The organism is Billgrantia pellis (genome assembly GCF_008297955.1).
In the GTDB taxonomy this organism is placed as follows: domain Bacteria; phylum Pseudomonadota; class Gammaproteobacteria; order Pseudomonadales; family Halomonadaceae; genus Halomonas; species Halomonas pellis.
On record NZ_VTPY01000005.1, the window covers coordinates 165,602 to 222,206 of the forward strand.

General features: G+C 64.6%; 50 protein-coding genes and 1 pseudogene (1 of these 51 only partly in view). 24 read left to right on the top strand and 27 right to left on the bottom strand.

The genetic code is table 11. The features are described 5' to 3' along the window. Both F0A17_RS14005 and F0A17_RS14010 read left to right on the top strand, forming a co-directional pair. Positions 1-235, top strand: the final stretch of a protein-coding gene (locus tag F0A17_RS14005) for a type I secretion system permease/ATPase (protein WP_149328973.1). Its footprint begins 1,520 nt before the window's first position; 235 of the gene's 1,755 nt are visible here — the last part of the coding sequence; its start codon lies off the left edge, out of view; it ends in the stop codon at positions 233-235. Then, entirely contained in the window at positions 232-1,548 is a 1,317-nt protein-coding gene (locus tag F0A17_RS14010; protein ID WP_149328974.1) for an HlyD family type I secretion periplasmic adaptor subunit, read from the top strand. Before F0A17_RS14005 ends, F0A17_RS14010 begins: the two co-directional genes overlap by 4 nt. A gap of 219 nt (positions 1,549-1,767) precedes the next feature. Here the strand turns inward: F0A17_RS14010 and F0A17_RS14015 are convergent, their stop codons facing one another. After that, positions 1,768-3,708, bottom strand: a complete 1,941-nt coding sequence (locus F0A17_RS14015) for an exoribonuclease II (protein ID WP_149329233.1) — start codon at positions 3,706-3,708, stop codon at positions 1,768-1,770. 191 nt (positions 3,709-3,899) lie between these two features. Here F0A17_RS14015 and F0A17_RS14020 point away from each other — a divergent pair, with 191 nt between their 5' ends. After that, positions 3,900-4,697 carry a Cof-type HAD-IIB family hydrolase gene (locus tag F0A17_RS14020; RefSeq protein ID WP_149328975.1) on the top strand — a complete coding sequence of 266 codons (798 nt, stop codon included), beginning with the start codon at positions 3,900-3,902 and terminating at the stop codon, positions 4,695-4,697. A gap of 53 nt (positions 4,698-4,750) precedes the next feature. Here F0A17_RS14020 and F0A17_RS14025 read toward each other — a convergent pair whose 3' ends face one another. From F0A17_RS14025 to F0A17_RS14050, 6 genes are all read right to left on the bottom strand, one after another. After that, a complete protein-coding gene (locus tag F0A17_RS14025) occupies positions 4,751-5,191 on the bottom strand; it encodes a universal stress protein (protein WP_149328976.1) in 441 nt (146 codons plus the stop codon). A 94-nt stretch (positions 5,192-5,285) separates the two neighbouring features. Further along, on the bottom strand, positions 5,286-6,341 hold the full coding sequence (locus F0A17_RS14030; protein WP_149328977.1) for a YcjF family protein: 1,056 nt from the start codon (positions 6,339-6,341) through the stop codon (positions 5,286-5,288). Further along, a complete protein-coding gene (locus F0A17_RS14035) occupies positions 6,338-7,729 on the bottom strand; it encodes a YcjX family GTP-binding protein (RefSeq protein ID WP_149328978.1) in 1,392 nt (463 codons plus the stop codon). The genes F0A17_RS14030 and F0A17_RS14035 overlap by 4 nt, the downstream gene beginning before the upstream one ends. Positions 7,730-7,755: 26 nt before the next feature. Next, a complete protein-coding gene (locus F0A17_RS14040) occupies positions 7,756-8,934 on the bottom strand; it encodes an MFS transporter (RefSeq protein ID WP_149328979.1) in 1,179 nt (392 codons plus the stop codon). Further along, the gene (locus tag F0A17_RS14045) at positions 8,924-9,952 is read right to left on the bottom strand and encodes a GlxA family transcriptional regulator (protein ID WP_149328980.1); all 1,029 of its coding nucleotides are present in this window, start codon (positions 9,950-9,952) and stop codon (positions 8,924-8,926) included. The genes F0A17_RS14040 and F0A17_RS14045 overlap by 11 nt, the downstream gene beginning before the upstream one ends. A 98-nt stretch (positions 9,953-10,050) precedes the next feature. After that, on the bottom strand, positions 10,051-10,242 hold the full coding sequence (locus F0A17_RS14050; protein ID WP_149328981.1) for a hypothetical protein: 192 nt from the start codon (positions 10,240-10,242) through the stop codon (positions 10,051-10,053). A gap of 81 nt (positions 10,243-10,323) precedes the next feature. On the opposite strand from F0A17_RS14050, the gene F0A17_RS14055 reads away from it, so the two are divergent. Both F0A17_RS14055 and F0A17_RS14060 read left to right on the top strand, forming a co-directional pair. Then, the gene (locus F0A17_RS14055; protein ID WP_149328982.1) at positions 10,324-10,878 is read left to right on the top strand and encodes a DUF924 family protein; all 555 of its coding nucleotides are present in this window, start codon (positions 10,324-10,326) and stop codon (positions 10,876-10,878) included. An 85-nt stretch (positions 10,879-10,963) separates the two neighbouring features. After that, on the top strand, positions 10,964-11,206 hold the full coding sequence (locus tag F0A17_RS14060; RefSeq protein WP_149328983.1) for a GlsB/YeaQ/YmgE family stress response membrane protein: 243 nt from the start codon (positions 10,964-10,966) through the stop codon (positions 11,204-11,206). Between the two features lie 74 nt (positions 11,207-11,280). Here F0A17_RS14060 and F0A17_RS14065 read toward each other — a convergent pair whose 3' ends face one another. Continuing rightward, a complete protein-coding gene (locus F0A17_RS14065; RefSeq protein WP_149328984.1) occupies positions 11,281-11,961 on the bottom strand; it encodes a hypothetical protein in 681 nt (226 codons plus the stop codon). Positions 11,962-12,210: 249 nt separating this feature from the next. Between F0A17_RS14065 and katE the strand changes: the two genes are divergently transcribed. Further along, positions 12,211-14,361: a catalase HPII gene (gene katE, locus F0A17_RS14070; RefSeq protein WP_149328985.1), complete on the top strand. Its 2,151-nt coding sequence runs from the start codon at positions 12,211-12,213 to the stop codon at positions 14,359-14,361. Positions 14,362-14,456: 95 nt separating this feature from the next. Here the strand turns inward: katE and gabT are convergent, their stop codons facing one another. Beyond that, positions 14,457-15,749, bottom strand: coding sequence for a 4-aminobutyrate--2-oxoglutarate transaminase (gene gabT / locus F0A17_RS14075; RefSeq protein WP_149328986.1), 1,293 nt, complete (start codon positions 15,747-15,749; stop codon positions 14,457-14,459). A gap of 31 nt (positions 15,750-15,780) precedes the next feature. After that, positions 15,781-17,223 carry an NAD-dependent succinate-semialdehyde dehydrogenase gene (locus F0A17_RS14080; protein WP_149328987.1) on the bottom strand — a complete coding sequence of 481 codons (1,443 nt, stop codon included), beginning with the start codon at positions 17,221-17,223 and terminating at the stop codon, positions 15,781-15,783. A 198-nt stretch (positions 17,224-17,421) separates the two neighbouring features. Here F0A17_RS14080 and F0A17_RS14085 point away from each other — a divergent pair, with 198 nt between their 5' ends. After that, positions 17,422-19,881 carry a DUF1266 domain-containing protein gene (locus tag F0A17_RS14085; RefSeq protein ID WP_149328988.1) on the top strand — a complete coding sequence of 820 codons (2,460 nt, stop codon included), beginning with the start codon at positions 17,422-17,424 and terminating at the stop codon, positions 19,879-19,881. Between the two features lie 313 nt (positions 19,882-20,194). Further along, on the top strand, positions 20,195-20,725 hold the full coding sequence (locus tag F0A17_RS14090; RefSeq protein ID WP_149329234.1) for a C40 family peptidase: 531 nt from the start codon (positions 20,195-20,197) through the stop codon (positions 20,723-20,725). A 58-nt stretch (positions 20,726-20,783) separates the two neighbouring features. On the opposite strand, the gene F0A17_RS14095 is transcribed toward F0A17_RS14090, so the two are convergent. Beyond that, positions 20,784-21,671: a LysR family transcriptional regulator gene (locus tag F0A17_RS14095; protein WP_149328989.1), complete on the bottom strand. Its 888-nt coding sequence runs from the start codon at positions 21,669-21,671 to the stop codon at positions 20,784-20,786. A 109-nt stretch (positions 21,672-21,780) separates the two neighbouring features. On the opposite strand from F0A17_RS14095, the gene F0A17_RS14100 reads away from it, so the two are divergent. Continuing rightward, a complete protein-coding gene (locus F0A17_RS14100; protein ID WP_149328990.1) occupies positions 21,781-22,986 on the top strand; it encodes an MFS transporter in 1,206 nt (401 codons plus the stop codon). Between the two features lie 57 nt (positions 22,987-23,043). Here the strand turns inward: F0A17_RS14100 and msrA are convergent, their stop codons facing one another. Continuing rightward, complete coding sequence (gene msrA / locus F0A17_RS14105) at positions 23,044-23,661, bottom strand: peptide-methionine (S)-S-oxide reductase MsrA (protein ID WP_149328991.1); 618 nt, start codon at positions 23,659-23,661, stop codon at positions 23,044-23,046. 109 nt (positions 23,662-23,770) lie between these two features. Between msrA and F0A17_RS14110 the strand changes: the two genes are divergently transcribed. Together F0A17_RS14110 and F0A17_RS14115 are read left to right on the top strand one after the other, a co-directional pair. Continuing rightward, on the top strand, positions 23,771-25,957 hold the full coding sequence (locus F0A17_RS14110) for an FAD-dependent oxidoreductase (protein WP_149328992.1): 2,187 nt from the start codon (positions 23,771-23,773) through the stop codon (positions 25,955-25,957). Next, the gene (locus tag F0A17_RS14115; RefSeq protein ID WP_149328993.1) at positions 25,950-26,570 is read left to right on the top strand and encodes a CDP-alcohol phosphatidyltransferase family protein; all 621 of its coding nucleotides are present in this window, start codon (positions 25,950-25,952) and stop codon (positions 26,568-26,570) included. The genes F0A17_RS14110 and F0A17_RS14115 overlap by 8 nt, the downstream gene beginning before the upstream one ends. 64 nt (positions 26,571-26,634) lie before the next feature. Here the strand turns inward: F0A17_RS14115 and F0A17_RS14120 are convergent, their stop codons facing one another. Beyond that, entirely contained in the window at positions 26,635-27,117 is a 483-nt protein-coding gene (locus F0A17_RS14120) for an FKBP-type peptidyl-prolyl cis-trans isomerase (protein WP_149328994.1), read from the bottom strand. A 211-nt stretch (positions 27,118-27,328) separates the two neighbouring features. Between F0A17_RS14120 and F0A17_RS14125 the strand changes: the two genes are divergently transcribed. Next, complete coding sequence (locus tag F0A17_RS14125; protein WP_149328995.1) at positions 27,329-27,613, top strand: hypothetical protein; 285 nt, start codon at positions 27,329-27,331, stop codon at positions 27,611-27,613. 118 nt (positions 27,614-27,731) lie between these two features. Here the strand turns inward: F0A17_RS14125 and F0A17_RS14130 are convergent, their stop codons facing one another. From F0A17_RS14130 to mnmA, 8 genes are all read right to left on the bottom strand, one after another. Then, entirely contained in the window at positions 27,732-28,199 is a 468-nt protein-coding gene (locus F0A17_RS14130; RefSeq protein ID WP_149328996.1) for an outer membrane lipoprotein, read from the bottom strand. A 244-nt stretch (positions 28,200-28,443) separates the two neighbouring features. Next, a complete protein-coding gene (locus F0A17_RS14135) occupies positions 28,444-30,039 on the bottom strand; it encodes an isocitrate lyase (RefSeq protein ID WP_149328997.1) in 1,596 nt (531 codons plus the stop codon). A gap of 389 nt (positions 30,040-30,428) precedes the next feature. After that, positions 30,429-30,863 (bottom strand): GNAT family N-acetyltransferase, encoded by a 435-nt coding sequence (locus F0A17_RS14140; protein ID WP_149328998.1) that lies wholly within the window; start codon positions 30,861-30,863, stop codon positions 30,429-30,431. A 3-nt stretch (positions 30,864-30,866) separates the two neighbouring features. Next, a complete protein-coding gene (locus tag F0A17_RS14145) occupies positions 30,867-32,042 on the bottom strand; it encodes a cupin domain-containing protein (protein ID WP_149328999.1) in 1,176 nt (391 codons plus the stop codon). A gap of 20 nt (positions 32,043-32,062) precedes the next feature. Further along, complete coding sequence (locus tag F0A17_RS14150) at positions 32,063-32,626, bottom strand: cob(I)yrinic acid a,c-diamide adenosyltransferase (protein WP_149329000.1); 564 nt, start codon at positions 32,624-32,626, stop codon at positions 32,063-32,065. Between the two features lie 32 nt (positions 32,627-32,658). Then, positions 32,659-34,023 (bottom strand): adenylosuccinate lyase, encoded by a 1,365-nt coding sequence (purB, locus tag F0A17_RS14155; RefSeq protein ID WP_149329235.1) that lies wholly within the window; start codon positions 34,021-34,023, stop codon positions 32,659-32,661. 62 nt (positions 34,024-34,085) lie between these two features. Then, positions 34,086-34,724: a high frequency lysogenization protein HflD gene (hflD, locus tag F0A17_RS14160; protein WP_149329001.1), complete on the bottom strand. Its 639-nt coding sequence runs from the start codon at positions 34,722-34,724 to the stop codon at positions 34,086-34,088. Beyond that, positions 34,721-35,833 (bottom strand): tRNA 2-thiouridine(34) synthase MnmA, encoded by a 1,113-nt coding sequence (gene mnmA / locus F0A17_RS14165; protein ID WP_149329002.1) that lies wholly within the window; start codon positions 35,831-35,833, stop codon positions 34,721-34,723. The genes hflD and mnmA overlap by 4 nt, the downstream gene beginning before the upstream one ends. A 159-nt stretch (positions 35,834-35,992) precedes the next feature. Between mnmA and F0A17_RS14170 the strand changes: the two genes are divergently transcribed. The 3 genes from F0A17_RS14170 to F0A17_RS14180 all read left to right on the top strand — a co-directional run bounded on the left by F0A17_RS14170 (position 35,993) and on the right by F0A17_RS14180 (position 40,803). Continuing rightward, positions 35,993-36,598 (top strand): TetR/AcrR family transcriptional regulator, encoded by a 606-nt coding sequence (locus F0A17_RS14170; protein WP_149329003.1) that lies wholly within the window; start codon positions 35,993-35,995, stop codon positions 36,596-36,598. 78 nt (positions 36,599-36,676) lie between these two features. Continuing rightward, positions 36,677-37,777 (top strand): efflux RND transporter periplasmic adaptor subunit, encoded by a 1,101-nt coding sequence (locus F0A17_RS14175; protein WP_149329004.1) that lies wholly within the window; start codon positions 36,677-36,679, stop codon positions 37,775-37,777. Beyond that, the gene (locus tag F0A17_RS14180; protein WP_149329005.1) at positions 37,774-40,803 is read left to right on the top strand and encodes an efflux RND transporter permease subunit; all 3,030 of its coding nucleotides are present in this window, start codon (positions 37,774-37,776) and stop codon (positions 40,801-40,803) included. The genes F0A17_RS14175 and F0A17_RS14180 overlap by 4 nt, the downstream gene beginning before the upstream one ends. Here F0A17_RS14180 and F0A17_RS14185 read toward each other — a convergent pair. Further along, a complete protein-coding gene (locus F0A17_RS14185) occupies positions 40,773-41,225 on the bottom strand; it encodes an NUDIX domain-containing protein (protein WP_149329006.1) in 453 nt (150 codons plus the stop codon). The genes F0A17_RS14180 and F0A17_RS14185 overlap by 31 nt on opposite strands. Next, positions 41,222-41,830: a pseudouridine synthase gene (locus tag F0A17_RS14190; RefSeq protein ID WP_149329007.1), complete on the bottom strand. Its 609-nt coding sequence runs from the start codon at positions 41,828-41,830 to the stop codon at positions 41,222-41,224. Before F0A17_RS14190 ends, F0A17_RS14185 begins: the two co-directional genes overlap by 4 nt. Before the next feature lie 118 nt (positions 41,831-41,948). Between F0A17_RS14190 and icd the strand changes: the two genes are divergently transcribed. The 3 genes from icd to clpA all read left to right on the top strand — a co-directional run bounded on the left by icd (position 41,949) and on the right by clpA (position 46,152). Next, on the top strand, positions 41,949-43,205 hold the full coding sequence (gene icd / locus F0A17_RS14195; RefSeq protein WP_149329008.1) for an NADP-dependent isocitrate dehydrogenase: 1,257 nt from the start codon (positions 41,949-41,951) through the stop codon (positions 43,203-43,205). 145 nt (positions 43,206-43,350) lie between these two features. After that, the gene (gene clpS, locus F0A17_RS14200; RefSeq protein WP_149329009.1) at positions 43,351-43,734 is read left to right on the top strand and encodes an ATP-dependent Clp protease adapter ClpS; all 384 of its coding nucleotides are present in this window, start codon (positions 43,351-43,353) and stop codon (positions 43,732-43,734) included. 141 nt (positions 43,735-43,875) lie between these two features. Beyond that, positions 43,876-46,152, top strand: a complete 2,277-nt coding sequence (gene clpA / locus F0A17_RS14205) for an ATP-dependent Clp protease ATP-binding subunit ClpA (RefSeq protein ID WP_149329010.1) — start codon at positions 43,876-43,878, stop codon at positions 46,150-46,152. Between the two features lie 97 nt (positions 46,153-46,249). On the opposite strand, the gene infA is transcribed toward clpA, so the two are convergent. The 3 genes from infA to aat all read right to left on the bottom strand — a co-directional run bounded on the left by infA (position 46,250) and on the right by aat (position 48,118). Then, entirely contained in the window at positions 46,250-46,468 is a 219-nt protein-coding gene (gene infA / locus F0A17_RS14210; protein ID WP_010627817.1) for a translation initiation factor IF-1, read from the bottom strand. Positions 46,469-46,615: 147 nt separating this feature from the next. Then, on the bottom strand, positions 46,616-47,365 hold the full coding sequence (locus F0A17_RS14215; RefSeq protein WP_149329011.1) for an arginyltransferase: 750 nt from the start codon (positions 47,363-47,365) through the stop codon (positions 46,616-46,618). A 12-nt stretch (positions 47,366-47,377) separates the two neighbouring features. Beyond that, positions 47,378-48,118, bottom strand: coding sequence for a leucyl/phenylalanyl-tRNA--protein transferase (gene aat, locus F0A17_RS14220; protein ID WP_149329012.1), 741 nt, complete (start codon positions 48,116-48,118; stop codon positions 47,378-47,380). A gap of 313 nt (positions 48,119-48,431) precedes the next feature. Here aat and F0A17_RS21060 point away from each other — a divergent pair. The 3 genes and pseudogenes from F0A17_RS21060 to lolA all read left to right on the top strand — a co-directional run. Continuing rightward, positions 48,432-48,851 (top strand): annotated as a pseudogene (locus tag F0A17_RS21060) (DNA translocase FtsK 4TM domain-containing protein); the annotation flags it as partial. Between the two features lie 45 nt (positions 48,852-48,896). Beyond that, positions 48,897-51,473 (top strand): DNA translocase FtsK, encoded by a 2,577-nt coding sequence (locus F0A17_RS14225; protein ID WP_459076711.1) that lies wholly within the window; start codon positions 48,897-48,899, stop codon positions 51,471-51,473. A gap of 134 nt (positions 51,474-51,607) precedes the next feature. Next, entirely contained in the window at positions 51,608-52,237 is a 630-nt protein-coding gene (lolA, locus tag F0A17_RS14230; RefSeq protein ID WP_149329236.1) for an outer membrane lipoprotein chaperone LolA, read from the top strand. Positions 52,238-52,296: 59 nt separating this feature from the next. Here lolA and F0A17_RS14235 read toward each other — a convergent pair whose 3' ends face one another. After that, on the bottom strand, positions 52,297-53,640 hold the full coding sequence (locus F0A17_RS14235; RefSeq protein ID WP_149329014.1) for a replication-associated recombination protein A: 1,344 nt from the start codon (positions 53,638-53,640) through the stop codon (positions 52,297-52,299). Between the two features lie 208 nt (positions 53,641-53,848). Here F0A17_RS14235 and F0A17_RS14240 point away from each other — a divergent pair, with 208 nt between their 5' ends. The 3 genes from F0A17_RS14240 to trmA all read left to right on the top strand — a co-directional run bounded on the left by F0A17_RS14240 (position 53,849) and on the right by trmA (position 56,418). Beyond that, complete coding sequence (locus F0A17_RS14240) at positions 53,849-54,400, top strand: hemerythrin domain-containing protein (RefSeq protein WP_149329237.1); 552 nt, start codon at positions 53,849-53,851, stop codon at positions 54,398-54,400. A 93-nt stretch (positions 54,401-54,493) separates the two neighbouring features. Beyond that, entirely contained in the window at positions 54,494-55,270 is a 777-nt protein-coding gene (murI, locus tag F0A17_RS14245) for a glutamate racemase (RefSeq protein WP_149329015.1), read from the top strand. A gap of 38 nt (positions 55,271-55,308) precedes the next feature. Next, entirely contained in the window at positions 55,309-56,418 is a 1,110-nt protein-coding gene (gene trmA, locus F0A17_RS14250; protein ID WP_149329016.1) for a tRNA (uridine(54)-C5)-methyltransferase TrmA, read from the top strand. Positions 56,419-56,605: the final 187 nt, after the last annotated feature.

The following is a 56,605-nucleotide window of genomic DNA, read 5'->3' on the forward strand; positions in this document are numbered from 1 at the left end:
GATGCGCCAGCTCAAGAAAATGGGAACGACGCTATTCGTGATCAGCCACCGGCGCAGCGTACTGGCCGATGTCGACAGGCTGCTGGTGCTCGGCGACGGGAAGCTCCGCCTCTGGGGAACGCGCGACGACGTGCTGGCGCGTATCGCGGCGCCAAGGCGAGGCCAGGCGGTGCCCGGTAGGCCGCTGCGACACCGGGCATCTGGCGAAGGGTTGCCTGGAGGAGTCGCGACATGACGAAGGGACAGGACACGTGTGCAGCGGCATTGCCAGTCGATGGGCGTCGCTATCGCCGTCTGGGGCTGCTCATCCTGCTGGTCGCCTTCGGCGGGTTCGGAGGATGGGCATTGGCCGCCAACCTGGCGATTGCCGTCGTGGCCCCTGGCAAGGTTTCGGTCGCCTCGTTCAAGAAGACGGTACAGCACTATGAAGGCGGCATCGTCAAGGAGATTCGGGTGACCGACGGCGATCATGTCGAGGCCGGCGATGTGCTGGTGGTGCTGGACAATACCCGTGCCGCGTCGCAGCTTCAGGTAGCGAGGACGCAGTATCTGATCAACCGGGCCAGTGAAGTGCGCTTGACCACCGAGCTCGCCGAGGAGACGACCCTGACGTTTCCCGAGGAGTTGCTGAAGAGCGATTCCCAGCGTGTCAGCGAGGTGCTGGCGGTGCAGCACGGCCTGTTCTTCTCGCGGCGGCAGTCGCTGCAGAGCACGCTGGAAACGCTGGATCAGCAAACCCGCCAGTACGAGGAGCAGCGTGAAGGCTTGAAGTCTTTGGTGGAGTACAACCGCCAGCAGGTCGCCTCTCTGCGCGATGAGGCGGGAGATCTGCGCAACCTGTTCGAGCGTGGCTTGGGCGATAGGCAGCGTTTACGCGAGCTGGAGCGGGACATTCTCGAGCTCGAGGGGGAGACCGCCCAGCAGCAATCCGTGATCGCTCGCATCGCAGCGCAGATCAGCGAGAACGAGCTGCAAAAACAGATCCGTCGACAGGAGTTCCAGGCGGAGGCCGGCGAACAGCTGCGCGAGGTACAGGAGCGGATCACCGCCGCCGAGGAGCGAATCACGGCGCTGTCCGATGAGGTGCGCCGTACCACGGTGACCGCACCGGTGGCAGGAACCGTGGTCGGCCTGCAGCTGCATACGCTTGGGGCGGTGGTTGGCGCCGGGGATCCGATTCTGGATATCGTGCCCAGCGACGAGGGCTTCGTCGTCGAGGCGCGCGTGCCGGTCAGCGATGTCGATAGTCTGTTCGTGGGTCAATCGGCCGAGGTTCGTTTTAGTGCCTTCAATCAGGGAATCACCCACGCCGTCGCCGGTGAGGTGATACATGTCTCGGCCGACAGTTTCGAGGACGAGAGCACCGGGCGTGACTATTATCGGGCTCGAGTTCTTGTCACCGAGAAGAGGCGCGAAGAGATGACTTCCGGCATGCGGCTGCTGGCGGGCATGCCGGCCGAGGTCATGATCCATACCGGTGAGCGCACTTTCGCCAGCTACTTGATCAAGCCGATCGGCGACGTGCTGGCAAGGGCCATGCGCGACTAGACGGGCCGGTTCGGCGTTGAGGTTGTGGTGAGCCAACGGAGCGTCTCGGATGTCGTCGAAGGGATGGCGACCGCCCGGGCCGCACCTCACGTGGCGGTCTGGCCTGCGGAGGGGGCCGCAAACGTTGGCGCCGAGACGCGGCGCCATTGGCATGAACGTTTCCCCAAGACGACTTCGCCCCGGGCATCGGGCCGGGGCGAAGTGTGAGCGAAGCCGCCCTCAGTCGCTTGGGCGAGCCACCAGCGAGCGGGTTTCCTCGCGCGCCTCAACCAGCGCTACGCGGATGACGTCTCCCAGCTTGTAGCGTTCCTCGCCATCGACCCGGATGCGGCCCTCCTTGTCGTCGATGACCACCTTGTCGCGGTCGCTATGCAGCATCGGTGCCGGTACGAACGCCGTGGCGCCGTTGGCGAGAAGGCGCACCCGCATGCCGCCGCGGCTGATACCGAAGATTTCGGCCTCGAAGGTTTCCTGGGCGTCGGCGGCCGGGCTCAGATAGCGTACATAGAGCCAATCCTTGACGTCGCGTTCCGCCATGCGGTTGAGGCGGCGGCGTTCGGTGAGCTGTTCGGTCAGCGCCTGTGTGGCTTCGGCCGGCGCCTGTTCGCCTTTGAGCACGCGCTTGATCAGGCGATGGTTCACCATGTCGCCGTACTTGCGGATCGGCGAGGTCCAGGTGGCATAGGCGGCCAGGCCCAGACCAAAATGCGGGCCGGGGCGGGCCGACATGCTGGTGAAGCCTTGGAAGCGGCGCAGCCGAGCGTCCAGCCAGGCGTCGTCACGGCTCTCCAATGCGCGTTTGAGCTCCTTGTAGCGGGGCAGCTCTGACAACGCTTCGATCTCGATCTCGATCTCTTGGGCAGTCAGAAATTCGTGGGCGGCCTCGGCCTTCTCCGGATCGAACGCGCGATGCACGTTGAAGATGCCGTGTCCCACGTGTTCGGCCAGGTAATGCGCGCAGCAGGCATTGGCCGCGATCATCGCCTCCTCAATCATGCGGTTGGCGATGCGCCGCTGCTCGATCCGCACACCGAGGACATTGCCTGCCTTGTCCAGGTCGAACACATAGTCAGGGCGATCCTTGAACACCAGCGCATGTTCGGTACGCCAGGCACTGCGCGCTTCGGTCATGTCCTGCAGGGCGCTGAGCTGCGGCGCGATCTCCTCCTCCGGCGTCCACTCGCCCCGGTCCTCCAGCCAATCCGACACATGGTCGTAGACCAGCTTCGCCCGGGAGCGAACGGTGGCGGCGAAGAAGCGGTAGTCGCCCAGGCTGCCGTCGGGTTCGACTTCGAGGGCGCAGGCCAGCACTGGCCGCTCTTCGCCCTCGCGCAGCGAGCAGAGGTCGTCGGCGAGCTGCTCGGGCAGCATGGTCACGTTCTGACCCGGCAGGTAAACGGTGAAGGCGCGGGTGCGCGCCTCCAGGTCGGCGGCGTGACCCTCCTCGACGTAGGCGGTAGGGTCGGCGATCGCCACGGTTAGCCGCCAGCCGCCCCCCTCGCGCGGTTCGATGCGCAGAGCATCGTCCATGTCGCGGGTCTTTTCGCTATCGATGGTGAAAAACGGCTCGGCGGTAAGATCCTCACGCGTTAGCCCCTCGTCGCGCAGCGGCCAGTCATTGCCGGCTTCGGGGCATTCCTGCTCCAAGGCGTGGCGCGCCAGTGTCACCCGCCACGGCACGGCCGGGTCATCGGTTTTGGCTACCAGCTCGTCTATCTGGGCGAAGAAGGCGCGATCGTCGGGCTTGAGCGGGTGGCGTACCAGTCGCGCCACGACCCAGTCGGCGTCGCCGATGCTCGCCTCATCAAGGCTGTTCTTGATGCGTGCCTTGAGCGCGTTCTTGATCGAGGGGTGATCGGGGACTACCGCCAGGCGTCCCTCGCGCTTCTGTACACGGGCGATAAAACGATCCAGACCCGCTTCGATGAGCGTGTCGGGTTCGACCGAGGTCTTGTCGCCGTTTTCGTGGATCACGGCTTGCACGCGATCGCCGTGCAGCACCTGCTTCATGGCCGGTGGCGGCACGAAATAGGACTGGCCGTCGTCGGTTTCGAGAAAGCCGAACCCCTTGTCGGTGGCCTTGATCACGCCCTCGGCGCGAGGTGTGGTCTTACGAATCTGTTGCTTGAGCTGGGCGAGCAGCGGGTTGTTCTGCAGCATGGTCACGAACGTGTGGCGGGATAGGAGGGCCACTATACGGATTCCCACAGCCGGCGCCAAACGCTCGCGTCGCGAACGAGGAGAAACAACAGGTTAAAATGCCGAGGCGACCGTAGAAGAAAAAGGCGCATCTGGGCAAGCACTACCTGCTGCGTTAGCCTGTATCGGACTCCCGAAGCGCCAGGATGCCCATGATACCCCACCTGATCGTCTCCGACCTCGACGGCACGCTGCTGGATGCCAACCACGACCTGCATTCCGAGACTGTCGAGACCCTGCGCCTGCTGGCCCAGTCTGGCCATCACCTGGCGTTCGCCTCGGGGCGGCATTATCGCGACATGCGAGCCTTTCGCGATCGGCTCGGGGTCCCCGTCCATGTGATCAGTACCAACGGTGCCTATGTGCATGATCCCGCCGGCGAGTTGATGATCTCGCGTCATCTGGAAGCCGAGCTGGCACGCGAACTGATCGCCCTGGAACGCCACGACAGCGTGCGCCTGAATCTCTACCTCGAGGACGAATGGCTGATCGATGCCCCCGAGCCGCGGCTGCTGGCGTACCATGCCCATACCGGCTTCGGCTATCGTGTGGTCGAGCCTCACAGGCTCGACGGCGACGGCGTAGGGAAGGTGCTCTACATCGGCGAGCCCGAGCGGCTGGCGAGGCTCGAGGCTACGATTCGCGTGCGCCACGGCGAGCGCCTGCATGTGACCTATTCCACCGTCAATTCGCTTGAAATCATGGCCGGTGGCGTCAACAAGGGCACCGCGCTGAAGGCCCTTCTGGCGACGCTGGGAATCGCTCGCGAGCGCTGCCTGGCCTTCGGCGACAACCTCAACGATACCGAGATGCTAGCGCACGCCGGCGAAGCCCACGTCATGGCCAACGCTCATCCCGAACTGGCGGGACGCGTGCCGGATGCGCATCGCATCGGCCACCACGCCGAAATCGCCGTGGCGAGACATCTTCGCGAGCGCTTCGCCCTCTAGGCAATTTTCGCCCAATCCAGTCGTTGGGCGTTCCCGGACATATTCCGATGCTCTCAGCGGACGGTGATCACGGTGCATTCGGCCACGTGACTGACCTTGTGGGAGACACTGCCCACCATCAGTCCGCGTAGGTCGCTCAGACCGCGGCTCCCCATGACGATGGCATCGACGCCGCGTCGCCTGGCCTCGCTGACAATGGTGCGCGCGGGGTCGCCCTGACCGATGACGGTCTCGATCTTGGTGACACCCAGGCTTCGAGCGATCTCGGCAGCTTTTTCCACGACTTGATGCCCGATGTCTTCGCGCTCTTGGCGCGAGGCTTCGACGGCGATGGCGCCGATCCCCCAGACCAGCGTGGTCTCATGGGAGAGTTCCTCGGGAATGTGCAAGATATGCAGGGTGGCGTCGGCCCGGTCGGCCAGTTGGCAGGCGACGTCGAGGGCCTTCTTGGCGCCTTCGGAACCGTCGACGGGGACCAGGATGGAGTGGAACATGGCGAGACCTCCTGCGGGTGAGCGAACTGTTCCCCGAGACTAACGCCTTCCGCGCGGGACGTCATGACCGAGGTCAAGCCGGCATCCATCCCGCTCACCCTTGCTTGTCCTCCAGCCGTCGCAGCTGTTGCCACAGCTCGCTGCGCAGGTCCGCCATGCGCGGTGCCTCGCCCTCGGCGAACGCCAGCGGACGGGTGAGGCGCTGGGTACGCAGGCCGAGACGCGCCGTGAGCAGGCCCACCCCCATGCCTTGGCCGGCGCGCGCCGAGAGTCGGCTGGCCAGGTTCAGCGACAGCAGCTCCACTCCCGCATCGCTGGCCATTTCGGTGGCGCCGGCAAAGGCCATGTTGGAGAGCACCGTGCGCAGCAGGCGCAGGCGACTGGCGTAGCCCAGTTCCAGGCCATAGAGGCGGCAGATGCGGTCGATCATGGCCAGGTTGCGCCATGCCACGATGGCCATGTCGACCAGCGTCAACGGGCTTACCGCCACCATGACGGCGGTTTCTCCCGACATGCGCGAAATCATCCGCCGGGCTTCGCGGTCGCGCGGCACCAGCAGATGGTGGGTCAGCAGCGCTTGCACTTCCGCGCCGGCGTGATGCGGCTCGCAGGCGGCGAGGAAAGCCTGCCAATGGGGATGGTCGTCATCGAGTCCGAGCTGTCGCTTGAGCACTTGGGCCATGTCGAGTGCCTGCTTGGCATCGGCCTCGGGCAGTTGCGCCAGCCGTTCTCGCAGGGCGTCGTGGCGTTTCAGGCGACGCAGGCGCCAAGCTTCGCGTAACAGCGCCCCCGCGCCCAGGGCGATGGCGCCCAGCCCCAGCAGGTGCCAGCCGCCGGCGAGCCAGTCGCCCCCAAGCAGGGCTTCGGGCAGGCGCATGACGAGTTCCGCAGTGCCCAGGATCAAACCACCGCCGATCAGGGACAGTAACCCCCAGCGCCGCTTGCGCGGGCGCCCCAGACTGACGGCTAAATCGCGCTCAGGCGCGTTTGGCGGCGTCTCTTCAATGGGGCGTGTGGGCAGGTGCCTGTCGAAGTCCTGGCGTGGGCGCGGTATCTCCCCGCCCGACAGAGGAGACGGCTCGTCGAGAGTAAAACGGCGGGCCGGGCGCGGATCGTCGCCCGGCGAACCTTGGCGGTGCGGGTCGCTCATTGTAGCTTGTCTCCGATCAGCCAATCGAGCGCGGCGTCGAGGCGAATGTGAGGCAGAGCGCCGCCCTCACGCGAGGCGGGGCGAAAGGCGCGGAAATCGAAGCCCTGCCGGGTCCAGAAGTCGGCTTCGGGCAGTCGGGCCGGGACCTCCCCGGGAAACATCAGGACCTCCTCGCCCTCGAGCGTGGTGCCGCGCAGCGCCGGCGTGCGCTGGTTCTGGTGAGTGACTTCCTGGGCTTCGGTGGCGCGAATCGCGGCGAGCGAGAGGGCCTTGACCGGTACGTCGGCGTAGCGCAGGTCCTGGAGCGGCTCGGCGAGCAGTGCCTCGAGTAACGCGGTCAGGTTGGCATGCTGCTCCGGCGTGACGTGATCGGCTTTGGTCGCGGCGATCGCGAGGCGATCGATGCGCGGCGAGAACAGCCGCGAGAGCAGGCTGCGTTTGCCATAGTCGAAGCTCTGCATCAGCGTGCCGAGCGCGCGGGAGAGGTCCTCGAAGCGCTCCGGCCCGGCATTGATCGCGCCGAGCACGTCGACCAGCACAATCTGGCGATCGAAGCGGCGGAAGTGATCGCGATAAAAGGGCCGCACGATATGCTGCTGATAGTGACGAAAGCGTGCCGACAGCGTGGCGTAGATGCTCCGCGACGGCAGCTTGGCAAGCTCGGCGTGGGTGGCGTCCCTGAGCGCGGGCAGCGGGAAGAACTGCAGCACCGGCGCCCCTTCCAAATCCCCCGGCAGCAGAAAGCGCCCCGGCTGCAGATTGGCGAATCCCGCTTCGCGGGCGGCCTGAAGGCTACGGGCGTAGAGCGCGGCGATATCGGCGAGCTCGGCCTCGTTGGCCTCTGCCGCGGGGTCGAGCCCGACGGCAGCGGCCTCCCACTCGGCCAGCAGGACGCGGCGCTGCTCGCCGGCCTCAGCCAGCATGGCCAGGCTCCAGTCGAGATAGTCGTGGCCCAGCAGCGGCAGATCGAGCAACCATTCGCCGGGGTAGTCGAACAGGTCGAGGCTGAGTTCTGCCGTCTCGCTACGCAGTAGCTTCCGCCGTGCCGGGCGGTAGCGGATCGTCAGGCGCAGTTCGCTAATACCGCGGGTGGGCTCGGGCCAGCGTGGCGGGTCGGCGTCGAGCGCCTCCATGGCCTGATCGTAGGGAAAGCGCGGCACGCCCAGGTCGGGTTGGCTGACCCGACGGGCACCCAGCAGACGCCCTTCGCGAGCCGCCGGCATCAGATCCAGCCGCGCCTCCAGGCCGGCATGGCGCAATTGGTTGACCAGCGAGGTAAGAAAGGCGGTCTTGCCCGAGCGGGAAAGCCCGGTGACCGCCAGGCGCAACTGGCGGTCGCGTCCGCGTTCGACCAGGTTGGCCAGTTCCCGTGTCAGTGACTGACGCATCGGCGTGGAATCCCTTCACAGCAGTGTCAGCCGCTAATGTGAGGGTCTTGGCCGCGTCTGGCAAGGCGTTGCCAGGCGAGCAGGGCGATCGGTACCAGCGCCAGTGGCACCAGCAAGGCATTGAGCAGCGACCAGCCGAGCAGGTTCTCCAGCGGCCCGGCGAGCAGCGCAGTGACGGCCACGGTGGAGAAGACCAGAAACTCATTGGCAGCCTGGGTGCGGGCCTTCTCTTCCGGCCGGTAGGCTTCCGTGAGCAAGCCGGTTGCGGGCAGAAAAGTGAAGTTCCAGCCCAGCCCGAGCAGGATCAGCGCAATATGGAAACCGGCAACGCCGGCTTCGACCTGCGACATCAGGCCGCTCGCCGCCAGTAGCAGACAGCCGAGCGCGATCATTCGCGGTGCACCGAAGCGGGAGGTCAGATGGCCGGTGACGAACGAGGGCAGGAACATCGCCAGCACATGCCACTGGATCGTGGTCGCCACATGATCGAAGTGATGGCCGGCCCCGGCCATGGCCAGCGGTGTGGCGGTCATCGCCAGGTTCATGACCCCGTAGCCGATCAATGCCGAGAGTACCGCGACCAGGAATACCGGCTGTCGCATGATCTCGCCCAGTGCCCGCGGCTGGCCCTTGCCATGGGTCGCTGTGGGGGGCGGTAGGCGAACCGTCAGTAACACCGCCAGCGCCACCAGGTAGAGTGCTCCCAGGCCGAGGAAGCTGCCGAGAAAGGGCGTGGCGGCCGCTTCTCGGCTGATACGGGCCAGCCACGGGCCGAAGAAGGCGGCCAGCACGCCACCGCCCATGACCAGCCCGATGGCGCGATCGCGCAAGGCATGAGGCGCGGCCTCCACCGCGGCGAAGCGGTAGAGCTGGCCGAATCCAATGCCGATGCCGATCAACCAAGTGCCCAGCATAAAGAGCAGAAAGGCCTCGGCGACCAGCGCCTGGGCCGCGACCGCCACGCCGACGAGTCCCAGCAGGTTGCCCAGCACGAAGCCCCGCTTACGTCCCAGGCGCGCCATGATCAGCGAGGCGGGAATGGTGGCACACATCAATCCCAGCCACTGGGTGGCGACCGGGGCGGTGGACCACGCCGGATCGGGGGCCAGGCGGGCGCCGATCAACGGCGAGACCGCAATCAGCAAGATATTGCCGCTGACCAGCAGCGCCTGGCACAGGGATAACAGCGTGACGCTAAGAGGCATGGTGGGCTCCTGGAGGGACTCGTTCACCGGGGGAAGGCATCGGCTCGCTGCGTGGACCGAAGCGTTGGTAATACAGAGTAGGGGAAATGCCGTAGTGGCGCTGGAACAGGCGCCGCAGCTGCTCGGCGCCACCCAGCCGCCACTGCCGGGCCAAGCGTTCCAATGGGGGCGGCTGACGGCTGGCGATTAGCGCCAGGCGGGCCTGCTCCAGGCGCAGCCGGGTCAAGTAAGCACCTGGCGTGGTATCGAGGTGGTGACGAAACAGTCGCGACAGGTGGCGTGGCGTGACGCCGAGCGAATCGGCCAGCGTTTCCACCCGGTGCGGGGCGGCAGGGTCGGCGTGAATCCGGTCGAGCAGTTTTCGCAGCGCACCCTGGGCCCGGTCTTGGCTGCGCAGCACTTCACTGAACTGGGATTGTCCACCGGGGCGGCGCAGGAACAGCACCAGCTCACGAGCGACTTGGCCGGCCAGGGCGCTGCCGTGGTCCGCTTCGAGCAGCGACAGGGCCAGGTCGATGCCGGCGGTAACCCCGGCACTGGTGAAGTGCCCGTCCGACTCGACGTAAAGCGCATCCGGCACCACGCGAATCCTGGGGTAGTCGCTGGCTAACTGGGCGCAGTGTCGCCAGTGGGTCGTCGCTTGGCGACCGTCCAGCAGGCCGGCCGCGGCGAGCAGAAAGGCGCCGGTACAGATCGACCCCAAGCGACGAACTTGACCGGCCTGGGTGCGCAGGGCCGCGAGCAGCTCCGCGCGCTGACGCTGGAGCGCGACGCCGCGCCCCCCGGCGACGAGCAGCGTATCAAGCGGGCCAAGCGTCGAGAGTTCGCTCCAGGTCGAATCGGCCAGTAGCGGCAGGCCACCATTGGTCGCTACGCTGCCTGGCGCATCGGCGGCCAGGTGCAGGCGATAGAGAGCGCTGCCGCTGAGATCGTTGGCCGAGGCGAAGACCTGCCAGGGACCGCTGACATCCAGTAGCTGGCAGTCCGGGTAGGCGAGGATGACGACGGTGCGCGACATGACGAGCCCTGCAATGAGTTGTCACGCCAGTCTCCACCGAACTCGAGATGTCCGCAATGACAGATACCCCACCGTTCAGGACATCACGGCGCATCGTTTCATCCGGCCAGCAGCCATTGCGCCCAGATCGGGACGGTGGCAACGAGGAAACCGAACCCGGCTAGGGCGTAGCCCGGCCAGCGCTCTTGCTGACGCGTCTTCCGGCGCTGGGCAAGGGTCAGGCCGGCCAGGCAGAGGACCAGCCCGACGAGGTTGAAGACGAAGGTGAACATGCCGAGCATGGGCGTCATGGTGTCTCCCGTGGCAACCGAGGGTGAAAATATCGCAGCCCAAGTCCATGATATCAGGAGCGTAAACGACGAGGACACGACATGAACGGGAACTTGCCCAGCCACGATGAGGTGATTGCCTTCTGGTTCGACGAGCTCGAGCCCGTCCACTGGTTTCGCAAGGATGCCGAGCTCGATGCGCGCATTCGACATCGCTTCGGTGCGCTGCACGCGGCGGCAGCTGCCGGTGAACTGTGGCAGTGGCGCGACACGCCGCGGGGTCGGCTGGCCGAGATCCTGGTGCTCGACCAGTTCTCGCGCAATCTCTATCGCGACGACCCGCGAGCGTTCGCTCAGGATCCGATGGCGTTGGCGCTGGCTCAGGAGGCCGTGGCCCTGGACATTGACCGTGAGTTCGAAGTGCCCTGGCGCTGCTTCTTCTACATGCCTTACATGCACAGCGAGTCGCTCAAGGTTCACGACGAGGCACTGCGGTTGTTCGATCAGCCGGGGCTGGAGGAAAACCTGCGCTTCGAGCGCCTGCACCGGGACATTCTGCTGCGCTTCGGTCGCTACCCGCACCGAAACGCGATTCTCGGCCGGGCATCCACGGCCGACGAGTTGGCTTTCCTCGAGCAGCCCGGCTCGTCATTCTGAGCTACCCTTTTTCTCATGCACGCGCTGAGGCATCATCGAAGCTGTCTCGAATGACGGTATCGACCACAAGGAAAGGAGTAACGATATGGGACTTATCGCCTGGCTGATCATCGGTGGCCTGGCCGGCTGGATTGCCGGCAACATCATGCGCGGCGGCGGTTTCGGCATTCTCGGGAATATCGGCGTCGGCATCGTGGGGGCCGTGCTCGGTGGCTTCATGTTCAGTCTGCTGGGACTTGAGGCCGGGGGCTTCATCGGCTCGCTGGTCACGGCGACGGTGGGGGCGGTGGTCCTGCTGTGGATCATCGCCAAGGTTCGCAAGACGTAGCCAGCTACGCTCGTGTTACCACTCGGCCCGGGGCTACACCCGGGCCGAGTCGTTTCGCGGGAGCGGGCGGTTCGCTAGAACGTGTAGCTCACGCCCAGTACCGCAACGGGGTACACCGGCCATTTCTCGGCCTCGTCCTTGAGTCGCTCCTCTTCCTGGCGGATTTCCTCGCGCAGCTGTGCCGACCCTGGCAGGTTCGTGTCTTCATACCCGATCGAAGTTCTCAGCGAAACGTCCGGATCGGTGGGAATGACACCAATTTCGGCAAAGACGCCGAAGCCGCTGCGATGCGCCTGGCGCCAGCCCAGGCCGGCGTAGGGCCGCACGCCGTCAACCAGGGTCGCCTTGCCATGTAGGGTGCCAAGCGCATCGGTGGGGTATTCCTGGCCATTGAACTCGTAGGCCGCCTTCCGCGGGCGGCCCACGATATCGGCGTCGATATCGGGCAGCATCAGGCCCGCGCTCAGAAAAAAGCCGCTCGCGAAGGGATAGTAGTCGAGTGTCAGCTTGCCGCCCGCCAAGCTGACGTCGCCGTCGTAGTTGACGTCATTGGTGCTGTAGTCGATTTCCCGTTCAATCCCGCCAGTGTAACGGGCAGAAATGCCGAAGCGTTCGTTGAAGCGCCAGGCCAGGTCCGCGCCCAGCCCGGTGGTACCGGCTACCGCTCCCAGCGTCATGCGACCATCGTAGGCCTGGGCCAGCGATGTGGCCGACAGGCAAAGGGCGACGGCAAGTCCGGTCGTCGTCTTCTTCATGTCAGGGTCCCTTGTTCACCAAGCTCGATTGAGGTGGCCAGTGCCGCCCCGCTTCGCCACTCGAGTATCGTTCGCGGCTAAATGAAGTAAAACGCGATAAATGTTTTCTTTTGTACCCATAGCGTGGGTTGATTGGCACACCGTGTGGGTGGAACTACCTTTCAGGCGAAGCGCACACCGGCGCCTCCGTCGGTTTTCCTACCAGCGGAGGGGCGAGGAGGAAACGCACCGGTCAAAAGGAATGCGATCATGGCTAACAACCCCCACACGACACCCAACAGCGGCAAGCCGAACGATACGAACTTCAAGACCACCGAACACAGCAAGTCGGAGCACTTGGAAAAATATCGCAGTGACGCCAAGGGGCATGATCTGCGCACCAACCATGGCACGCGGATCGCCGACAACCACAACTCGCTGAAAGCCGGCGAACGGGGGGCGACGCTTCTCGAGGATTTCATCTTCCGCGAGAAGCTCAATCACTTCGACAACGAGCGCATTCCCGAACGCATCGTGCATGCCCGAGGCGCGGCGGCTCATGGCTATTTCCAGCCCTACGACAACGCCGCCCAGTACTCCAAGGCGGGTCTGTTTCAGGACGCCGGCAAGAAGACGCCGGTGTTCGTGCGTTTCTCTACGGTACAGGGCTCGCGCGGCTCCAACGATACCGTGCGCGACGTACGCGGCTTCGCCACCAAGTTCTACACCGATGAGGGCAACTGGGACCTGGTGGCCAACAACATGCCGGTTTTCTTCATCCAGGATGCGATCAAGTTCCCCGACTTCGTCCATGCGGTGAAACCCGAACCGCACAACGAGATACCTCAGGGCCAATCGGCCCACGACACCTTCTGGGATTTCGTCTCGCTGATGCCGGAGTCGACCCACATGGTGCTGTGGACCATGTCCGACCGCGCCTTTCCCCGGCATTATCGCAACATGGAAGGGTTCGGCGTGCATACCTTCCGCTTGATCGACAAGCAGGGCAAGTCTCGCTTCGTGAAGTTCCACTGGAAGCCGCTGGCCGGCACCTGCTCGCTGATCTGGGACGAGGCGCAAAAGCTTTGGGGGCGTGATCCCGACTTCAATCGCCGCATGATGTGGGAGGACATCGAGAACGGCGACTACCTCGAATACGAATTTGGCATTCAGGTCGTCGAGGAGGAGGACGAGCACAAGTTCGATTTCGACCTGCTCGACCCGACCAAGATCATCCCCGAGGAGCAGGTGCCCGTCACTCCCATCGGCAAGATGGTGCTCAACCGCAACCCGGATAATTTCTTCGCCGAGACCGAGCAGGTCGCCTTCAATCCCGCCCACGTGGTTCCGGGCATCGACTTCACCAACGATCCGTTGCTGCAGGGGCGGCTGTTCTCCTATCTCGACACCCAGATGCTGCGCCTGGGCGGTCCCAACTTCAACGAGCTTCCCATCAACCAGCCGGTGTGTCCGGTGCACAACAACCAGCGCGACTCCATGCACCGCCAGACCATCAACAAGGGGCAGGCCTCCTACGAGCCCAACTCCATCGATGGGGGCTGGCCCACCGAGACGCCGGCGGCGCCCGAGAACGGCGGTTTCGAGACCTACCACGAGCGTATCGATGCGCGTAAGGTCCGCGCCCGCAGCCCTTCGTTCGGCGATCATTACTCGCAGGCGACGCTGTTCTGGAACAGCCAGACCGACGTGGAGAGGGAACACATCATTGCCGCCTACACGTTCGAGCTGTCCAAGGTGCAGCGTCCCTGGATCCGCGAGCGCGTGATCAAGGAGATACTGCCCAATATCGATCTCGAGCTGGCGCGTCGCGTGGGCGAGAACCACGGCATAGAAGTGCCGATGCAAAAACCGGCGGCGCCCGAGGAACTGGGCAAGAGCTCGCAGCTGGATTCGCCGGCATTGAGCCTGATGGCGCGACTGCCCGGCGACATCAAGTATCGCAAGGTGGCCATCCTGGTCGCCGACGGTGTCGATGCCGGCCAGGTCGAGGCGATCAAGAAGAAACTCGAGGCCGAAGGGGCCCGGGGTATGGTGATTGCGCCCAGCATGGCGCCGGTGAAAGCGGCGGACGGCAAGAGCGTGGTTCCCGACGCCATGCTCAACGGCATGCCGTCGGTGGTGATGGATGCGGTGATCGTACCGGGTGGGAGCGAAAGCGTGAATGCACTGGCCCAGTCAGGGCAGGGGCGCTACTACGTACAGGAGGCCTACAAGCATCTCAAGGCAATTGCCGCCGTGGGCGAAGGCAGGGCGCTGCTGGACGCAGCGGCTGTGCCTACCGGCGAGGAGGGTATCCTGCTCGACGCCACGGTGGACGATGTCTTCACCCTGCTGCGCGATGCCATGATCAAGCATCGGGTGTGGGCGCGAGACCCGAAAGCCAATGATGTCCCTGCCTGATAGCCTATTGCGCTCGACGAGACGGCGTCTTCGCTCATGATGGCTATCCTTGGAAGCGCCTGCCAGCGGCGGCAGGCGCCTTCAGTGGACGTATGTCAGGCGGTGGCCTTGGTGCCGACCAGTTCCTTGAGCGAGGTCTCGACGATGTCGAGGCCCTCCTCGAGGATATCGTCCTCAATGGTGACCGGCATCAGGAAGCGGATGGTATTGCCGTAGAGACCGCAGGAGAGCAGGATCAGCCCCTTCTCGCGGGCCTTCTTGCACAGCGCGCCTGCCAGATCGGCATCCGGCGTGTGGTGGGCCCTATCGGAAACCAGGTCGATCGCGGCCATGGCGCCCAGGTTGCGGCCGTTGTCCACGCAGTCGAACTCCTGTTGCCACTGGCCGAAGCGCTTGGCCAGCTTGTCGCCGAGCGCCTGGCTCTTCTCGAGGATGTTCTCCTGCTCGAAGACCTCGAGCACGGCGAGCGTCGCCGCGCAGGACACCGGGCTGCCGGTATAGGTGCCGCCCAATGAGTTGGGACCGGAGGCGTCCATATGCCTGTCGGTGCCCACCACGGCGGAGATCGGCATGCCGTCGGCCATGCTCTTGGCCATGGTGATGATGTCCGGTTCGACGCCGCTGTGCTCGATGGCGAACATCTTGCCGGTGCGGCCGAAGCCGGACTGCACCTCGTCGATGATCATCAGCATGCCATGCTCGTCGCAGATTTCCCGGATTGCCTTGAGGAAGCTGGCGGGAGCGGGGTAGAAGCCACCTTCACCGAGTACCGGCTCGAGCACGATGGCTGCGGTGTCGCGCGGATTGGCATCGGTCTTGATGGCCATCTTGAGGCCGCGCAGCGCCTCGTCCTCGCTGACGCCATGGTAGGGCACCGGGTAGGGGGCGCGGAAGACGTTGCCCGGCATACTGCCGAAGTCGGTGGCATAGGGCGCGACTTTCCCGTTCATGGCCATGGTCATGAAGGTCCGGCCGTGGTAACCGCCGTCGAAGCAGATCACGTTGTTCTTGCCGGTGGCGGCCCGGGCGATCTTTACCGCGTTTTCCAAGGCCTCGGCGCCGGAATTGGCCAGCATCACCTTGGCGTGGCCGCGCACGGGAGTGATCTGGCTCAGTTTCGCGGCCACCTTCACGTAGCCCTCGTAAGGCATCACGGTCTGGCAGGTGTGCATGACACGGTCGAGCTGGGCCTTGACGGCTTCCACCACCTTGGGATGGCGATGACCGATATTGAGCACGCCGATGCCGCCGGCGAAGTCGATGATGCGGTTGCCATCGGCGTCCCAGACGAGGGCGTTCTCGGCGCGGTCGGCGAATTGGGTGGCGGGGCTGGCGGCACCGTTGGCCACGTAGCGCTGCTTGAGTTCGTTGAGCTGTGCATTATTCATCGATACCTCCATGCAATGACGTTGCGGGCGATCACAGGCCGCCGACACAGACGTATTTTAGTTCAGTGAATTCATCCAGGCCGTGATGCGATCCCTCACGACCGAGGCCGGATTCCTTGACACCGCCGAAGGGCGCCAGCTCGGTGGAAAGAATCCCTTCGTTGATGGCCACCATGCCATACTCCAGGCTTTCCATGACATGCCAGATGCGGCGATAGTCGCGCGCGTAGAAGTAGGCGGCCAGGCCGAACTCCGTGGCGTTGGCCATTGCGATGGCCTCGTCGTCCGTCTCGAAGCGGAACACCGGCGCCAGCGGGCCGAAGGTTTCTTCACGGGCCACGCGCATGGCGTCGGTGACATCGGCGAGCACGGTGGGCTGGAAAAAGGTGCCGCCCAGCGCATGGGGCTCGCCGCCGCACACCAGCCGAGCCCCTTTATCCAGCGCGTCGGCGATGTGCGAACGCACCTTGTCGACCGCGGCCGGGTTGATCAATGGCCCCTGCATCACGCCTTCGTCGAGACCGTTGCCCACCCGGAGCTGTGCCACGCGGGCGGCCAACTTGTCGACGAAGGCATCGTAGACGCCGGCCTGTACCAGCAGGCGGTTGGTGCACACGCAGGTCTGACCCGAATTGCGATACTTCGACGCCACCGCACCCTCCACGGCGGCATCCAGGTCGGCATCGTCGAAGACGATGAAGGGGGCGTTGCCGCCGAGTTCCATGGAGGCTTTCTTGACCGTGCCGGCGCACTGTGCAAGCAGGCGCTTGCCCACCGGGGTGGAGCCGGTGAAGGAGACCTTGCGCACGCGCGGGTCGGTGGTCAGCACCTCGCCGATCGCCGCTGGTCGGCTTGCCGTGACCACGTTGAGCACACCGGCAGGGAAGCCCACGTCCTCGGCCAGTTTTGCGAGCGCCAGGGCGGTGAGCGGGGTGGCTTCGGCCGGCTTGATCACCACCGGGCAGCCAGCGGCGAGCGCCGGAGCGCACTTGCGCGTGATCATCGCCAGCGGGAAGTTCCAAGGCGTGATCGCCGCCACCACGCCGATGGGCTCGCGCAGCACCAGGATGCGCTTGTCGGCGCCGTGGCTCGGCAACGTCTCGCCGGCCATGCGCTTGGCCTCCTCGGCATAGAACTCCACGAACGACGCCCCGTAGGCGACCTCGCCGCGGGATTCCGCCAGCGGCTTGCCCTGCTCGCGCGTCATCAGCCAGGCCAGCGTCTCCTGATGGGCCATGATGGCGTCGAACCACGCGCGCAGCAGAGCGGCGCGCTGCTTGGCGGTTTGCCGACGCCAGGCCGGCCAGGCCGCTTCGGCCGCCGCCACGGCGGCACGGGCATCGTCCGCGGTAAGGTCGGGCACGTTGGCCAGGGTCTCGCCGGTGGCGGGATCGAAAACGGCGAAATGGTGCTCACCGTCATGCCATTGGCCGGCAATGTAGGCTTTGTCGAGAATATCCCTTGAGTGAGGCATGGGGGCTCCGGTGTTGATTATCTTGTCAGCCGAGTGTGCATTATTTAAAACGATCCGCCAAGCTTCCTCGCCTTGGGCCGTGCGACTTTTTCCACCGGCCAGCCATCGGCGTACGCCACGCTTTCCGCTACACTAGGCGCCGATTTCTCAGGTACGGCGAGTCCGTATCCTTTCCGTGTTTGAACGTCGAGGTGAGACTTGGTCGATCCCCTTTACGCCTGGTGGGCCCAACAGCTGGTGCTGTGCGGCTGGGCTTTCGAGCCCGAACCCATCGCCATCGAGCCCGATGCGGCGCAAGCCAGGCTGCGAGCGCTGGAGGTGGCCGATCGCGGCGAGCTGGGCTGGCGTCTGGTCGAAACCTTCGGCATCGGGCAGGTCAACTCGGCCAAGCTGTTGGCGGCGCTCGAACTGCTGGCTCTGGCCGGAGCGGCGGGCTGGCTACCCGAGCTGCGTGTGCGCAGCTGGCTGCTGCGGCTGACCGGTGAGGTCGTTCGACAGTACGCGAGCTTGGAAGCCTGGCTCGAGTCGTTGCGACACGCCCGGAGCGCGGAGGGCTGGGTGCGTGGCGACGATGGTTTTCATGAAGCGTGCGAAGCCTTGGCCGCCCTGGAGCGCGACGGCGAAGGCATTACTTGGCAAACGCTAACCGAATGGATCGCGAGCCATCGTGAGGCCGCGCCGCTATGGCCGGATGCCCCCGAAACGCATGCCTGGCGGCTGCGTGCGGCGTTCTCACCGGTGCTGGCCACGCCGGCAAGCGCGGTCGACTGGCCGGACGTCCATGAATGGCTGGGGAGTAACTGGCAAATCAACGATCGCACAGGGCTGATCCAGAGCCTGCTGTGGCTGGCCGGCCATGGGCACCGTCAGGGGTGGGATCTCGATGCCACGCGGCTGTTGATGGAGGACGAACGCGGACGACAGGAGTGGCTGGCAGGGCTAGCCGGCGCCGAACGTGAATATGGCCAGGTGCTGCTCACTTTCGTCGCGCGCGGCGAGCCGCTGGAATGGGCTGCCTGGGACTGGCTGCGGCTGGTTGACCTGGCATGGGCCGGCGCCTGTGCCGGCTGGCTCGAAACCGCCGAAGCGCAGGCGTTTGCCAGTCATGGGGCCGATCTGGTCCTGCGCCGCTATAGCGACTGGTCCGCGGTGGCGCGCGCCTACCAGCGGGGATGCAGCCTGTTCGAAGGGCGCGATCGTCTGGGCGAGATGCAGCGCGACTGGGGGTTGTTGTTGCAGTCGCCGGCCAGCCCGTGGCGTACTCCGCTGCCGCAGCTCTTGAGCGACGGGGAGCGTGATGCATCGCGCCGGGCTATAGCGGACTGGCGACGTTCGCCGCGCCACTGGGTATTGGCGCTGGCGTCGGTGCGTGAACCCGAGTTCGGCATGCGCCAGGGACCGGCCGCTCCCCTGGCGCCCGAGCGACGCGCGGATGCGCTGCGCTACCTCGACGAGACCCTGGGGTTGCATCCCGATGAAGGGGCGGAGGCACTGACGCGCTATTGGCTGCCCGCCCAGGCGCACCATCTCAATCAACTGGCGGCGGATGCCTCTCACGGAGCCTTGCCACCGGCGAATACGCCGTTCGGGCGTCCCGAGGCTGACGATCTCTCACGTCTGGAGGCGCTGAAACAGGGCTCGCGCCATGCCGCCACCATCCATATGGCCGAGAAGTACGCCTTTTATTTGCAGATGGCGATGGATAGCGAGGCCTTCGACGACGCTGCACTGCAAGCGCTGGCCGAGGCGCTGCGCGGTACCCTGTGTCGCTTTTATCCGGATTCACGCCGTCTGCTCGAGGCCTGGGCCCAATGGGAGACGCTATTGCCCGAGGGTGAACAGCCCTCATTGGTCAGCGAGATTCGCTGGCATCTCGAGGACCCGGGCAGCCCCTTCCACTGGCTCGACTGGCACAGCACTCAGTGGCAGGAGCCGGGGCCACGCCCCACTCTATCGCGCTTCACCGCCATGGCGCTGGTCGGACCGCTCAACAACGCCGCCTGGAGCGAGCCGCACAGGGAGAGCGAGCGCGAGGCGGCCGCCATACGGGAGTGGATTGATGGTCACTATGGCCTGCACGGGCGCGCCGAGCTGGCCGAATTTCTCGACTTCCTGCTCGAAGCCGGCGATCGGCAGGAGTATCAGATCAACTACGCCCCCTACACTCTGAACAGCCAGCGGCTGGGCTCCGAAATCGCCGTGCTGGAATCGGGAGACTGCAGCGAGGAGGATCGCAACCACTTGCTGCGCCTGCAGCGCGTGCGCGACAACACCGACGGCTGCAATGAACTGGACATGACCGCCTGGGACGTGGCCCAGGCCGTGGACCTGGCCATTGCCGGACGCCAGCTCGGCTGGCTGGACGGCGCGGCCTTCGGCGGTGTGCTGGAGCGGGCCTATGCCCTGGCTGCCGAGCACTACGGCAGCTGGGAAGCCTACGCACGTGGACTGTACGCCGGGTTCTCGTTCTTCATGGGCGAGACGCCCGAGCGGGAAGCCTTTCTCGCTGGTTTCCGCCAGGCCCTGGTGGCCTGGCTATCCGGAGCGCCACCGCTGGCCGGCCCCTGGGCGAGCCTCGATTTTCCGGGCGCCAGGCCAAGGCATTGGGCACCGCTACATATCGATACGTTACCGGGTGACATAAGAACGCTACATTAGGCATCGCCATGAAACTTCGTTGTGGTTTATAGTCGGCTTGTTTCAAGTTCGGCTCCCGGTTACGGAGCCTTCACCCTGTTACGAGTCGCCGCAAGACCGCTCTGGCAGTGGTACGGACAGCGTTGCTGTCAGCATCACTCCCACAGCGATCCTCTCGGGAATGTCAGGTAGGGCTAGTGCGCCTCCCGAGTAGGCATGCGGCTCAACGAACGAGGTACCTCGCAAGATGGTTGCCACGGGATCGCGTCGTATCGCGTTGCTGGGTACGTTGCTCGCCTTGCTGTCCGGCTGTGCCGGAACCTCGTCTACTTCGCTGGAAGCGCCCGACGACTACTTCGCACGACAGCTTCCCGGCATGTCCTCCGATCCCATGATGTCGCCGGTGGACAATCCCATTGCGCGCGTCAGCAGTTTGCATAACCCGCCGCCGGTACTGGTCCGCGAAGCACTACTGGCACAGCACGAGCGCTGGGCCGGCACCCCCTACCGACTGGGAGGCACCACCCGTCGCGGCATCGACTGTTCGGCGCTGGTGCAGAACGTGTTCAGCGAGACCTTTCGCCTCGAGCTGCCGCGCTCCACCGGCGAGCAAGTTCAGCAGGGCACGCCGATCGCTCGTGATGAGCTGCAGGTCGGCGACCTGGTCTTCTTTCGTCCCCCGGGACCCTACGACCACGTGGGCATTTACGTCGGCGATGGCTATTTCCTTCACGCCTCCACCTCCCAGGGTGTCATTCTCTCCGAACTCGATAATGCCTACTGGCAGCGCTACTACTGGCAGGCTCGCCGCACCCTGGAACCCACTACCTTGGCGCAGCGCGTTACCACGATGGATGAAGGCTGATCACGCTTACCTACCAAGCGCGCTGCTCGAGGCGCGTCAGTGCGCTGACGGTTTACCCTCATAAGACTTCGCGGTGGGCGATGACGTATGCCACGAAGGCGCTCTCCGCGCGCGACAGGTAGGCATCCCGGCCCCAGGCCAGCGACAGGTCGAGCCAGGCGGGGGTATCGAAGGAGACGGCAGCCAGCTCCGGCTCGTCCACGACCCGACGCAAGAAGGTGGTGATGCCGAACCCCTGACGCACGATCGCCTTGGTCAGCGGGATCAGGTTCGACTGGAAGGCCACGTTGGCGGCGAAGCCGGTTCGGCGCGACAGGGTGTCGACGAACTCGCGATGGAAGTAGCCATTTTGGAACAGCACCAGCGGCTCCTGAAAGAACTCTTCGGCGCTGACGCTGGGCCGCGCGGCGAATGGGTGAAAACGCGGTACGCAGACCACCATCTCTTCGCGAATCAGCAGGCGTCGTTCCATATGTTCACTTTGGGTGTCGTCGATCACCACGCCAAGATCCAGCTCACCGTCGGCGATCATGCGCTGCAGACGGCGCGCGCCGGCTTCCACCACGGTCAATCGGATGCCGGGATGCTGCGCCTTGAATCCCATCAGCAGCGGGGGGAAGTAATAAGAGCCGAGCATCGACGGGATGCCGATGCGCACTTCTCCTTTCACCAGGCCGTGCAATTCGCGCATGGCCAAGTAGGCGGCTTCGGCACGTTCCATGAGTTCGCGCGCGTGCGCATAGAGTGCCTCGCCTTCGGGCGTCAGACCGATGCGCCGTTCATGACGATGAAACAAGGACAGTTCGAGCTGACGCTCCAGCTTGGCGACGGTCTGACTGACGGCCGATTGCGCCACGTGAAGTTCGCGGGCGGCGGCGCTGAAGCCGCCACTGTCGGCGACGCAGAGAAAAACACGCAGCGCACGCAGGTCAAAAGGAAGTGCCATGTAACGGTACCATAAGAAAAAGAGATGACGGCGATCGCTTTATTCTGTTTGGCTTATCATACAGCGCAGGCGAACATGTGCGGCAAGCTTTCCCGCTCAGGTCGTTTGAATGATCACACTGCATACGCGTGCCTGGTGGCGCGCCACCCTGGCGCTCTGCCTGGGTTCCATCCTCGTCTTCGTCAATCTCTATGCGCCGCAGCCGCTGCTGCCGGACCTGCGCCAGGCCTATGGAGTCTCGACGCTGGGAATCAGCTTGATCATGTCGGTCGCCACCCTGTCGCTTGCCGGCGCACTGCTGGTCTTCGGCCCGCTGTCGGACGCCATTGGTCGTGGTGCCATCATGCGCGTGACCCTGTTGATGGCGGGACTGTGCTCGTTGGCGCTGGCCTGCGCGCCTAACTACGAAACGTTGCTGGCACTGCGGTTGGTACAGGGGTTCGTTCTCGGTGGGCTGCCGGCAGTGGCCATTGCCTGGATGGGGGATGAGTTCGATCGGCGGGCGCTGCTCTCGGCCGTGGGGCTCTATATCGGGGCCAACACGCTGGGCGGCATCGGGGGCCGCCTGATAGGCGGCAGTATCGGCGAAATGGGCGGGGCCAGCATCGGCTTTCTGGCGGTGGGAGGCGTGACCCTGGTCGGAGTGGCGTTGTTCTGGAAGCTGCTGCCACCGCCCCGCCAGTTCACCCCGCGCCGTTTCGAGTTGGGCGCGGCATTGTCGGACCTGGGAGGACACTTGCGTCACCCCCTATTGCTGGCGGCCTACCTGCTCGGCGGTATCAATTTTCTCATCTTCATCAACCAGTACAGCTACATCACTTTTCGCCTGGCTGACGAGCCGTTCGGGCTCAGCGCCCGCTGGCTGGGCATGATCTTCCTGACCTACTTGGGTGGCACCCTGAGTTCGGCCTTTTCCGGGCGGCTGACGCGTTACCTGAACCAGCCGGCCTGTATGCTACTCGGCATTGCGATCTTCATGGCCGGCACCTTGATCACGTTGTCGCATTCGCTGGCCTGGATCATCGCGGGGCTTACCATCAATGCCGTGGGTTTCTTCCTCGCGCATTCCATGGCGTCGAGCTGGGTCAGTCGTCAGGCACAAAGGGCACGGGGCAGCGCCTCGGCACTCTATCTGGTGTTCTACTACGTGGGGGCGAGCCTGGGCAGCATCTGGCTGGAGCCGTTCTGGCAACGTGGCGGCTGGCTCGGCGTGGCCATCGGTTCCTGGTTGCTATTGTCGGTGACACTGAGCATCGCGCTGTGGCTGTGGCGGGAAGAGCGCTCCCAGCAGCGAGGAGCCGCGTCGGTCACGTAGGGTCACGCGAGCTGAATGGAGCGGATGGAAGCGGGTTGTCTCGTCTGAGGTGCCGGTTCAATGCGTTTCCAACCCCCCGGCCTCGTCGCCCCACACTTCCTCGAGGCGCTTCTCGCGGCCACACGCCGATTTATAGAAGTTGTAGCGCACGGGATTCTTGCGGTAGTAATCCTGATGGGATTCCTCGGCGGGATAGAACGCCTCGAAGGTGTTGATTTCCGTAGCGATCCTCCGGTCGAAGCGCCCGGTGAGTTCGTCGCGGCTAGCCTCGGCCAACTCTCGCTCTTCCTCGCTGGCGGTGAAAATCACGCTGCGATAGCTTTCGCCCTTGTCGCAGAACTGACGATTCTCCGCGAAGGGATCCACGTTGCGCCAGAACACATACAACAGTTCGGCATAGTCGACCTGCCCGGGATCGTATTCCACTTCGACCACTTCGGCATGGCCGGTATCGCCCGCGACCACCTGCTCGTAGCTGGGATGTTCGACGTGGCCGCCGCTGAACCCGGAGGTGGTCGAGACGACGCCTTCCACCTTGTCGAACGCTTCCTCGACGCACCAGAAGCAGCCGCCACCGAAGACGGCTCTGGCCGTTTCCTCCCCGGCACTGGCCACGCCGACCGGCAGGGCAATCAGCGTCAGGCAGGCGAGCGACGCGTTGCGTATCTTGGCCATGAGTGGTCTCCTCGTGACAGGCTGTAAGGTTTGAGGTTACTACGCGACTCGGGTTCCGTATAACCTCTGTCGACTATCTTCGGAACGCCTGCCTACTCGGGAGTCGCCCTTGTCTCGCCGTCGCCTGTGGATCGTTGCTCTCATCGTTGCCCTGGTCGCCGCTTACTTCTTGAGCGGTGCCGACGAGTGGCTGACCCTGGCCAACCTGCAAGCGGAGCAGTCGCGCTTCCAGGCCTGGCTGGCGCGGGATCCGGTCACGGTCATTGGAGGGTTCTTCACGATCTATGTGTTCATGGCGGCGCTGTCGTTGCCCGGAGCCGCGCTGATGACATTGCTCGGCGGCGCGCTGTTCGGCCTGGGTTGGGGGCTTGTGATCATTTCGTTCGCCAGCTCCCTGGGAGCGACCCTTGCCGCCTCGATCGCCCGCTCCCTGCTGCGCGGTCCGCTCGAGAGGCGCTTTGCCCCCCAGCTCGAACGCATCAACGCCGGTATTCGGCGCGAGGGGGCTTTCTACCTCTTCACCTTGCGGCTGATTCCGCTGTTTCCCTTCTTCGTCATCAACCTGGTGATGGGACTGACGCGCATGCGCCTCCGGACTTTCTACTGGGTCAGCCAGTTGGGCATGCTGCCGGGGACGGCGGTCTACGTGAACGCCGGGCGGGAACTGGGCGCACTGGATTCCCTGTCCGGTATCCTCTCGCCGGGGCTGATCGGCTCCTTCGTGCTGATCGGTCTGTTTCCGTGGCTTGCGCGCGCGCTGGTGACCGTCGCCCGGCGGCGGCGTCTGGCGCGGCGCTTTGACCGCCCGGCACGCTTCGATTACGACATCGTGGTGATCGGCGCCGGTTCCGCCGGGCTCGTGGCGAGCTATATCGCAGCGGCGGTGAAGGCGAAAGTGGCGCTGGTCGAGTGCCATCGCCTGGGCGGGGACTGCCTCAATACCGGCTGCGTGCCATCGAAGGCGCTGATACGGGCGGCTAGGCTTGCCGCCGAGATTCGCTCGGCTCACCGCTTCGGCATTGACGCAGGCGAGCCACGCATCGATTTTGCCGGCGTCATGGCCCACGTACGACGTGCCGTACGCCAGGTGGAGCCCCACGATAGCCGTGAACGCTACGAAGGACTGGGTGTCGCGGTCATGGCGGGAAGGGCCTGTCTTGACGATCCTTGGCGTGTGCGGGTGAGCGGTACCGGGGGCGAGCGCGTGCTGACCGCGCGACACGTGATCGTGGCCAGCGGCGCCCGGCCGCGCCTACCCGACCTGCCGGGGTTGGACCGGGTCGAGGTATTGACGTCCGATAACCTATGGCAGCTCGACGCGTTGCCCGAGCGTCTCGTGGTGCTCGGCGGTGGCCCCATCGGCTGTGAGATCGGGCAGAGCTTTGCGCGCCTGGGCAGTCGTGTCAGCTTGGTGCAGAAGGGCGAGCAACTTCTACCGCGCGAGGATCCCGATGTGGCCGATTCAGTGCGTGAGCGGCTCGAGCGGGAAGGAGTCGAGGTCTGGCTCGAGACCCGAGCCGTACGCGTGGAGCCGGGGGACACCAAGGATGGTGTGGATTTGCTGGTGGCAGAGCGGTGGCTGGCGAGTGGCAAGATCGAGACCCGGCGTCTGGCTTTCGACCGTCTGCTGGTGGCAGTGGGGCGGCAGGCCAATGTCGAGGGCCTGGGGCTCGAGGCGCTGGGCGTGGAAACTCGTGAAGATGGCACCCTGGCGGTGAACGAACATCTGCAGAGCGTGCTGCCTAGCGTTTGGGCCTGTGGTGACGTGACCGGACCGTTCCAGCTGACCCATGCCAGCGCCCACCAGGCCTGGCATGCGACGGTCAACGCGCTGTTCGGTGAGTTCAAGCGCTTTCGGGTCAACTACCGGGCGCTGCCGGCGGTCACCTACACCGAGCCGGAGGTGGCACGGGTCGGTCTCAACGAACGCGAGGCTCGCGTCCAGGGCATCGACTACGAAGTGACGCGCTATGCCCTATCCGAACTGGACCGGGCCATCGCAGAGGGACGTACCGAAGGCTTCGTCAAGGTACTGACCGTTCCTGGCCGCGATCGTATCCTTGGCGTCAGCATCGTGGGGCAGGGCGCTGGTGAAATGCTCGCCGAGTTTACCTTGGCAATGACGCATGGGATCGGCCTCGACAAATTGCTGGGCACAATACACCCATACCCGACCTGGTCGGAGGCGACAAAGGCCGCTGCCGGGCAATGGAAGAATGCGCACAAGCCTGAGCGCCTGCTGAGCTGGCTGGGAGGCTATTTCCGTTGGCGCAGGGAGGGGCGTCGCAATGCTTGATCGCTGGACCATGCCGCTCACCCAACCGCCGCTGCGATGGCTGGCCAGGCGGCTCGATGCCTGTGGCATACGACCCGACCAGATGACCGTGACGGCCTTTGTCATCGGCATGTTCGCTCTGCCGCTGCTGGCGCTGGAATGGTATCTGCCTGCGCTGATCGCGATTCTGCTCAACCGGTTGGGCGATGGCGTCGATGGGGCCATGGCCAGGCTCTCGGGCCGGGCCAGCGATGCCGGGGGCTTCCTCGATATCGGCCTGGACTTCGTCTTCTACGCTGCCGTGGTGTTGGGCTTCGCCCTGGCCAACCCGACCGTCAACGCGCTGCCGGCCGCCTTCTTGCTATTCGCCTTCATCGGCACCGGTACTTCGTTCCTGGCGTTCGCCATCATGGCGACCCGACATGGCCTGGAGCGACCCCGCTTTCAGAAAAAGGCCTTCTACTATCTCCAAGGTCTCACCGAAGGCACTGAAACCATCCTGGCCTTCGTGCTCTTCTGTCTCCTCCCGGCCCACTTTCGTTGGCTCGCCACGCTCTTCGCCGTGGCTTGCCTGGTCACGACGGTCACGCGGCTGTGGGGGGGCTATCGTACTCTGCGTCAACTGGGCGGATAGGGCGGCAGGAAACGAAAAGGGCAGCCTCTTCGGCTGCCCTCGGTGTCGTGTCGAACGCCCCGGTTCAGTGCTCGACGCCACCTTCGCCGTGCACGTGACCGTGCTCGAGCTCTTCCTGGCTGGCTTCGCGCACGTCGGCGATCTCAACGTCGAAGTTGAGCTTCTGGCCGGCCAGTGGGTGATTGCCGTCCACCGTCACGGTATCGCCTTCCACCTTGGTCACAGTGACCATCAGCGGGCCACCTTGGGTCTGTGCCTGGAACTGCATGCCCGGCTCCACGGCTTCGACGCCCTGGAAGGCATCGCGCGGCACTTCCTGAACCAATTGCGGCTGCACTTCACCGTAACCCTCCTCAGGGGTAACGGATACGTTGAGCTTGTCGCCGGTCTCGCGGCCTTCCAGCTGACGTTCCAGGCCCGGGATGATATTGCCGGCGCCGTGTAGATAGGTCAGCGGTTGACGGCCATCCGAACTGTCCAGCACCTCACCTGCGTCGTTGGTCAGGGTGTAATGGAACTTGACGACGGAATTCTGCGCAATCTGCATGAAGGAACCTTTCGGTGAGTGCATGTAGAAACCATGGTAACGCGCGATGCCGGGACTGTCAGGGGTTGGGAGAAATTTTCAGGCTGGCCAGGTAGCGCCTGAATGTCATTCACGCCTTTTGGCGCGGTTGCGCCCTTTGCGCCTCGCGACTACCCTAGCTGAATTCACTTTACGTCCCTTATCGAGCCAACCCTTTGCTTGGAGTGTGCCCATGACCGTCACTGTGCTCTGGCTGATCGCTTTCGCCCTGATCCTCTATTTCAGTTATACCCAGTGGGAAGCATCCGTCAGTCCGGGGCTCAACAAGATCATGCCCCGGGTTCTCAAGAGCGGCCACGACAATCGCTGGGTATGGAGCCTGGCGCTCGCCGTGATAGGTGCCACCACGCTGGTACGCCCCATCGACATGCTGTTGACGGCCATCGTCGTGGCCGTCCTGGTACTTATCGTCAAGAAGCTGGCGGACTGGGCGTTGGGTCGGGCCGATTTCCACTGAGCGCGACATGGATGGCAGAATGAAGAAGGCCCGTGGCAGTGCCACGGGCCTTTCTGTGTCGGTGGGAGCTGTCACGATAGGGCGTTATCAATAGGGCTTTTTCATGGCAGGTGGCCGTTCAGTAGGGCGCAACGCTGACGTTGGCACCGCTGCCGATGAGGCGTACGCGCTGGCCTACCTGGAAGTCGCGATCGGCCTTTTGTACCACCACGACATTCTGGCCGTCGTCGCGACGAATCTCCATTTCCCAGGCGCGTACCCGGTTGGCGGATTCTTCGGCCGAGCTGCCCGCCACGGCACCACCGATGACACCGGCCGCAGTTGCCAGGCGTCGACCGGAACCGCCGCCTACCTGGCTGCCGAGCAAGCCGCCGATCACGGCGCCACCGCCGGTACCGATCAGGCCGCCCAGGCGGCTATCGGCCTGGATCTGCACCGGGCGCAGTGCCGTGATGGTGCCGAAGGTCACGGTCTGGGAGGTCTGGGCCTGGCTGCCTCGGTAGACGTCGCCACCCATGGTGGAAGTATTGGCACAGCCGGCCAGGGTCAGCACGCCGATGGCCACGACGGGGAGAAGACGCTTCATGAACACCTCCAGGAGGACGAGTCGAAAATCGACGTCGCCGAGTTAGGGAACGCTGTTTGCTAATCAGCTTAACCAGTCATGGGTCGTTTGACCAGCGTGAAGCGGCATCGTGCCATGCGAGAGGAGCCGAAGTCGGCAAACAATGTGGAATCGCTCGATTGCAAGCCATCGGCAGGAGCCGTTCATACGAAAAAAAGGAGGCGCGAGGCCTCCCAAGGGTTCCAGTCGTTACCGCCTCGCCATGTCAGCCGAACTGGTTCATGGTGTTGTCCTTGCCTCCGGCCTTGAGCGCCGCTTCGCCGTGGAAGAACTCCTTGTGGTCGTCGCCGATGTTGGAGCCGGCCATGTCCTGGTGCTTGACCGTGGCGATGCCTTCGCGAATCTCGCGGCGCTGCACGCCGGCCACATAGGCCAGCATCCCCTCGTCGCCGAAGTAGCCCTTCGCCAGGTTGTCGGTGGACAGGGCCGCGGTGTGGTAGGTCGGCAGCGTGATCAGGTGATGGAAGATACCGGCCTCACGCGAGGCGTCGCGCTGGAAGTTGCGCGTCCACTCGTCGGCCAGGCGGCCAAGCTCGGTGTCGTCGTACTCGGCACTCATCAGGTTGGCGCGGTCGTAGGCCGAGACGTCCTTGCCTTCCTTCTCCCAAGCGTCGAACACTTGCTGCCGGAAATTGAGAGTCCAGTTGAAGGACGGCGAGTTGTTGTAGACCAGTTTGGCGTCCGGTACCACGTCGCGAATACGATTGACCATGCTGGCGATCTGGCCGACATGAGGCTTCTCGGTCTCGATCCACAGCAGATCGGCGCCGTTCTGCAGGCTGGTGATGCAGTCCAGCACCACACGATCCTCGCCGGTGCCCGGCTTGAACTGGTAAAGGCCCGAGGCCAGGCGCTTGACCTTGACCAGCTTGCCGTTCTGCTTGATCACCACGTCGCCGTTATCGATGTCGGAAGCCGAGGTGATCTCCTCGCCGTCGAGGAAGCTGTTGTACTGGTCGCCCAGGTCGCCCGGCTCCTTGGTCACGGCGATCTTCTGCGTCAGGCCGGCGCCGAGGGAGTCGGTGCGAGCGACGATCACGCCGTCTTCCACGCCGAGCTCGAGGAAGGCATAGCGTACCGCATTGATCTTGGCCAGAAAGTCCTCGTGGGGCACGGTGACCTTGCCGTCCTGGTGGCCGCACTGCTTCTCGTCGGATACCTGATTCTCGAGCTGGATGCAGCAGGCACCCGCCTCGATCATTCTCTTGGCCAGCAGGTAGGTGGCCTCGGCGTTGCCGAAACCGGCATCGATGTCGGCGATAATCGGGACCACGTGGGTCTCGTGGTTGTCGATCTTGGCGATCAGTTCGTCGGCCTTGGCCTTGTCACCCGCCTTCTGAGCCGCTTCCAGATCTCGGAACAGATGATTGAGCTCCCAGGCGTCGGCCTGGCGCAGGAAGGTATAAAGTTCTTCGATCAGGCCCGGCACGCGGGTCTTCTCGTGCATGGACTGGTCGGGCAGCGGGCCGAACTCGGAGCGCAGGGCGGCGACCATCCAGCCGGAGAGGTAGAGGTAGCGGCGCTTGGTGGTGCCGAAGTGCTTCTTGATCGAAATCAGTTTCTGCTGGCCGATGAAGCCATGCCAGCAGCCCAGCGACTGGGTGTACTGGGAGCTGTCGGCATCATAGGCGGCCATGTCCTCGCGCATGATCCTGGCCGTGTAGCGGGCAATGTCCAGACCGGTCTTGAAACGGTTCTGGGCGCGCATGCGGGCGGCATTCTCGGGGCTGATATTGGCCCACTTGCCTTGCTGGGCTTCGCGCAGTTGAGCCAGTGCCTTGATGTCGTCTTTATATGACATGGGTGCCATCCTTCCGATCTGGGGTGGGTCGTCGGCTTCGATTGCCATGCGGCGGCGCTCGCTGCCTCATCGGTCGCTTGCTTGCGGCATCGTGCCGGTCGGTCCGGTTTATGCTGCAACTGCGAAGTAATATCAGGGTCGACCAGAACGAATCGCTTGTCTCTAGGGCGTTGGTCGAATCCGGAAAGAGCCTGAAAAGGACACGAGTTCAGGTTTTTTCAAGCTTCATCGAACGGTCGTTTTAACATCGAGCAGATTTCACTATGCCGCATGAAACCTGGCATACACAATCAACACTTGGGGGGAAGGAGGGTTGTAGTTCGACTACAAGTAAGACGGAAAGAGGTTCATTCCTGTAGTCGAATTTCGACGGGAGAGGGAGGTGGAGGCTATTTGGTCTTCAAGGAAAGAAGCATGTTGCGATGCGGAATACCGGCATCCATGAAGGTGTCGCCATAGGCGCTGAAGCCAAGGTTCTCGTAAAAGGCGATGGCATGGGTCTGGGCGGCTAACTCGACCTGTGCGTGGCCGAGCCGGCACGCCGACTCGATGGCGGCTCGCATCAGTGCGGCACCGATGCCGAGCCTGCGTGCCTTATCGAGCACAGCGACACGCCCGATATGCCCGTCGGGGAGCAGGCGGGCGGTGCCCAACGGGATGCCATTGCGCAGAGCCAGGAAATGACGAGACGCTTCGTCGCGCCCATCCCACTCCTCCTCCAGCGGTACTTGCTGCTCCTCGATGAACACCACGCGGCGAATCTCGCTGGCCTGGGTGCCGAGTTCGGCCCAACCGCCTTCGCGTATCTCGATGGACTCCGTCATCGTCTACTCCTCTTCGTCATCGGGCCAGGACAGACTGCCGGCATCCAGCAGCGCGGCCAGCAACTCGGCGGCGCCTTCTTGCTCCAGCAGCTCGGCATCCAACGGCGCCTCGCCCGCTACGGCGCGGGCCAGCGGCAGTGCGCAGACGACGCCGTCGCCGTCGGCGAACAGCGTGGCGTGTTCATCGCCCAGGGCGCGCCAGGCGAAGCGTGAGCCGGGGCTCCTGAGCAGTTCCTGCCCCTCCTGTAGTAAGGCGACAAGTTCGTCGACGTCCGTAGGATGTTCGCTGACGACGAGCTGATCGACGTATTTGGGTTGGGTCATCACACGACCGAACCACTGGGCGAGCTGGGCCGGATCGTCGAGAGTCTCGAGGATCAGCCTCCGCATACGCGCAAGCGAGGCGTCATCCAGCTCGGCCGGGTCGGCAGGAGGCACCATGCCGGCGTCGGCGTAGCGCAGCGAAGAGGGTAACTGCTCGCCTAGGTAGTCGGCGAAGGAGGTGATCGCTTCGTCCGCCGAGGGGGCGCGAAAGCCGACCGAATAGGTCATGCAATCGCTGGATTGGCTGACGCCGTGGTGCGCCCAGCCCGGCGGAAGGTAGAGCATGTCGCCGGGCTCGAGTACCCAGTCGTCGCCCGGTTCGACTTCGAAGCGCTCGAGGATGCGCAGGTCGATGCCGGGGATGATGGAGGCGTCGTCGGCCACCTTGCCGCCGAGCTGCCAGCGCCGCCGACCGCTGCCTTGTAGCAGGAAGACGTCGTACTGGTCGACATGCGGCCCGACGCTGCCACCCGGCGGGGCGTAGCTGATCATGACGTCGTCGAGCCGCCAGCGAGGGAGGAAGGCGAAATGATCGAGCAGCTCGGCCACTTCGGGTACGTAGTGGTCCACGGCCTGCACCAGCAGGGTCCAGTCGCGCTCCGGCAACTCGCCGAACACGGCCTCGTCGAAGGGGCCGTGACTCACCTGCCAAGGGCCATCGGGGCCCTGCTCTTCCACCAGGCGTGCCTCGACGCCCTCCTCGCAGGCGAGCCCGGCGAGCTCGTCGGGATCGAGTGGGCTCTCGAAGTCGGCCAGAGCCCCGCGGATCAGCAACGGCTGGCGCTGCCAGTAGTCGCGCAGGAACTCGGCAGGCGTGAGGCCGCCGAGCAGGGACAGGGGCGTGTCGCTCGCCATGGTGTTCTCCTGGAGAAAGCTCATCGATTGGCGCCGGGTACCCATAGCACGTCGTTATCGCCGTTGCCATTGGCTCGGCGGGCAAGCACGAACAGCAGGTCGGAGAGCCGGTTGAGGTAGCGTAGCACCTCGGGGTTCACTGACTGCTCGATCATCAGTGCCGTGACCAGGCGCTCGGCCCGGCGGGTGACGGTGCGCGCCAGGTGCAGGTGGGCGGCCAACGGCGTGCCCCCGGGGAGAATGAACGAGCGCAGGGTGGCGAGTTCGGCGTTGTAAGCATCGATCCTGCTCTCGAGAGACTCGACCTGAGCCGCCGTGACCCGCAGCGGTGGGTACTTCGGGGCCTCCTGCTCGGGTGTGCACAGATCGGCACCGACGTCGAACAGGTCGTTCTGCACGCGGGCCAGAACGTCGTGCAGCTCGCCCTCGGCATGCAGTTGGGCCAGGCCGATGACGGCGTTGGTCTCGTCCACCGTACCGAAAGCTTCCACGCGCAGGTCGTGCTTGGCCACGCGGCTGCCGTCGCCGAGGCCGGTGTCGCCCTTGTCGCCGGTGCGGGTATAGATCCTGGTGAGTTTTACCATCGTTCCCCCCTGCTACGTTTCGAGCGCTGCTCTCAGAGCCGGCGGGCCTGGGCCTCGGCATTGCCGATGTAAGTCGCTGGCGTCAGCGCTTTCAGCTCGCCCTTCACCTCGGCCGGCAGCTCGAGGCTGTCGATGAAGGCGGCAAAGCCGGCTTGGTCGATGCGCTTTCCACGGGTCAACTCCTTGAGCTTCTCGTAGGGCTTCTCGATGCCGTAGCGGCGCATCACCGTCTGGATCGGTTCGGCGAGCACCTCCCAGCTGTTGTCGAGATCTTCGGCCAGGCGCACCGGGTTGGCCTCGAGCTTGCCGATACCCTTGAGTGCCGCGTGGTAGGCGATCAGGCCGTAGGCCAGGCCGACACCGAGGTTGCGCAGCACGGTGGAGTCGGTCAGGTCGCGCTGCCAGCGTGAGATCGGCAGCTTCTGCGCCAGATGGCCGAGCACGGCGTTGGCCAGGCCCAGGTTGCCCTCGGAGTTCTCGAAGTCGATGGGGTTGACCTTGTGCGGCATGGTCGAGGAACCGATCTCGCCGGCCACGGTCTTCTGCTTGAAATAGCCCAGCGAGATGTAGCCCCAGGCGTCGCGGTTGAAGTCGATCAGTATGGTATTGAAGCGACACACCGCGTCAAACAGCTCGGCGATGTAGTCGTGCGGCTCGATCTGGGTGGTGTAGGGATTGAAGGTCAGCCCCAGCCCCTCGACGAAGGTGCGTGCGTTGGCCTCCCAGTCGACCTTGGGGTAGGTGGCGAGATGGGCGTTGTAGTTGCCCACCGCGCCATTGATCTTGCCCAGCATTTCGACGCTCTCGATCTGCTTCAACTGGCGGCGCAGGCGATAGGCGACGTTGGCCATCTCCTTGCCCAAGGTGGTGGGGCTCGCCGTCTGGCCGTGAGTGCGCGAAAGCATGGGCAGGTCGGCGTGTTCGTGAGCCAGGCGTGCCACTTCGTCGACCACCTGCCGCATCACCGGCAGCAGAGTCTTCAGACCGTCGGTCAACATGACACCGTAGGAAAGGTTGTTGATGTCCTCACTGGTGCAGGCGAAGTGCACGAACTCAGTGATCGCATGCAGCTCCGGTTGAGCCGCGATCTTTTCCTTGATGAAGTACTCCACCGCTTTGACGTCATGATTGGTGGTGCGCTCGATCTCCTTGATGCGTTCGGCGTCGGCCAGAGCGAAATCCCGGATCATCGCCTCGAGGAAGGCGGTGGCCTCGGCGGAAAGCGGCGGCACCTCGACGATGCCGCCTTGCTCGGCGAGGCGCTGCAACCAACGGATCTCGACGATGACGCGGGCTCGAATCAGGCCGAACTCGCTGAAGTGCTCGCGCAGTGTCTCGGTCTTGTTACCGTAGCGACCGTCGACGGGAGAAAGGGCGGTAAGAGCGGTGAGGGGCAGGGAAGCGGCTTGCATGGTCGTTATCCGGTGCGTGTAGGAAATGGCGTGTGACAAGGCAGGATTCAGCCCAGTTGGTCCAGGGCTCTCTTCAGGGCACCGCGCTGGAATACCAGCTTCCAGCGACGGCCGCCCTGCTGATGCCAGAGCAGGGCGAAACGGATGCCGGCGAGTAGGATGGCGCGAACGCGCTCGGGCATCATGCGACTCTGCAGCAACGAGGGATCGCCATGCACCACGATGCGCGTCTTGAAGGTCGAGAGCGTTTCCTGGTAGGCCTCGCCGAGGCTGGCGATGACGTTCTCATGGGTGGCACCGAAGTGCTCGGCTTGCCCCTGGATCCGGCTCAACTGCTGGCCGAGTGCCGCCATCATGGCAGGGTTGTTACGCAGCTTGTTCATCAGCAGCAGCAGCGAAAAACCGTAGCGCAGCACCACCGGATTGGCCTGTTTGCGTCCCACCACCGCCTCGAGCACATCCAGGCCCCGGCGCAGGTTGTTGGGATGCCCGCCGTAGATCGCCTCGAAGCTCTCGGGATCGGTGTCCAACGTGGCGCGAATCAGCGTTTCCCAGGCGCGCGGCTCGACCTGGCCGGTGCGGGCGAGTTCGTCGACCAGGTTGGCGGCCTGGAATACGCCCGCCAGGGCCAGGGTCTGGCGCGCCGAGGAGGAGTCTGGCGCACGATGTATAGGAGTGGTGTTCATGCGCCGCTCTCCGTGGCATTCCAGGTAGTGCGAATCACTCCGCCGCCGAGGCAGATGTCGCCGTTGTAGAGTACCAGTGACTGGCCCGGCGTGACGGCGCGCTGGGGCTCATCGAAGCGGACCTCGACGCCGCCATTCGGGAGCGTGCGCATGTGGCAGGGCACGTCGCTTTGGCGATAGCGGGTCTTGGCGGTATAGCGCCCCTCGGCGGTGGGGGGAGCGCCGGCGACCCAGTCCATCGCCTCGGTGGCCAATGAATCGGTATACAGCAACGGGTGATGCTTCCCCTGCACGGCAATCAGCACGTTGCGCTCGAGATCCTTGCCCGCCACGTACCACGGCTCCTCGGGGTGGTTGGCCAACCCGCCGATGCCGAGCCCCTGGCGCTGGCCCAGGGTGTAGTACATCAGCCCCATGTGCTCGCCGATCGTCTCGCCTTCCGGCGTCTCGATGATGCCTGGTTGTGCCGGCAGGTACTGCTGCAGGAAATCGCGAAAGCGCCGCTCGCCGATGAAGCAGATACCGGTGGAGTCCTTCTTGCGCGCGGTAGCCAGGCCGTGACGCTCGGCAATGGCGCGTACCTCGGGCTTCTCCAATTCACCGACCGGAAATAGCGTGCGGGCAATGGCGGCCTCCGGCACGGCGTGCAGGAAGTAGCTTTGATCCTTGTTGGCATCGATGCCCTTGAGCAGCCGAGGCCGCCCGTCGCGTTCGCCACCCCGCACATAATGTCCGGTGGCGATCTTCTCGGCACCGAGCATCTCGGCGTACTCGAGGAACACCTTGAACTTGATCTCGCGGTTGCACAGGATGTCGGGATTCGGCGTTCGCCCGGCCTTGTACTCGGCCAGGAAGTGCTCGAACACGTTGTCCCAGTACTCGGCGGCGAAGTTGGCGCTGTGCAACGTGATGCCGAGCTTCTCGCACACGGCCTGGGCATCCGCCAGGTCGGTCTTGGCGGTGCAGTACTCGGTGCCGTCGTCCTCGTCCCAGTTCTTCATGAACAGGCCTTCGACCCGATAACCCTGTTCTAGCAGGAGCAGGGCGGAAACGGAGGAGTCGACGCCGCCGGACATGCCGACGATCACCTTGCCTGAGGTGGCGGTCATGGGCGCTCTCGGATTGAGTGGGTCGCAAATGGGCGACGATTATACCGCATCTTGCGCCCGGGCTTCATCCGTGCCGCAAGCGCGCCGTTGCTTCGTCCTGTCGGTAGCGAGAAAGCCAGCGGTATTGACCGGCCGGCCAGTTAACATTATCTTCGCGGCATGAGCCAAAGACCCCAGACCCGTGACCCCGAGCTGACCCGCGCCCGCATCCTGGATGCGGCGGAGGCGTTGTTCGTCGAACAGGGCTTCTCCGCCGTCAAGCTGAGCGAGCTGGCACGCGCGGCCGAGGTCACCAAGAGCCTGATTCATCATCATTTCGGCAGCAAGGAGCAGCTCTGGGAGTCGGTCAAGAACCGTGCCTTCGAGCGTTACTTCACCGCCCAGATGGCCATGTTGGAGGAGGCCGGCGAGCCGGACGCCGCGCTGCTGCGCAGCTCCGTGGAAGCGTATTTCCATTTCCTGCGCGACAACCCCGACGTGGTGCGGCTATTCGCCTGGACTCACCTCGAGGGGGACAACCACTGTGGCGAACTCGACAACCAGCTTGTCGGGGCGGGAGCCGAGTGGGTTCGCCAGGCCCAGTGGCGCGGTCTGCTGCGCCAGGACGTCAATCCCACCCACGTGATCGCCGTGTTCGTGATGACTTGTACCCAGTGGTTCGAGGCCAAGTGCCATCACGAGCACTGGCCGGGGATGGGGTCCGACGAGGCGTTTCTCGAGGATTTTCTGAAGATTTTCATGGAGGGGGTCGTTCCCCGCGGGTGACGTGGGATTCGTTTACCTTGCTAACTGACTGGTCGACCAGTTCGTAAGACCGTAAGCCAATGCGGTGAGGAGGAACGCATGAGGAGGGGGGCATGGTGGCGCATGAGGAGGGGGGCATGGTGGAGAGGGGTAACCGCCCTGGCGGTCGCCACGCTTGCCTGGTTCGGCTTGGATGGCAATGGGACAGCCGCCCAGGCGGAATCGGAAGTGGGCGTCCGACCCTTGGTGCGCAGTGCGGCGGTACGCATAACCAACGGCGAGACGCGCTACCGCTTCCCCGGCACGGTGCGGGCAAGCGAGCGGGCAGTGCCGGCCTTCCTGCATCCTGGCGTGCTACGCGAACGGCACGTGATACGCGGACAACGGGTCGAGCAGGGCGAGGCGTTGGCAACGCTGCACAACCCGGCGATGGCCCCGGCGCGGGCGGCGGCCGACGCCCAGGTGGCCGAGCTCGACGCCCGTTTGCGTCAGTTGGGGCGTGACGTGGAGCGCTCGCGTACTCTGCGTGAGCGTAACCTCAGTGCCGTAGAGGAGCTGGATCGTTTGACGGCGGAACGCGACGCCACCGTCCAGGCCCGTGAACAGGCACTGGCGCGGCGTGCCGAGGCCCAGGCACAGCTCGAGGAACTGACGCTGCGTGCGCCCTTCGATGCCGAGGTGGCCGACCTGTTGGTCGAGCCCGGCGAATTCGTCTCTGCCGGCCAGCCGGTGCTGCGCCTGGCGGGCATCGGCAGGCGTGAGGTGGAAATCGACGTGCCCGCGGCGCTTGCCGGGCGGTTGGAAACGGGTGGGGCGGCGAGCCTGATCGCAACAGATTCCGCGCAGCGCTTTGCCGGGAGCGTCCGCGACATCGGTCGCGCGGGAGAAGGTCTGGCGTCGGTCATCGTCGGGGTCGACACCGACCCTGGCCCGGCGTTGGGTGAATCGGTTCGGGTGCAACTGGCCGTCGACGAGCGGCCGGCCCTGCAGGTGCCGCTGGCGGCCGTGGTCGATCCCGGCGGATACGACCCTCACGTGCTGGTGTTGAATGACGACATCGTTCAGCGGGTAGCCATCACCCCGGGGCGGCTGGCGGGTAGCTGGGTGACGATCACGGCGCCGCTCGAACCCGGAGCGCAGGTGGTGACGGCAGGGCAGGGACGTCTCGAAGAGGGAATGCGGGTGAGGGTATTGCCATGAGCTGGCTGCTCGCCTCGCTGCAATACAAGCGACTGATCCTGACCGTCACGGGATTGCTGGCATTGCTGGGCTTGGCGGCCTGGGTGGCAATGGATCGTCAGGAAGACCCCTTCTTTCCCTATCGCTTCGGCCAGGTCCTGGTGCCCTATCCCGGGGCGGAGCCGGAGCAAGTCGAGCGATTGGTGCTGAACCCGCTGGAGGAGGAGCTGGCTCAGGTCGAAGAGGTGAACGATATCATCGGTACCGCTCGGCTGGGCGTGGCGCACGTCACGCTCGAAATGCACGAGCACGTCTACGATACCGACGCCGCCTGGGAGCGTGTGCGGATCGCCGTTGAGCGGGCGAGCCGCGGATTTCCCGATGGCGTGGGCGAGGCGGAAGTCAACGATCGCGACTCCGATGCCCATGGCGTCGTGCTGGCGGTAACCGGCTCCGACGACCTGCTCGAACTGCGAGAAGCGGCCAAGCGGCTGCGCCGGGACCTGTTTCGGCTCAAGGAGATTGCTCGCATCGATCTGCTTGCCGATCCGGAACCGCAGGTGGTAGTTGCCTGGGACGATACTCTGGCAGAGCTGACCGGTCTCGACACTCGCGCGCTGGGCGATCAGCTCGCCGCGCGCAACTTGACGACTCCCGGCGGCAGTCTCGCGCTCGGCGGGCGCTCGCTGGTACTCGATCCGCGTACCGAGTTCGGTTCGCTCGAGGAGCTTGCCGCCACACCGATTCGCACCCTTCAGGGCGACCTGGTGCCACTCGGCGAGCTGACCGACGTTCGTCTCGCTGCTCAGGAGCCGCCAACCGAGCGCTACTGGCACGACGGCAGCCCCGCCGTGGCGCTGGGGCTCGTGCTCTCCAACGACCGGGTCAATGCCGTGCGCTTCGGCGAACGGCTGCGGGCGCTGGTGGAAGCGCTGCGCCCGGCCTATGCGCCGCTCATGATAGAGGAAACCTTTTTTCAGCCGCGCTGGGTCGAGCGGCGCCTGGCCGAGCTGGGGGGCTCGCTGTTGCTGGGCATTGCCATTCTGGGGGGGCTGCTGTTCCTGGCCATGGGGCTGCGGCTGGGCCTCTCAGTGATGGTGATCGTGCCGCTGGTCTCGTTCTCTTCCCTGGCTCTCTACGCCATGGGGGGTGGCGTGCTGCATCAGATCGCCGTCGCCGGCATGGTGATCGCGCTCGGTATGCTGGTGGACAATGCCATCGTCATGGTCGAGAACATTCAATGGCACCGCGACCAGGGGCGCTCGGCGGCCCAGGCCGTGACCCGTTCGGTACGAGAACTCGCTACGCCGTTGCTGGCTGCGACCGGGACCACCCTGGCGGCGTTCGTGCCGCTGCTGCTCTCCAGCGGCAACACGGCCGACTTTACCCGTGCCATTCCGGTCATGGTGATGCTGACGCTGGCGGTGAGCTATGTGTATGCCGTGTTCGTCACGCCGGTGTTCGCCGCGGCCATGCTCAAGCCGCGCGGCGCGACAGGGCCTGAGCGACTGCAGACGCTGGGAAGTCGTATCGGCCGGATCGCCGTGCGCTGGCCGGCCTGGGTGCTGGTAGGTGCCGGGGGACTGTTGGTCGGTGCGGTGGCGATGATGCCACTGCTCAATCACGATTTTTTTCCCGACACCGATCGCAACCAGCTGATTGTTGATCTCAACTTTCCCGAGGGCACTCATCTTGAGCATACCGCCCACGAGGCCGCGGCGCTGGCCGCGGCGCTGGCCGAACGACCGGCGGTGCGGGCGGTGCATCGCTTCGTGGGATTCAGCGGGCCGCGCTTCTACTACAACTTGGTCGAACAGCCGCGCCAGCCGCATCTGGCTCGCCTCGTCGTCGATGCCGAGTCGACAGACCCGTTGGGCGAGTTGATGGCTTGGGTGCGGTCGGTAGCGCCGGAAAGATTGCCGGAGGCCGAGGTGGTGGTGCGGCGGTTGGGCCAGGGGCCGCCGCTGGAGGCACCGGTGGAGATTCGCGTTTTTGCCGACGATCGAGTGGCGCTGGCCGAGGCTGCGGGTCGAATCCTTTCGGTGGTGCGTGCTGCCGAAGGGGCGCGCGATGCGCGTCATCGTCTCGGGGAGGGGCTGGCGACGCTGCAGGTTGTGACCGACGATGCCCGTGCCGCCGAGTACGGACTTTCGCGACGCGATGTCGCCGGTGCGCTGGCCGGGGCCAGCCGCGGGATCGAGGTCAGCACCTGGCGCGCTGGCCGCGATCCCGCGCCGCTGTTGGTACGCGCCCCGGAGGGAGAGCGCTTTCCCACCGAGGGGCTGGAGGGGTTGCGCCTGGGGACCGCCGATGGGCGCACGGTGCCGCTCGGCGAAATAGCCTCGCTGGAAGTGAACTGGCGCCCGGCGGTAATCCAACATCGCGGGTTGCGGCGGATGACCGCGATTTTGGCCGAGGTGGCCGACGGCTGGACCTACGATGGGGTACTCGAAGAGGTATTACCGCAGTTGGCCGAACTCGCGCTTCCCTCGGGGGCGAGCTATGTCGTGGGTGGGGCGGCTGAATCGGCGGGAGATGCCAACAAGGCGCTGTTCCAGACCCTGCCGTTCGGTGGATTGCTGCTGGTAGTGTTCCTGCTCGCCCAGTTCAACTCCTTTCGTCAGTTGGCTATCGTGCTGGCCACCGTACCGCTGGCCATCGTCGGCGTGGTGCCGGGGCTATGGCTGACCGGGCAGCCGTTCGGGTTCACCGCCATCCTCGGCGTGGTGGCGCTGGTCGGCATCGTGGTCAACAATGCCATCGTGCTGATCGATTTGATGAACACCAATTGCCGCCAGGGGCTGGCGGTGGGAGAGGCCGTGACCGCCGCGGTGGCACGGCGCACACGGCCGGTGCTGCTCACCACGGCGACCACCGTGGCCGGCTTGGTGCCATTGACCCTGACTCAGTCGACGCTATGGCCGCCGATGGCGTGGGCGATCATCTCGGGGCTGGTCGCCTCGACGCTGCTGACACTGTTGGTGATCCCGGCGTTGTACCGCCTGTTGATGCGGGATCAGCGTTCGTGCAGCACATCCATGGGATAGAACCGGCTGGCCAAGGCATCGCGCACGCGGCGAAGCACCAGCGGGCTGCGCAGCCGGCCCTGGCGGTCCAGCGCCTCGAGTTCGTCGAGAGTCAGCCAGTGCACGGCAACGATGGCCGGATCCAGCGGTGTGCCAAGATGCGCCAGTGCCATGCCGAAGAAACCATGGCTGTGGAAGGTCTGGCCGTTGGGCGTCTCGTAGATGTAGAGCCCCAGATAGTCGGTAATGCCGATCTGCCAGGCGGTCTCCTCGCGCAGCTCGCGCAGCGCCGCCTCCTTGATCCTCTCGCCGGGCTCGAGATGGCCGGCCGGCTGGTTGAGGACGGTATCCCGGCAGCCCCTCGGCGCCTCCTCCACCATTAGGAAGCGACCGGCGCGCTCCACGACGGTGGCCACGGTGACATGCGGATGCCAGCGGCTCATCGGTGACCTCCTTTACGGCGCGTGGGGCGCCTGGTTGTGCTGCGCGGGGCATGCAGCGTTTCCCTTCGCCATTCTCCCGGCGCCAGGCCATCCAGCCGCCAGGGGCCGATGGCCACGCGGACCAGGCGCAGGGTGGGGTGGCCGACATGGGCGGTCATTCGCCGTACCTGGCGATTGCGGCCCTCGCTGATGGTCAGTTCCAGCCAGCTTGTCACCGGATGGCGTCGAGGGTCCAGCGGCGGTGAGCGTTCCGGCAAACCGCTATCGTCGAGTCGCCGCACCTTGGCCGGACGGGTCGGGCCGTCCCGCAGTTCGACGCCAAGGCGCAGCGCGGCCAGCGCCGCATTGCCGGGCACCCCCTCCACCTGCACACGGTAGGTCTTGGGTTGCTTGTGGCGCGGGTCGCTGATGCGTTGGATCAATTCCCCATCGTCGCTCAGCAGCAGCAGCCCCTCCGAGTCGTAATCCAGCCGTCCCGCGGCATAGATGCCCGGAACGTCGATGACGTCTGCCAGCGTAGCCCGTCGTACCTCACCAGGAGCCGGACGGTCGGTAAACTGGGACAGCATGCGGTAGGGCTTATGCAACAGATAGAGTGCGCTCATTCGACCAAGGTCTTGCTACCATAGATTGTCGACAAATATGGGGGCAAGCCTACTCCGAGAGTCCGGGTGAATGCTATACTCCGCGCTCCACTGAACAGACCATACAGGGGAGTTCTCAATGGGGTTCCAGAAAATTGTCGTCCCTGAAGGCGGCGAGAAGATTACCGTCAACGCCGACAACACCCTGAACGTGCCGAACAATCCGATCATCCCGTTCATCGAGGGTGACGGTATCGGCGTCGACGTGACGCCGGCCATGAAGATTGCCATCAATGCCGCCGTGCAGAAGGCCTACAACGGCGAGCGCAAGATCCACTGGATGGAAGTCTACGCCGGTGAGAAGGCCACTCAGGTTTATGACCCCGACACCTGGCTGCCGGAAGAGACCCTCGAAGCCGTCAAGGACTACGTGGTTTCCATCAAGGGGCCGCTGACGACTCCCGTGGGCGGTGGCATTCGCTCCCTGAACGTGGCCCTGCGTCAGAAACTCGACCTCTACACCTGCCTGCGTCCTGTGCGCTGGTTCGAGGGCGTGCCGAGCCCGGTCAAGAAGCCCGCCGATGTCGACATGGTGATTTTCCGCGAGAACTCCGAGGATATCTACGCCGGCATCGAATGGAAGGCGGGTACCGCCGAAGCCGACAAGGTGATCAAGTTCCTGCGCGAGGAGATGGGAGTCACCAATATCCGTTTCCCCGAAAACTGCGGCATCGGCGTCAAGCCGGTTTCCGTGGAAGGCACCAAGCGCCTGGTGCGTCAGGCCCTGCAGTACGCCGTGGACAACGACCGCGAGTCGGTGACCCTGGTGCACAAGGGTAACATCATGAAGTTCACCGAAGGTTCCTTCAAGGATTGGGGTTACGAGCTGGCCAAGGAGGAGTTTGGTGCCGAGCTCCTCGACGGCGGCCCGTGGATGCAGTTCAAGAGCCCCAAGACCGGCAAGAACATCGTGGTCAAGGACGTCATCGCCGACGCCATGCTGCAGCAGATCCTGCTGCGTCCGGCCGAGTATGACGTCATCGCCACGCTGAACCTCAACGGTGACTACCTCTCCGACGCCCTGGCGGCCGAAGTGGGCGGCATCGGCATCGCGCCGGGCGCCAACCTGGCCGACGCCGTGGCCATGTTCGAGGCTACCCACGGCACCGCGCCGAAGTACGCCGGCCAGGACAAGGTGAACCCCGGCTCGCTGATTCTCTCCGCTGAGATGATGCTGCGTCATATGGGTTGGGTCGAGGCCGCCGATCTGGTGCTGAAGGGTATGGAGAAGGCGATTTCCAAGGGCGAGGTCACCTACGACTTCCATCGCCTGATGGACGATGCCAAGCTTCTGAAGTGCTCCGAGTTCGGTCAGGCCGTCGCTGACAACATGTAAGCAGGCCGGCGAACCATCCGGGGCCCCCGTCCGCTTGGCGGTCGGGGGCCTTTTGCATGCTAACCTGAACCCTGTCGACCACACGGCGTCTAAGCGATGCAGAAACGCTGGTGTGGAAGGCTTGTCGAGACGGTGTGTGGCTTTTATGTTCAAGAAAGACGACCCGAGCGAGTGGGAGTCGGTCGATACCATGTCAGGCATGACGCGGCCGACACGCCCAGAGGAGGAAGACGACGGTGATCTGGCGGTCCAGTCGTCGGATCCCGAGGTGGCACGTCCGCCCATGTACAAGGTGGTGCTGCACAACGATGACTACACCCCCATGGAATTCGTGGTGGAGGTGCTGCAGAGCTTTTTCCACATGGACAGCGAGACCGCGGTTCAGGTGATGCTGACGGTACATACCCAAGGCAGGGCCACCTGCGGCATCTTCACCCGTGACATCGCGGAAACCAAAAGTCATCAGGTCAATCAATATGCAAGAGAGTGTCAGCATCCGCTGCTCAGCGATATCGAGGCGGCGGACTGATTTCCCGGTCATGCTCGAGACGGGGTAGGAATGGCAGTCGTTGAGGAAGAGACTTGCAACGGCAGCGTTTGTGCCCGATGTTGAAGATGCCGGACCATGAAAGATCCGATGCAAGCCCTAAGCGGCGAGAAGGGGACTGCCATGCTGAGCAAAGAACTTGAACTGACCCTGAACACGGCATTTACCGTGGCACGCTCCAAGCGTCACGAATTCATGACCGTGGAGCACCTGCTGCTGGCATTGCTCGATAACGCATCAGCGGCAGACGTGTTGAGAGCCTGCGGGGCCAACCTCGATAAGTTGCGGTCCGACCTGCAGGATTTCATCAATTCCACCACGCCTCTGATTCCCGAGGATCAGAGCGATCGCGAGACGCAGCCGACACTGGGCTTCCAGCGCGTGTTGCAGCGTGCCGTATTCCACGTGCAGTCCTCCGGCAAGAGCGAAGTCACCGGGGCCAACGTACTGGTCGCCATCTTCTCCGAGCAGGAGAGCCAGGCGGTCTATTTCCTGAAACAGCAGAACGTGGCGCGAGTCGATGCCGTCAACTACATCGCTCACGGCATCTCCAAGGTGGCTGGCCATGGCCAGAACCCCTCCTCGTCGCCTAGCGATGCCGAGGAGGCCGAGGAGGGCGGTGGCGAATCCAGCGCCAACCCGCTGACCGGCTATGCCACCAATCTCAACGAGCAGGCCCGGATGGGCAAGATCGATCCGCTGATCGGACGTGAGCATGAGCTGGAGCGGGTCATCCAGATCCTGGCGCGGCGGCGCAAGAACAACCCGCTGCTGGTGGGCGAAGCCGGTGTCGGCAAGACCGCCATCGCCGAAGGGCTGGCCAAGCGGGTCGTCGAGGAGGATGTTCCCGAGGTGATCGGCGACGCCGTGGTCTATGCGCTCGACATGGGCGCGCTGCTCGCAGGCACCAAGTATCGCGGCGACTTCGAGAAGCGGCTCAAGAGCCTGCTGGCAGAGCTCAAGAAGCAGCCCAACGCCATTCTGTTCATCGATGAGATCCATACGGTGATCGGCGCCGGGGCGGCCTCGGGCGGTGTGATGGACGCCTCCAATCTGCTCAAGCCGCTGCTGTCTTCGGGTGAGCTGCGCTGCATCGGTTCCACCACCTTCCAGGAATTTCGCGGCATCTTCGAGAAGGATCGCGCGCTGGCGCGCCGGTTCCAGAAAGTGGATGTCATGGCGCCCTCGGTGGACGACACCATTCGTATCCTCAAGGGGTTGCGCTCGCGTTTCGAGGAGCACCATCGCCTCAAGTATACCGATGCCGCCCTGGAGAGCGCCGCGCGGCTGGCGGATCGCTACATCAACGATCGCCACCTGCCCGACAAGGCCATCGACGTGATTGACGAGGCCGGCGCCCATCAGCGGCTGCTGCCGCCCGAGGTGCGGGTCGAGACCATTGACGTCGATCAGGTCGAGGCGGTGGTAGCCTCCATTGCGCGGATTCCGCCGAAGAGCGTCTCCAGTTCCGACCGCAAGCTGCTCGAAAATCTCGATCGCGACCTCAAGATGCTGGTGTTCGGCCAGGACGAGGCGATCGATAGCCTTTCCGCCGCCATCAAGCTGTCGCGCGCCGGGCTCAAGTCGCCTGACAAGCCGGTAGGTAGCTTCCTCTTCGCCGGCCCCACCGGGGTGGGCAAGACCGAGGTGGCACGTCAGTTGGCCCGGATCATGGGGATCGAGCTGGTGCGTTTCGATATGTCGGAATACATGGAACGGCACACCGTGTCGCGGCTGATCGGCGCCCCTCCGGGTTATGTCGGTTACGACCAGGGCGGACTGTTGACCGAGGCAATCACCAAACAGCCCCACTGCGTGCTCCTGCTCGACGAGATCGAGAAGGCGCATCCCGAGGTCTTCAACCTGCTGCTGCAGGTAATGGACCACGGACGCCTGACCGACAACAATGGCCGCGAAGCGGATTTCCGTCACGTGATCGTGATCATGACCTCGAATGCCGGGGCCGAGCAGCAGGCGCGCCGCTCCATCGGCTTCCAGACCCAGGATCATTCCACCGATGCGATGGAAGTGATTCGCAAGACTTTCTCGCCGGAATTCCGCAACCGCCTGGATGGCATCATCCAGTTCCATTCCCTGCCCACCTCGGTGGTGCGCAGCGTGGTGGACAAGTTTCTGGTGGAGCTGCAGGCGCAGCTCGACGAGAAGCGGGTCCAGTTGGATGTCGACGTGGTGGCTCGCGACTGGCTGGCCGAGCAGGGCTACGATCCGAGCATGGGCGCACGTCCCATGGCCAGGCTGATCCAGGAGAAACTCAAGAAGCCGCTGGCTGAACTCATCCTGTTCGGAGAGCTATCCGAACACGGTGGGGTGGTGCACGTCACGGTGGAGGATGGCGAACTGCATCTTTCCACGGAGGCGGAGATGGCCGACGCGCCCTGATCCGACGAGCCTCGACGTGGACACACAGCGCCCTGCCTCCGGACGGGGCGTTGTCGTTTACGCCCCGGCGGGGCCGCTGCGGCGCTCGAGGCAGGAATCAGCGCGAGCGGTAGACGATGCGGCCCTTGGTCAGGTCGTACGGAGTCAACTCGACCTTGACCTTGTCGCCGGTGAGGATGCGGATGTAATTCTTGCGCATCTTGCCCGAAATATGCGCGGTCACGACGTGGCCGTTCTCCAGTTCGACGCGAAACGTCGTGTTGGGGAGGGTATCGACGACGACGCCTTCCATTTCGATATGGTCTTCACGTGCCATATAGGCGGTTCCTCGCTGATGGTGTCGATGCGACGTCGCCCTGCGCGACGTCAGGCATGCAAGAAAGGGGCGTGAAAAAACGACGCCCGTTTATACGATAGCGCGATATTGTGCCGCAAGCCGGGCGTCAAGGCAAAGCGCGCCTTGCTATGCCAGGGCGATCATGGGCAGAAGGCGGCGCCAGTGGCGGCCTTCGAGCACTTCCAGCGGCCGATAGGCTTCCTTGTAGGACATCTTGCGGCACTCTTCTATCCAATAGCCCAGGTAGACATGGGGTAACCCCTGTCGATAGGCCTCGTTCACCAGGCTTAGCACGGCGTAGGTACCGAGTGAGCGGCGTTGCCATTCGGCTGATGGATCGAAGAAGGTATAGATCGCCGACAGGCCGTGTTCCAGCCGGTCGAAGGCGGACACCGCCAGCAATCGATTGCCGAGACGAAATTCGAGCAGGCGCGCGTAGGGCTCGTCGAGGGTTAGAAAGGTGCGGTACTGCTCCTGGCTCGGCGGGTACATGTCGCCGTCGCTGTGGCGGACCTCGATGTAGCGCTCGTAAAGTGCGTAATGTTCGTCATCGAACAGCGCAGGGCGCTCGATCAGCCGCAGATCGTCGTTGCGTTTGGCGACACGGCGCTGGCTGCGACGGGGCTGGAAGTCGTCGACCGGTATGCGCACCGATTGGCAGGCGTTGCAGCCCTCGCAATGAGGACGATAGAGATGGCGCCCGCTTCGCCTGAAACCCAGCAGGGCCAGCGAATCGTAGACGCCCTGGCCATGGGATTCCTGGGGGTCGAGAAACAGTGTGGTGGCCTCGCGGTTCTCTAGATAGCTGCAAGCGTGGGGCACCGTCAGGAAGAAGCGCAGATCCCGAATCGGATGATGAGGCGCATTGCTGCTCACGTGGATCGCCTCCTAATTGAGTGCGGACAGTGTCTCGATTCGCACGGGATCGTCGGGCAGCGGCCAACAGGGCAGCGGGTGGCCGTCCGTCGAATCCCGTGTCGCCAGGCAATTCTCAAGATAGTTGATGAACTCGGCGCGGGCGATATCGCGCGCGCCGAGGCTGGCGAGATGGCGGGTATGCATCTGGCAATCGATCAAGCGGCTACCTCCGGCGCGCATGGCCTTCACCAAGTGAACCAGGGCGACCTTCGAGGCATCGCTCGTGCGGGAGAACATCGATTCGCCGAAGAACACCGGCCCCATGGCCACGCCGTAGAGCCCCCCCACCAACCGCGCGTCGTGCCATACCTCCACCGAGCGGGCGTAGCCCAGGCGATACAGGGCGACATAGGCTTCGTGCATCCCGTCGGTGATCCAGGTGCCGGGCTGGCCCTGTCGCGGCGCGGCGCAGGCCGCGACCACGGCCTCGAAATCGCGGTTGAAAGTGATCCGAAAGGCGCCGTTGCGCAACCGCTTGGCCAGGCTACGGGAGATACGCAACTCATCGGGAAAGAGCACCATCCTCGGGTCGGGAGACCACCAGAGGATCGGCTGGTCGTCACTGAACCAGGGGAAGATGCCGTGTCGATAGGCGGCCAGCAGCCACTCCGGCGTCAGTCCACCCCCGGCTGCCAGCAAACCGTCGGGATCCCGCAGGGCCTGCGAGATGGGTGGAAAACGCACCGGGCGTTCGGGAAGCCAGGGCAGCATGCAACGGTAATCCTCGTCGGCTTGGTTGACGTTAGTCTGACGCCGGAGTCGCCTCGGCTCAACTGCCTTCGTGGCCCCTGTGCCGGTGGCTTCACTCCCGGTATGATGGCGGCTGAATCCATTTCGGATACGGCAAGTTCAGAAGAGGCACCGTCGCGTGCGGTGCGAGGGGGTTGGCGAGTTGAGTGCAAAGGAAAAGAGCGCGCCGGGACGCGTGTCGGCGGAGGACGCCCAGCAGCCGACCGAGCGCCGGGGGCTCCACCTGCACGGTGCGGCTCGGGAAGGGGCCATCATTCTCCTGTTGGCGGCCTGTGTGTTTCTGCTGTTGGCGTTGTTCAGCTATCAGCCCTCCGATCCCGGCTGGTCCCACCGCGGTCCGGAAACCGAGGTGGCCAACTGGATGGGGCCGTTCGGTGCCTGGTTGGCCGACATGCTCTATTCGCTGTTCGGTGCCAGCGCCCTGTGGTGGCCCGGCATGCTGGGTTTCGCTGGTTGGTGGCTGATCCGTACGCGCAAGGTGCGCATCGAATGGGACGCCACGGCCGTGGCCGTGCGCCTGGGCGGCCTGGTGCTGCTGCTGCTGGGAACGACGACTCTCGGGGCGCTACATTTCTATCATCCCGACAGCGTGTTGCCCTACGCGTCGGGCGGCATCCTGGGGGAAGGGCTGGTCGGTGCGCTGGTGCCGCTGGTCGAATCGGGCGGCACGGGCCTGCTGGCCGTCGCGGCCATGCTGTGCGGCTTCCCGCTCTTCACCGGCCAGTCCTGGCTGGCGGTGATGGATGAACTCGGCCATCGCTTCCTGCGTCTGTGGCGCTGGGCGGCAGCCCCGTTCGGGCTGGTACGCGGTCGCCACGAACCGCACTGGAACGATGACGGCATCCCGGCGGAGGAAGAGACGGCAAGCGAGCCAGTTGCTGCCGCGCCGCGCCGTCGCTGGCGCTTCTGGCGTCGTCGTGACGCTGTCGCTTCCCCACCGCGGGACCCTAGCCTGGCCGCGGAATTCGGCGATGACGGCGATACGGAGATTCCTTGGGACGTGCCCGAGCGAACACCGTCGGCGAAGCGACCCGAGGCGGCCTACAGCGCCCATCAGGCCGAGCCGAAGCCCACACGGCCAGAGGTCGCCCCACCTCGGCCGACGCCGACATCGGTGGCGCCGCCGGAGCCGAGCCTGGGGGCCGCGCGCGAGGCCGCACCTTTCGCCTCCGCCGGTGCGTTGAAGGCGAACCGCCACGATGAGCCGACCACGTCCGGCGCCATGCCGCTCCGGGCGACGGATGATGAAGAGGCCCGTACCGCGGCATCGGAAGTGGCACGCGCGGCGAGCCGGGCCGAGGCCGAAGAAACGAAGGAAAGGGGCGCTCCCGGACTGGCTTCGAGGCCAGGCGCGTCGCATGCGACCGTGGCGGGAGAGCGCGAGACGACACGGCACGAACCGGGACTTGGCGACTGGCAGCCCGCAGAGCCGGTCGATGCGCAGGAGCCTCGCCTGAGCTGGGGCGAGATCGGTGACGATTCGCGCGAGCGAGACGACGCTCGCCATGAGGCCCGGCCCGGCGCCGATGAGGGCGAGCCCCGGATGACGAAGCCGGTGGAAACGGCTGCGCCGCACGACGTCGACCAGGCCGAAGGTCTGCGTGCCTGGCATGAGATATCGGAAGCGGAACGGCTTGGCTCCGGCGAGGAAAACGTCATCGATGACGGCCCAGGCGAGCCACAGCCTGGACGATTTGCCACCGCCGAGCAGGCTCGCGCTGCGGCGGCCGAACCGAATGGTCCTGCGCTGTGGACCGTGGAGCATCTGCAGAGCCAGCGTCCCGTGCTCGATGACATGCCGGAGCCGGACGGCGAGCTGCCCAGCCTGCGCCTGCTCACGCCGCCGGAGCCGCACCAGCAGAACTATACCGAGGCACAGCTGGCCGATATGGCGGAATTGCTGGAGACCCGCCTGCGCGAGTATGGCGTCAAGGCCGAGGTGGTGCACACCTGGCCGGGACCGGTGATCACCCGCTTCGAGATCAAGCCCGCCGCCGGCGTGAAAGTGTCGAAGATCAGCAACCTGGCCAAGGACCTGGCACGCTCTCTGATGGTCAAGAGCGTGCGCGTGGTCGAAGTGATCCCGGGGCGCCCCACGGTGGGCATCGAGATTCCCAATCCGCACCGGGCGATGATCCGACTGCGTGAGGTAATCGATTCCGATCGCTACCAGCAGGAGGCCTCTGCGCTGACTCTGGCGCTGGGGCAGGACATCGGCGGTGGCCCGGTGGTCGCCAATCTGGGCAAGATGCCGCATCTGCTCGTGGCCGGCACCACCGGTTCGGGCAAGTCGGTGGGGGTCAACGCCATGCTGATCTCGATGCTGCTCAAGGCCACACCCGAGGAGCTGCGCCTGATCATGGTCGATCCCAAGATGCTGGAGCTCTCGGTCTACGACGGCATCCCGCATCTGCTGGCGCCGGTGGTGACCGACATGAAGGAGGCCGCCAACGCGCTGCGCTGGTGCGTGGCCGAAATGGAGCGTCGATACAAGCTGATGGCCGCCATGGGGGTGCGCAACATCGCCGGTTTCAACGGCAAGCTCGAAGAGGCCGAGCGCGCCGGTGCCCAGGTCGCCGATCCGCTGTGGGAGCCGCAGCCCTGGGAGATGCACGAACCGCCGCCCGTGCTGGAGAAGCTGCCCTACATCGTGGTGGTGATCGACGAGTTCGCCGATATGTTCATGATCGTCGGCAAGAAGGTCGAGGAACTCATCGCACGCTTGGCGCAAAAGGCGCGGGCGGCCGGCATTCATCTGATTCTGGCGACCCAGCGGCCCTCGGTGGACGTGGTCACCGGCCTGATCAAGGCCAACATTCCCACGCGCATGGCCTTCCAGGTGTCGTCGCGCGTCGATTCGCGCACCATTCTCGATCAGGGGGGCGCCGAGAACCTGCTGGGCCACGGCGACATGCTCTATCTGCCGGCGGGCTCGGGACTGCCCACCCGGGTCCATGGTGCCTTCGTCGATGACGACGAGGTGCATCGAGTGGTGGAGGACTGGAAGCGTCGAGGCGAGCCGGAGTACATCGAGGAGATCCTCTCGGGAGGCGTTTCGGCCGATGCCTTGACCGGACTCGAAGCCGACGCCGGTGGCGAGGGCGGCGATGCCGAGCAGGACGCGCTCTACGACGAGGCGGTGCAGTTCGTCACCGAGAGCCGTCGCGCCTCCATCTCGGCGGTGCAACGTCGCTTCAAGATTGGCTACAACCGTGCCGCACGCCTGGTGGAAGCCATGGAGGCGGCCGGCGTGGTGTCTTCCATGGGCACCAACGGGGGGCGCGAAGTGCTGGCGCCTCCCCCGGTAGGGAACTGACGACAGCGTCGGCTTCGGGCGACAACCATGCAGCAACCGTGAAAGCGCCGGCGGGAGCGCAACCTGCCGGCACGTAACGGGTCCGAAGGACAGGATCCATCCGGAACCCGCCCAGGGAGAGATAGATGAGCGTAATGAGCATAAAGAAGACCCTAGCCGCACTGGCCGTGACGATCGCCGTGCCCGTTGCCGCCTTGGCCAACGAGGGCGCCGATCGCCTGACGCGTATCCTGGAGCCGCTGGAAACCTACGAGGCACGCTTCGAGCAGCTGATCCTCAATGCCAGTGGCGAGCGCCTGCAGCAGGCCAAAGGTCGGATGTGGCTGTCGCGGCCCGGCAAGTTCCGCTGGGAAGTGGACGCGCCCTACCAGCAGGAAGTGGTTTCCGACGGTAGCGAAGTCTATCTCTACGACCCCGACCTCGAGCAGGTCACCGTGCAGGAACTGGACCAGCGTGTCACCCATACCCCGGCGCTGCTGCTTTCCGGCAGGACCGATGAACTGACCGAGAGTTACGAGGTGTCGCACCAGCAGCAGGGCGACAACGAGACTTTCCGGCTGGTGCCGAAGTCAGCCGATACCCTGTTCGAGGAGCTGCAGATGACCTTCCGCGGCCAGCGGCTCGCGGCGCTACAGATGATCGACAGCACCGGCCAGCAGACCGCCATTGAATTCAGCGACGTCCGCATGAACCAGAACATCGACGACGACCGCTTCGCCTTCGAGGTTCCCGATGGGGCCGACGTGATTCGCGACACGTACTGACCGCGCCTTCCGCTTCGTCCGGTGCCGCCTTCTGGCGGCGCTGTCGTTTCCGGTAGGCGCTACTCGTTTTCTCGCCCTTGGTCGGCCCGGACATCCAGTTCGGCGCGCCAGGCCATCAACTGGGCGTAACGCTTCTCCTGGCCGTGCTCGCTGGGTTGGTAGAAAGCCTCGTGGGGCAGGCCCTCGGGCCAGCAGTCGTGGGCGCTGCCCGCCGGATAGCCATCCGGCTCGCTATGGGCGTAGCGGTAGCCGTGACCATGGCCCAACGACTCCATCAGCTTGGTCGGGGCGTTGCGCAGGTAAGTGGGAACCTCCAGGCGCGGCTGGGCGGCCACGAATGCCTTGGCCCGCTTCCAGGCTTGGTCGATGGCATGGCTCTTGGGGGCGATGGAGAGGTGAATGGCGGCGTGGGCGATGGCGCGCTGGCCCTCATGGTCGCCCAGCCGAAGATAGGCATCCCAGGCCGCCATGACCAGGGGCAGGGCGCGCGGGTCGGCGTTACCGACATCCTCGGAGGCGATCGCCGCCAGCCGGCGAATGACGTCGAGCGGATCGCCTCCTCCCTGGATGAAACGGGCCATGTAGAGCAGGGCGGCATCCTGGCGTGACGAGCGCACCGATTTATGAATCGCCGAAAGCAGATCGTAGTAATGGTCGCCCTGCTTGTCGAAGGCGCTGGCTTGATGCCCTATCACCGCTTCCAGCGCGCTGCGGTCCAGGCGTTCACCGTCGGCCTCGGCCTGGGTGAAATCGCAGGCGGTTTCCAGCAGCCCCAGGGCGCGCCGGGCATCGCCGGCCGCAGCGCGGGCAAGCGTGGCCAGAATGTCCCACTCAACGGCGATACGACGTTCGCCGAGGCCCCGCTCACGGTCGCTCAGCGCGCGACGCATCACTTCGACCAGCTCGGCCTCCTCCAGCGACTTCAGCACATAGACCCGGGCGCGCGAAAGCAACGCCGAATTGACCTCGAAGGAGGGGTTTTCGGTGGTGGCGCCGATCAGCGTCAGCAGGCCCGATTCCACATGCGGCAGCAGGGCATCCTGCTGGCTCTTGTTGAGTCGGTGGATCTCGTCGAGAAACAGCAGGGTGGGGCGGCCCTGCGCCTGCATGGCGCGGGCCCGGTCCACGGCGGCGCGGATATCCTTGACACCCGCCATGACCGCCGAGAGCCGTTCCAGGTGGGCGCCGGACTCCTCGGCCAGAATCTCGGCCAAAGTGGTTTTCCCGGTGCCGGGTGGTCCCCAGAGGATCATCGAACGCACGGTACCGGTCTCGGCCATGCGGCGCAGGGGCTTGCCCGTGCCCACCAGGGCCTGCTGACCCACATAATCCTCCAGGCGGCGAGGCCGCATGCGATAGGCCAGCGGTGCGGAAGCGTCGGGCGCCTGGCCAAACAGATCCATGAGGATTCTCTCCTTGTGCTGCATTGCAATGCCGAAGATCGTCAATACGACCTTGGGCGATGTGCGGGATCGGATCAAAGGGTCTACGGTGGATACAGCATCCTGCCTTTCACGCCGTATCTTTGCATCGGCAAGACTGAACCTGCTTCTGTCCCGCGAATCCAACCACTATACCCGCTCATCGCATAGAGGAGGCCTCGACATGCCCATGCTGACTCAGCTGCGTCAGGATCATGCCAACATGGCGCGCATGTTGCACGTCCTTCAGCTCAAGCAAAAAGCCCTGGCAGCCGGTGAACGGCCCAACTTCCAGCTCGTTCGGGAGGTGGTCGACTACATTCTCGGCTACATGGAAGATTTTACCGTGCCACTCGAGCGCATCTGCTCACAGCGCCTCCAGGAGCTGGCGCCGGAGTGCAGGGAGCTGACCGAGCGTCTGTCCAGCGACTACCAGGCCCTGCGCAAGCGCCTGATACGCCTTTCCGACGACATCGACATGATCCTGATGGACGCCGTGATCCCGATGGATCGCTTCACCGAGGACCTCAGTGCCTATCTCATCGCACATCGCAACTATCTTCGCGATGAACGGGAACTGCTGTTCCCGCTGCTCCGCGAGCATTTCGGCGATCGCGACATGGAATGGTTGACCGACGCGCTCCCCGACGGCGCCTCGGCCAAGCTGGAGCGGCTCCAGGAAGCGTATCCCGAGCTCTACGCCGAACTGCGCGAGACCCAGGCTCCCGAAACGGCGGCATGACTGCCGGCAGATGAAGGCTTCAGGTCGCTCGGCTTGCTGTTAGAATGACGGCTTTTGCAGCAGCCGAGCGATCCTCATGAGAGCCGTTTCGTCATGCCCGGCCCGATACTGATCTTCGATTCAGGCGTCGGCGGCCTGTCGGTCGTCCCGCCGATGCGCCAGCGGTTGCCCGATGTCGCGCTGGTCTATGCCTGCGACAACGCCATGCTGCCATACGGTACGCGCCCGGACGCTTGGCTCGTCGAGCGCATCCTGGCGGTATGCGATGCCGCCGTTTCCGTCAGCGGTTGCAGCGTGCTGGTCGTGGCCTGCAATACCGCCAGCACGCTGGCCCTGGATGCGCTGCGGGCACGCCTGACGATTCCCGTGGTGGGCACCGTGCCGGCGATCAAGCCGGCCGCTGCATTGAGCCGCAGCCGGCATATCGGCTTGTTGGCGACCAGTGCCACTGTGTCGCGCCCCTATACCGATCGCTTGATCGAGGCATTCGCCGCCGGTTGCCGAGTCACCCGGGTCGCCGCTGATTCGCTGGTCAAAGAGGCCGAGCGAATGCTGGCCGGCGATGCCCCCGATCCTGACGTGATCCGTGCGGTCACCGCGCCGCTATGGCAGCATCAGGACCTCGATACCGTGGTGCTCGGCTGCACTCACTTCCCCCTTCTGAGAGAGCGGATTGCCGCCGCGGCCCCGCGCAAGATCCAGCTGGTCGATTCCAGCGATGCCATCGCCAAGCGCACGGTACAGGTATTGGACACGGCGCCCCTGCGGCATGAGAAAGACCGCAGCCTGGCGACGTCGCCCGATGCCAGGCTGGCGCGGGCAGTCTCCCCCTTTGGTTTTACCGAGCCGCAGTTGTTGACGGTCGGTTGAGCACCCGTTTCTCGCTTACGTATACGACAGGAGCCGCCGTGTCCATTCCCGTTGTCGAACCCGCTCGCTACGACGCGCAACTCGCGGCCAAGCACGAGCGAGTCGCCCATCAATTCGGACGATTTTCGCCACCGGCATTGGAGGTCTTTCCCTCACCCCCGAGCCACTATCGTCAGCGCTGCGAGTTCCGCTTGTGGCACGAGGGGGATGATCTCTACTACGCCATGTTCGAGGTCGACCCCGACGACCCGAAGAGGAAGCGAGTGATTCGCCTCGACGACTATCCGGTGGCAAGCCGGCGCATCAACGAACTGATGCCGCGATTGCGCGAGGCGTTGCTCGAGAACGATGTGCTGCGTCGCCGGCTGTTTCAGGTCGAATTCCTGACCACGCTTTCGGGCGAGGCACTGGTTACCCTGATCTATCACCGTCCGCTGGATGACGCCTGGGAGATCGAGGCGCGGCGGCTCCAGGAGCGTCTGAACGTCTGCATTATCGGCCGTTCGCGCAAGCAGCGTCTGGTGCTTGAGCGCGATCACGTCTGGGAGCGGCTGGAGGTGGACGGTCGCGCCTTCCGTTATCAGCAGGTGGAGAACAGCTTCACCCAGCCCAACGCCGAGATCAGCCGTGCCATGCTGGCCTGGGCACGAGACGTGACGCGTGGCAGCCAGGCACGCGACCTGGTCGAACTCTATTGCGGCAACGGCAACTTCACCATTGCCCTGGCCGAGAACTTTCGCCGTGTACTGGCCACCGAGATCTCGCGGACTTCGGTGGCCAGCGCGCGTGAGAACCTGGCGGCCAACGCCATCGACAACGCCGAGGTCGGGCGCATGTCGGCCGAGGAATTTGCCGCAGCGCTGCGTGGCGACAAGGGGGGGCGTCGAGTGACGGACATGACGCTCGAAGACTACGACTTTTCCACCGTGCTGGTGGATCCGCCCCGTGCCGGTCTCGACGAGGCGAGCTGCCGTCAGCTGAGCGAGTATTCGCGAATCGTCTATATTTCATGCAACCCGGATACGTTGGAGCGCAACCTGGAGACCTTGTGTCGCACCCATCGCATCGCCCGTTTCGCCCTGTTCGATCAGTTTCCCTGGACCCATCACTGCGAATGCGGGGTGCTCCTGGAGAAGAAACCCGCCTGACTCGTCGCTCGCTTCGGCCTTGGAATTCTCCACCAGGCGTGAAAAGTCAAGCGGCGAGACGTCGAGCCGCGATGCACAACCGACATGCTCCATGAGAAGGCTGGCAAGTCGATGGGGTGCAACGCGAGGCTGCAGTAAGCTTCCCGTCACGTGGCCGCGGGCCACGCCGATTCTATTCCCAGGGCCG

Excerpts from the sequence above, each read along its gene's own strand:
- clpA (WP_149329010.1), top strand. The coding sequence starts at position 43,876 with ATGCTGAGCAAAGAACTTGAACTGACCCTGAACACGGCATTTACCGTG.
- F0A17_RS14130 (WP_149328996.1), bottom strand. The coding sequence starts at position 28,199 with ATGAAGCGTCTTCTCCCCGTCGTGGCCATCGGCGTGCTGACCCTGGCC.
- F0A17_RS14125 (WP_149328995.1), top strand. The coding sequence starts at position 27,329 with ATGACCGTCACTGTGCTCTGGCTGATCGCTTTCGCCCTGATCCTCTAT.
- F0A17_RS14020 (WP_149328975.1), top strand. The coding sequence starts at position 3,900 with ATGATACCCCACCTGATCGTCTCCGACCTCGACGGCACGCTGCTGGAT.
- aat (WP_149329012.1), bottom strand. The coding sequence starts at position 48,118 with ATGCTGCCCTGGCTTCCCGAACGCCCGGTGCGTTTTCCACCCATCTCG.
- F0A17_RS14190 (WP_149329007.1), bottom strand. The coding sequence starts at position 41,830 with ATGAGCGCACTCTATCTGTTGCATAAGCCCTACCGCATGCTGTCCCAG.
- F0A17_RS14235 (WP_149329014.1), bottom strand. The coding sequence starts at position 53,640 with ATGGATCTGTTTGGCCAGGCGCCCGACGCTTCCGCACCGCTGGCCTAT.
- icd (WP_149329008.1), top strand. The coding sequence starts at position 41,949 with ATGGGGTTCCAGAAAATTGTCGTCCCTGAAGGCGGCGAGAAGATTACC.
- F0A17_RS14035 (WP_149328978.1), bottom strand. The coding sequence starts at position 7,729 with ATGCGTCAGTCACTGACACGGGAACTGGCCAACCTGGTCGAACGCGGA.
- F0A17_RS14185 (WP_149329006.1), bottom strand. The coding sequence starts at position 41,225 with ATGAGCCGCTGGCATCCGCATGTCACCGTGGCCACCGTCGTGGAGCGC.
- F0A17_RS14015 (WP_149329233.1), bottom strand. The coding sequence starts at position 3,708 with ATGCTGCAGAACAACCCGCTGCTCGCCCAGCTCAAGCAACAGATTCGT.
- F0A17_RS14010 (WP_149328974.1), top strand. The coding sequence starts at position 232 with ATGACGAAGGGACAGGACACGTGTGCAGCGGCATTGCCAGTCGATGGG.
- msrA (WP_149328991.1), bottom strand. The coding sequence starts at position 23,661 with ATGGCCAAGATACGCAACGCGTCGCTCGCCTGCCTGACGCTGATTGCC.
- F0A17_RS14050 (WP_149328981.1), bottom strand. The coding sequence starts at position 10,242 with ATGACGCCCATGCTCGGCATGTTCACCTTCGTCTTCAACCTCGTCGGG.
- F0A17_RS14080 (WP_149328987.1), bottom strand. The coding sequence starts at position 17,223 with ATGCCTCACTCAAGGGATATTCTCGACAAAGCCTACATTGCCGGCCAA.
- F0A17_RS14225 (WP_459076711.1), top strand. The coding sequence starts at position 48,897 with ATGGATGAACTCGGCCATCGCTTCCTGCGTCTGTGGCGCTGGGCGGCA.
- F0A17_RS14115 (WP_149328993.1), top strand. The coding sequence starts at position 25,950 with ATGCTTGATCGCTGGACCATGCCGCTCACCCAACCGCCGCTGCGATGG.
- F0A17_RS14175 (WP_149329004.1), top strand. The coding sequence starts at position 36,677 with ATGAGGAGGGGGGCATGGTGGCGCATGAGGAGGGGGGCATGGTGGAGA.
- hflD (WP_149329001.1), bottom strand. The coding sequence starts at position 34,724 with ATGAACACCACTCCTATACATCGTGCGCCAGACTCCTCCTCGGCGCGC.
- F0A17_RS14120 (WP_149328994.1), bottom strand. The coding sequence starts at position 27,117 with ATGCAGATTGCGCAGAATTCCGTCGTCAAGTTCCATTACACCCTGACC.
- F0A17_RS14140 (WP_149328998.1), bottom strand. The coding sequence starts at position 30,863 with ATGACGGAGTCCATCGAGATACGCGAAGGCGGTTGGGCCGAACTCGGC.
- F0A17_RS14040 (WP_149328979.1), bottom strand. The coding sequence starts at position 8,934 with ATGCCTCTTAGCGTCACGCTGTTATCCCTGTGCCAGGCGCTGCTGGTC.
- lolA (WP_149329236.1), top strand. The coding sequence starts at position 51,608 with ATGAGCATAAAGAAGACCCTAGCCGCACTGGCCGTGACGATCGCCGTG.
- katE (WP_149328985.1), top strand. The coding sequence starts at position 12,211 with ATGGCTAACAACCCCCACACGACACCCAACAGCGGCAAGCCGAACGAT.
- F0A17_RS14150 (WP_149329000.1), bottom strand. The coding sequence starts at position 32,626 with ATGGTAAAACTCACCAGGATCTATACCCGCACCGGCGACAAGGGCGAC.
- F0A17_RS14060 (WP_149328983.1), top strand. The coding sequence starts at position 10,964 with ATGGGACTTATCGCCTGGCTGATCATCGGTGGCCTGGCCGGCTGGATT.
- F0A17_RS14095 (WP_149328989.1), bottom strand. The coding sequence starts at position 21,671 with ATGGCACTTCCTTTTGACCTGCGTGCGCTGCGTGTTTTTCTCTGCGTC.
- F0A17_RS14100 (WP_149328990.1), top strand. The coding sequence starts at position 21,781 with ATGATCACACTGCATACGCGTGCCTGGTGGCGCGCCACCCTGGCGCTC.
- F0A17_RS14180 (WP_149329005.1), top strand. The coding sequence starts at position 37,774 with ATGAGCTGGCTGCTCGCCTCGCTGCAATACAAGCGACTGATCCTGACC.
- F0A17_RS14135 (WP_149328997.1), bottom strand. The coding sequence starts at position 30,039 with ATGTCATATAAAGACGACATCAAGGCACTGGCTCAACTGCGCGAAGCC.
- F0A17_RS14030 (WP_149328977.1), bottom strand. The coding sequence starts at position 6,341 with ATGAGCGACCCGCACCGCCAAGGTTCGCCGGGCGACGATCCGCGCCCG.
- infA (WP_010627817.1), bottom strand. The coding sequence starts at position 46,468 with ATGGCACGTGAAGACCATATCGAAATGGAAGGCGTCGTCGTCGATACC.
- F0A17_RS14045 (WP_149328980.1), bottom strand. The coding sequence starts at position 9,952 with ATGTCGCGCACCGTCGTCATCCTCGCCTACCCGGACTGCCAGCTACTG.
- clpS (WP_149329009.1), top strand. The coding sequence starts at position 43,351 with ATGTTCAAGAAAGACGACCCGAGCGAGTGGGAGTCGGTCGATACCATG.
- F0A17_RS14145 (WP_149328999.1), bottom strand. The coding sequence starts at position 32,042 with ATGGCGAGCGACACGCCCCTGTCCCTGCTCGGCGGCCTCACGCCTGCC.
- gabT (WP_149328986.1), bottom strand. The coding sequence starts at position 15,749 with ATGAATAATGCACAGCTCAACGAACTCAAGCAGCGCTACGTGGCCAAC.
- F0A17_RS14055 (WP_149328982.1), top strand. The coding sequence starts at position 10,324 with ATGAACGGGAACTTGCCCAGCCACGATGAGGTGATTGCCTTCTGGTTC.
- F0A17_RS14170 (WP_149329003.1), top strand. The coding sequence starts at position 35,993 with ATGAGCCAAAGACCCCAGACCCGTGACCCCGAGCTGACCCGCGCCCGC.
- F0A17_RS14240 (WP_149329237.1), top strand. The coding sequence starts at position 53,849 with ATGCTGACTCAGCTGCGTCAGGATCATGCCAACATGGCGCGCATGTTG.
- murI (WP_149329015.1), top strand. The coding sequence starts at position 54,494 with ATGCCCGGCCCGATACTGATCTTCGATTCAGGCGTCGGCGGCCTGTCG.
- mnmA (WP_149329002.1), bottom strand. The coding sequence starts at position 35,833 with ATGACCGCCACCTCAGGCAAGGTGATCGTCGGCATGTCCGGCGGCGTC.
- F0A17_RS14065 (WP_149328984.1), bottom strand. The coding sequence starts at position 11,961 with ATGAAGAAGACGACGACCGGACTTGCCGTCGCCCTTTGCCTGTCGGCC.
- F0A17_RS14025 (WP_149328976.1), bottom strand. The coding sequence starts at position 5,191 with ATGTTCCACTCCATCCTGGTCCCCGTCGACGGTTCCGAAGGCGCCAAG.